The organism is Egicoccus sp. AB-alg6-2 (assembly GCF_041821025.1).
In the GTDB taxonomy this organism is placed as follows: domain Bacteria; phylum Actinomycetota; class Nitriliruptoria; order Nitriliruptorales; family Nitriliruptoraceae; genus Egicoccus.
The window spans coordinates 1-55,405 of the sequence record NZ_JBGUAY010000007.1 but is presented as its reverse complement, the minus strand read 5'-3'; the positions used below and the strand labels follow the sequence as shown (position 1 = coordinate 55,405).

61 protein-coding genes (1 of these 61 cut by a window edge) are annotated in these 55,405 nt (G+C 71.8%); 13 read left to right on the top strand and 48 right to left on the bottom strand.

The window, feature by feature from the left end; genetic code table 11:
- From ACERMF_RS13900 to ACERMF_RS13885, 4 genes are all read right to left on the bottom strand, one after another.
- On the bottom strand, nucleotides 1-1,222 hold the 5' portion of the coding sequence (locus ACERMF_RS13900; RefSeq protein ID WP_373669711.1) for a 3-oxoacyl-ACP reductase. Its footprint begins 149 nt before the window's first position; only the first 1,222 of its 1,371 coding nucleotides appear in the window; its start codon is at nucleotides 1,220-1,222; its stop codon lies beyond the left edge, outside the window.
- A gap of 53 nt (nucleotides 1,223-1,275) precedes the next feature.
- A complete protein-coding gene (locus tag ACERMF_RS13895; RefSeq protein ID WP_373669710.1) occupies nucleotides 1,276-2,574 on the bottom strand; it encodes an acetyl-CoA C-acetyltransferase in 1,299 nt (432 codons plus the stop codon).
- A gap of 250 nt (nucleotides 2,575-2,824) precedes the next feature.
- Nucleotides 2,825-3,835: a LacI family DNA-binding transcriptional regulator gene (locus ACERMF_RS13890; protein WP_373669911.1), complete on the bottom strand. Its 1,011-nt coding sequence runs from the start codon at nucleotides 3,833-3,835 to the stop codon at nucleotides 2,825-2,827.
- Between the two features lie 38 nt (nucleotides 3,836-3,873).
- Nucleotides 3,874-5,256: a GH1 family beta-glucosidase gene (locus ACERMF_RS13885; RefSeq protein WP_373669709.1), complete on the bottom strand. Its 1,383-nt coding sequence runs from the start codon at nucleotides 5,254-5,256 to the stop codon at nucleotides 3,874-3,876.
- A gap of 324 nt (nucleotides 5,257-5,580) precedes the next feature.
- On the opposite strand from ACERMF_RS13885, the gene ACERMF_RS13880 reads away from it, so the two are divergent.
- The 5 genes from ACERMF_RS13880 (at nucleotide 5,581) to ACERMF_RS13860 (ending at nucleotide 10,522) form a co-directional block, all read left to right on the top strand.
- On the top strand, nucleotides 5,581-6,900 hold the full coding sequence (locus ACERMF_RS13880) for an ABC transporter substrate-binding protein (protein WP_373669708.1): 1,320 nt from the start codon (nucleotides 5,581-5,583) through the stop codon (nucleotides 6,898-6,900).
- Nucleotides 6,901-7,033: 133 nt separating this feature from the next.
- A complete protein-coding gene (locus tag ACERMF_RS13875; RefSeq protein ID WP_373669707.1) occupies nucleotides 7,034-8,176 on the top strand; it encodes a carbohydrate ABC transporter permease in 1,143 nt (380 codons plus the stop codon).
- Nucleotides 8,173-9,120, top strand: coding sequence for a carbohydrate ABC transporter permease (locus ACERMF_RS13870; RefSeq protein ID WP_373669706.1), 948 nt, complete (start codon nucleotides 8,173-8,175; stop codon nucleotides 9,118-9,120). Before ACERMF_RS13875 ends, ACERMF_RS13870 begins: the two co-directional genes overlap by 4 nt.
- A gap of 3 nt (nucleotides 9,121-9,123) precedes the next feature.
- Nucleotides 9,124-9,663: a hypothetical protein gene (locus ACERMF_RS13865; protein ID WP_373669705.1), complete on the top strand. Its 540-nt coding sequence runs from the start codon at nucleotides 9,124-9,126 to the stop codon at nucleotides 9,661-9,663.
- Between the two features lie 46 nt (nucleotides 9,664-9,709).
- On the top strand, nucleotides 9,710-10,522 hold the full coding sequence (locus ACERMF_RS13860) for an SGNH/GDSL hydrolase family protein (protein ID WP_373669704.1): 813 nt from the start codon (nucleotides 9,710-9,712) through the stop codon (nucleotides 10,520-10,522).
- Here the strand turns inward: ACERMF_RS13860 and ACERMF_RS13855 are convergent.
- The 14 genes from ACERMF_RS13855 to ACERMF_RS13790 all read right to left on the bottom strand — a co-directional run bounded on the left by ACERMF_RS13855 (nucleotide 10,511) and on the right by ACERMF_RS13790 (nucleotide 21,331).
- On the bottom strand, nucleotides 10,511-10,762 hold the full coding sequence (locus tag ACERMF_RS13855) for a hypothetical protein (RefSeq protein ID WP_373669703.1): 252 nt from the start codon (nucleotides 10,760-10,762) through the stop codon (nucleotides 10,511-10,513). The genes ACERMF_RS13860 and ACERMF_RS13855 overlap by 12 nt on opposite strands.
- Nucleotides 10,759-11,991 (bottom strand): hypothetical protein, encoded by a 1,233-nt coding sequence (locus ACERMF_RS13850; protein WP_373669702.1) that lies wholly within the window; start codon nucleotides 11,989-11,991, stop codon nucleotides 10,759-10,761. Before ACERMF_RS13850 ends, ACERMF_RS13855 begins: the two co-directional genes overlap by 4 nt.
- Entirely contained in the window at nucleotides 11,978-14,065 is a 2,088-nt protein-coding gene (locus ACERMF_RS13845; RefSeq protein ID WP_373669701.1) for an FHIPEP family type III secretion protein, read from the bottom strand. Before ACERMF_RS13845 ends, ACERMF_RS13850 begins: the two co-directional genes overlap by 14 nt.
- On the bottom strand, nucleotides 14,062-15,129 hold the full coding sequence (locus tag ACERMF_RS13840) for a flagellar biosynthesis protein FlhB (protein WP_373669700.1): 1,068 nt from the start codon (nucleotides 15,127-15,129) through the stop codon (nucleotides 14,062-14,064). Before ACERMF_RS13840 ends, ACERMF_RS13845 begins: the two co-directional genes overlap by 4 nt.
- Nucleotides 15,130-15,268: 139 nt before the next feature.
- Nucleotides 15,269-16,051 (bottom strand): flagellar biosynthetic protein FliR, encoded by a 783-nt coding sequence (locus tag ACERMF_RS13835; protein WP_373669699.1) that lies wholly within the window; start codon nucleotides 16,049-16,051, stop codon nucleotides 15,269-15,271.
- 31 nt (nucleotides 16,052-16,082) lie between these two features.
- Nucleotides 16,083-16,352: a flagellar biosynthesis protein FliQ gene (gene fliQ, locus ACERMF_RS13830; RefSeq protein WP_373669698.1), complete on the bottom strand. Its 270-nt coding sequence runs from the start codon at nucleotides 16,350-16,352 to the stop codon at nucleotides 16,083-16,085.
- Between the two features lie 7 nt (nucleotides 16,353-16,359).
- On the bottom strand, nucleotides 16,360-17,220 hold the full coding sequence (fliP, locus tag ACERMF_RS13825) for a flagellar type III secretion system pore protein FliP (protein WP_373669697.1): 861 nt from the start codon (nucleotides 17,218-17,220) through the stop codon (nucleotides 16,360-16,362).
- Nucleotides 17,201-17,695: a flagellar biosynthetic protein FliO gene (locus ACERMF_RS13820; RefSeq protein ID WP_373669696.1), complete on the bottom strand. Its 495-nt coding sequence runs from the start codon at nucleotides 17,693-17,695 to the stop codon at nucleotides 17,201-17,203. The genes fliP and ACERMF_RS13820 overlap by 20 nt, the downstream gene beginning before the upstream one ends.
- Complete coding sequence (gene fliN / locus ACERMF_RS13815; protein ID WP_373669695.1) at nucleotides 17,692-18,003, bottom strand: flagellar motor switch protein FliN; 312 nt, start codon at nucleotides 18,001-18,003, stop codon at nucleotides 17,692-17,694. The genes ACERMF_RS13820 and fliN overlap by 4 nt, the downstream gene beginning before the upstream one ends.
- Nucleotides 18,000-18,959 (bottom strand): flagellar motor switch protein FliM, encoded by a 960-nt coding sequence (locus ACERMF_RS13810; protein ID WP_373669694.1) that lies wholly within the window; start codon nucleotides 18,957-18,959, stop codon nucleotides 18,000-18,002. Before ACERMF_RS13810 ends, fliN begins: the two co-directional genes overlap by 4 nt.
- Before the next feature lie 102 nt (nucleotides 18,960-19,061).
- A complete protein-coding gene (fliL, locus tag ACERMF_RS13805) occupies nucleotides 19,062-19,517 on the bottom strand; it encodes a flagellar basal body-associated protein FliL (RefSeq protein WP_373669693.1) in 456 nt (151 codons plus the stop codon).
- Nucleotides 19,514-20,284 carry a flagellar motor protein MotB gene (locus tag ACERMF_RS13800; protein WP_373669692.1) on the bottom strand — a complete coding sequence of 257 codons (771 nt, stop codon included), beginning with the start codon at nucleotides 20,282-20,284 and terminating at the stop codon, nucleotides 19,514-19,516. The genes fliL and ACERMF_RS13800 overlap by 4 nt, the downstream gene beginning before the upstream one ends.
- Nucleotides 20,284-21,087: a motility protein A gene (locus ACERMF_RS13795; RefSeq protein ID WP_373669691.1), complete on the bottom strand. Its 804-nt coding sequence runs from the start codon at nucleotides 21,085-21,087 to the stop codon at nucleotides 20,284-20,286. Before ACERMF_RS13795 ends, ACERMF_RS13800 begins: the two co-directional genes overlap by 1 nt.
- Nucleotide 21,088: 1 nt before the next feature.
- Entirely contained in the window at nucleotides 21,089-21,331 is a 243-nt protein-coding gene (locus tag ACERMF_RS13790) for a flagellar FlbD family protein (RefSeq protein ID WP_373669690.1), read from the bottom strand.
- A 201-nt stretch (nucleotides 21,332-21,532) separates the two neighbouring features.
- Here ACERMF_RS13790 and ACERMF_RS13785 point away from each other — a divergent pair, with 201 nt between their 5' ends.
- Nucleotides 21,533-22,798, top strand: a complete 1,266-nt coding sequence (locus ACERMF_RS13785) for an EAL and HDOD domain-containing protein (protein WP_373669689.1) — start codon at nucleotides 21,533-21,535, stop codon at nucleotides 22,796-22,798.
- A gap of 84 nt (nucleotides 22,799-22,882) precedes the next feature.
- Here ACERMF_RS13785 and ACERMF_RS13780 read toward each other — a convergent pair whose 3' ends face one another.
- From ACERMF_RS13780 to ACERMF_RS13680, 21 genes are all read right to left on the bottom strand, one after another.
- Complete coding sequence (locus tag ACERMF_RS13780; protein ID WP_373669688.1) at nucleotides 22,883-24,088, bottom strand: S-layer homology domain-containing protein; 1,206 nt, start codon at nucleotides 24,086-24,088, stop codon at nucleotides 22,883-22,885.
- 182 nt (nucleotides 24,089-24,270) lie between these two features.
- Nucleotides 24,271-25,065 carry a flagellar basal-body rod protein FlgF gene (gene flgF, locus ACERMF_RS13775; protein WP_373669687.1) on the bottom strand — a complete coding sequence of 265 codons (795 nt, stop codon included), beginning with the start codon at nucleotides 25,063-25,065 and terminating at the stop codon, nucleotides 24,271-24,273.
- A gap of 26 nt (nucleotides 25,066-25,091) precedes the next feature.
- Complete coding sequence (locus ACERMF_RS13770) at nucleotides 25,092-25,535, bottom strand: flagellar hook assembly protein FlgD (protein WP_373669686.1); 444 nt, start codon at nucleotides 25,533-25,535, stop codon at nucleotides 25,092-25,094.
- A 12-nt stretch (nucleotides 25,536-25,547) separates the two neighbouring features.
- Nucleotides 25,548-26,726: a hypothetical protein gene (locus ACERMF_RS13765; protein ID WP_373669685.1), complete on the bottom strand. Its 1,179-nt coding sequence runs from the start codon at nucleotides 26,724-26,726 to the stop codon at nucleotides 25,548-25,550.
- Nucleotides 26,723-27,382: a lytic transglycosylase domain-containing protein gene (locus tag ACERMF_RS13760; protein ID WP_373669684.1), complete on the bottom strand. Its 660-nt coding sequence runs from the start codon at nucleotides 27,380-27,382 to the stop codon at nucleotides 26,723-26,725. Before ACERMF_RS13760 ends, ACERMF_RS13765 begins: the two co-directional genes overlap by 4 nt.
- The gene (locus ACERMF_RS13755; protein ID WP_373669683.1) at nucleotides 27,379-27,801 is read right to left on the bottom strand and encodes a hypothetical protein; all 423 of its coding nucleotides are present in this window, start codon (nucleotides 27,799-27,801) and stop codon (nucleotides 27,379-27,381) included. Before ACERMF_RS13755 ends, ACERMF_RS13760 begins: the two co-directional genes overlap by 4 nt.
- Nucleotides 27,798-29,096 carry a FliI/YscN family ATPase gene (locus ACERMF_RS13750; protein WP_373669682.1) on the bottom strand — a complete coding sequence of 433 codons (1,299 nt, stop codon included), beginning with the start codon at nucleotides 29,094-29,096 and terminating at the stop codon, nucleotides 27,798-27,800. Before ACERMF_RS13750 ends, ACERMF_RS13755 begins: the two co-directional genes overlap by 4 nt.
- Entirely contained in the window at nucleotides 29,093-29,677 is a 585-nt protein-coding gene (locus ACERMF_RS13745) for a hypothetical protein (protein WP_373669681.1), read from the bottom strand. The genes ACERMF_RS13750 and ACERMF_RS13745 overlap by 4 nt, the downstream gene beginning before the upstream one ends.
- A complete protein-coding gene (gene fliG, locus ACERMF_RS13740; protein WP_373669680.1) occupies nucleotides 29,670-30,674 on the bottom strand; it encodes a flagellar motor switch protein FliG in 1,005 nt (334 codons plus the stop codon). Before fliG ends, ACERMF_RS13745 begins: the two co-directional genes overlap by 8 nt.
- On the bottom strand, nucleotides 30,671-32,167 hold the full coding sequence (gene fliF, locus ACERMF_RS13735) for a flagellar basal-body MS-ring/collar protein FliF (RefSeq protein WP_373669679.1): 1,497 nt from the start codon (nucleotides 32,165-32,167) through the stop codon (nucleotides 30,671-30,673). The genes fliG and fliF overlap by 4 nt, the downstream gene beginning before the upstream one ends.
- 57 nt (nucleotides 32,168-32,224) lie before the next feature.
- Entirely contained in the window at nucleotides 32,225-32,530 is a 306-nt protein-coding gene (locus ACERMF_RS13730) for a flagellar hook-basal body complex protein FliE (RefSeq protein WP_373669678.1), read from the bottom strand.
- On the bottom strand, nucleotides 32,530-32,940 hold the full coding sequence (locus tag ACERMF_RS13725) for a flagellar basal body rod protein FlgC (protein ID WP_373669677.1): 411 nt from the start codon (nucleotides 32,938-32,940) through the stop codon (nucleotides 32,530-32,532). Before ACERMF_RS13725 ends, ACERMF_RS13730 begins: the two co-directional genes overlap by 1 nt.
- Nucleotides 32,937-33,284 carry a flagellar basal body rod protein FlgB gene (locus ACERMF_RS13720; protein WP_373669676.1) on the bottom strand — a complete coding sequence of 116 codons (348 nt, stop codon included), beginning with the start codon at nucleotides 33,282-33,284 and terminating at the stop codon, nucleotides 32,937-32,939. The genes ACERMF_RS13725 and ACERMF_RS13720 overlap by 4 nt, the downstream gene beginning before the upstream one ends.
- 196 nt (nucleotides 33,285-33,480) lie before the next feature.
- Nucleotides 33,481-33,771 carry a hypothetical protein gene (locus tag ACERMF_RS13715; protein ID WP_373669675.1) on the bottom strand — a complete coding sequence of 97 codons (291 nt, stop codon included), beginning with the start codon at nucleotides 33,769-33,771 and terminating at the stop codon, nucleotides 33,481-33,483.
- Nucleotides 33,768-34,175, bottom strand: a complete 408-nt coding sequence (fliS, locus tag ACERMF_RS13710) for a flagellar export chaperone FliS (RefSeq protein WP_373669674.1) — start codon at nucleotides 34,173-34,175, stop codon at nucleotides 33,768-33,770. Before fliS ends, ACERMF_RS13715 begins: the two co-directional genes overlap by 4 nt.
- 17 nt (nucleotides 34,176-34,192) lie before the next feature.
- Entirely contained in the window at nucleotides 34,193-36,196 is a 2,004-nt protein-coding gene (fliD, locus tag ACERMF_RS13705) for a flagellar filament capping protein FliD (protein WP_373669673.1), read from the bottom strand.
- Nucleotides 36,197-36,287: 91 nt separating this feature from the next.
- On the bottom strand, nucleotides 36,288-37,580 hold the full coding sequence (locus ACERMF_RS13700; protein ID WP_373669910.1) for a flagellin: 1,293 nt from the start codon (nucleotides 37,578-37,580) through the stop codon (nucleotides 36,288-36,290).
- A gap of 152 nt (nucleotides 37,581-37,732) precedes the next feature.
- A complete protein-coding gene (locus tag ACERMF_RS13695) occupies nucleotides 37,733-39,232 on the bottom strand; it encodes a DUF222 domain-containing protein (RefSeq protein ID WP_373669672.1) in 1,500 nt (499 codons plus the stop codon).
- A 105-nt stretch (nucleotides 39,233-39,337) separates the two neighbouring features.
- On the bottom strand, nucleotides 39,338-41,359 hold the full coding sequence (locus tag ACERMF_RS13690; RefSeq protein WP_373669671.1) for a PAS domain S-box protein: 2,022 nt from the start codon (nucleotides 41,357-41,359) through the stop codon (nucleotides 39,338-39,340).
- Nucleotides 41,356-42,051 (bottom strand): response regulator transcription factor, encoded by a 696-nt coding sequence (locus ACERMF_RS13685; RefSeq protein ID WP_373669670.1) that lies wholly within the window; start codon nucleotides 42,049-42,051, stop codon nucleotides 41,356-41,358. The genes ACERMF_RS13690 and ACERMF_RS13685 overlap by 4 nt, the downstream gene beginning before the upstream one ends.
- 75 nt (nucleotides 42,052-42,126) lie before the next feature.
- On the bottom strand, nucleotides 42,127-42,765 hold the full coding sequence (locus ACERMF_RS13680) for a C40 family peptidase (RefSeq protein ID WP_373669669.1): 639 nt from the start codon (nucleotides 42,763-42,765) through the stop codon (nucleotides 42,127-42,129).
- A gap of 168 nt (nucleotides 42,766-42,933) precedes the next feature.
- On the opposite strand from ACERMF_RS13680, the gene flgN reads away from it, so the two are divergent.
- The 5 genes from flgN to csrA are packed head-to-tail and all read left to right on the top strand — an operon-like array spanning nucleotide 42,934 to nucleotide 46,556.
- A complete protein-coding gene (gene flgN / locus ACERMF_RS13675) occupies nucleotides 42,934-43,446 on the top strand; it encodes a flagellar export chaperone FlgN (protein WP_373669668.1) in 513 nt (170 codons plus the stop codon).
- Entirely contained in the window at nucleotides 43,447-44,895 is a 1,449-nt protein-coding gene (gene flgK, locus ACERMF_RS13670; protein ID WP_373669667.1) for a flagellar hook-associated protein FlgK, read from the top strand. It abuts the gene before it with no gap.
- A 10-nt stretch (nucleotides 44,896-44,905) separates the two neighbouring features.
- A complete protein-coding gene (locus ACERMF_RS13665; protein ID WP_373669666.1) occupies nucleotides 44,906-45,844 on the top strand; it encodes a flagellin in 939 nt (312 codons plus the stop codon).
- 41 nt (nucleotides 45,845-45,885) lie between these two features.
- On the top strand, nucleotides 45,886-46,287 hold the full coding sequence (gene fliW / locus ACERMF_RS13660; RefSeq protein WP_373669665.1) for a flagellar assembly protein FliW: 402 nt from the start codon (nucleotides 45,886-45,888) through the stop codon (nucleotides 46,285-46,287).
- Nucleotides 46,288-46,292: 5 nt separating this feature from the next.
- A complete protein-coding gene (gene csrA, locus ACERMF_RS13655) occupies nucleotides 46,293-46,556 on the top strand; it encodes a carbon storage regulator CsrA (protein WP_373669664.1) in 264 nt (87 codons plus the stop codon).
- Between the two features lie 21 nt (nucleotides 46,557-46,577).
- Here csrA and ACERMF_RS13650 read toward each other — a convergent pair whose 3' ends face one another.
- Nucleotides 46,578-46,982, bottom strand: coding sequence for a hypothetical protein (locus ACERMF_RS13650; protein WP_373669663.1), 405 nt, complete (start codon nucleotides 46,980-46,982; stop codon nucleotides 46,578-46,580).
- A gap of 267 nt (nucleotides 46,983-47,249) precedes the next feature.
- Between ACERMF_RS13650 and ACERMF_RS13645 the strand changes: the two genes are divergently transcribed.
- Entirely contained in the window at nucleotides 47,250-48,128 is an 879-nt protein-coding gene (locus ACERMF_RS13645) for a sigma-70 family RNA polymerase sigma factor (protein ID WP_373669662.1), read from the top strand.
- Nucleotides 48,128-49,603 (top strand): HD-GYP domain-containing protein, encoded by a 1,476-nt coding sequence (locus ACERMF_RS13640; RefSeq protein ID WP_373669661.1) that lies wholly within the window; start codon nucleotides 48,128-48,130, stop codon nucleotides 49,601-49,603. Before ACERMF_RS13645 ends, ACERMF_RS13640 begins: the two co-directional genes overlap by 1 nt.
- 96 nt (nucleotides 49,604-49,699) lie before the next feature.
- Here the strand turns inward: ACERMF_RS13640 and ACERMF_RS13635 are convergent, their stop codons facing one another.
- From ACERMF_RS13635 to ACERMF_RS13600, 8 genes are all read right to left on the bottom strand, one after another.
- On the bottom strand, nucleotides 49,700-50,167 hold the full coding sequence (locus tag ACERMF_RS13635; RefSeq protein ID WP_373669660.1) for a hypothetical protein: 468 nt from the start codon (nucleotides 50,165-50,167) through the stop codon (nucleotides 49,700-49,702).
- A gap of 13 nt (nucleotides 50,168-50,180) precedes the next feature.
- A complete protein-coding gene (locus tag ACERMF_RS13630; protein ID WP_373669659.1) occupies nucleotides 50,181-50,543 on the bottom strand; it encodes a response regulator in 363 nt (120 codons plus the stop codon).
- A 32-nt stretch (nucleotides 50,544-50,575) separates the two neighbouring features.
- Nucleotides 50,576-51,028 (bottom strand): chemotaxis protein CheX, encoded by a 453-nt coding sequence (locus ACERMF_RS13625; protein WP_373669658.1) that lies wholly within the window; start codon nucleotides 51,026-51,028, stop codon nucleotides 50,576-50,578.
- Nucleotides 51,029-51,061: 33 nt separating this feature from the next.
- Nucleotides 51,062-51,904 (bottom strand): protein-glutamate O-methyltransferase CheR, encoded by an 843-nt coding sequence (locus tag ACERMF_RS13620; RefSeq protein WP_373669657.1) that lies wholly within the window; start codon nucleotides 51,902-51,904, stop codon nucleotides 51,062-51,064.
- Nucleotides 51,901-53,031, bottom strand: coding sequence for a chemotaxis response regulator protein-glutamate methylesterase (locus ACERMF_RS13615; protein ID WP_373669656.1), 1,131 nt, complete (start codon nucleotides 53,029-53,031; stop codon nucleotides 51,901-51,903). The genes ACERMF_RS13620 and ACERMF_RS13615 overlap by 4 nt, the downstream gene beginning before the upstream one ends.
- Nucleotides 53,028-53,426, bottom strand: a complete 399-nt coding sequence (locus ACERMF_RS13610; RefSeq protein ID WP_373669655.1) for a response regulator — start codon at nucleotides 53,424-53,426, stop codon at nucleotides 53,028-53,030. Before ACERMF_RS13610 ends, ACERMF_RS13615 begins: the two co-directional genes overlap by 4 nt.
- A gap of 94 nt (nucleotides 53,427-53,520) precedes the next feature.
- Nucleotides 53,521-55,026, bottom strand: coding sequence for a diguanylate cyclase domain-containing protein (locus tag ACERMF_RS13605; protein WP_373669654.1), 1,506 nt, complete (start codon nucleotides 55,024-55,026; stop codon nucleotides 53,521-53,523).
- 186 nt (nucleotides 55,027-55,212) lie between these two features.
- A partial coding sequence (locus ACERMF_RS13600) for a hypothetical protein (RefSeq protein ID WP_373669653.1) occupies nucleotides 55,213-55,405 on the bottom strand: 193 nt, incomplete at its 5' end.

Below are 55,405 nucleotides of genomic sequence, written 5' to 3'. Positions count from 1 at the left end.
GTACGCCGACCGGCATCCGCGCCGTCATCGCGGTCTCGATGAACCCCGGCGCGACGGCGTTGATCGTCGCGGCGCGACCGGCCAGCTCGTCCGCGAGCGCTTCGACGCGACCGATGACGCCGGCCTTGCTGGTGCCGTAGTTGGTCTGGCCCCGGTTGCCGGCGATCCCACCGATCGACGACACGCCGATGACGCGACCGTGGGGCCGCAGCAGGTCCGCCTCCAGCAGGGCCTCGTCCAGGCGTTCCTGGCTCGAGAGGTTGACGTCGAGCACCTGGTCCCAGCGCTCGTCGTCCATGCCGGCCAGCGTCTTGTCGCGGGTGATGCCGGCGTTGTGCACGACGACGTCGATGCCCGGCCCGCCCCCGGCCCCGGCCTCGGCGAACTGACGCCCACGGAGGTGGTCGACCAGCGTGGCCGGCGCGGACGCGGCGGTGACGTCGAGGTGCAGGGTGCTGCCGCCGACGTGGTTGGCGACGCGTGCCAGCGCCTCGCCCTGGGCGGGGATGTCGACGCAGATGACATGCGCCCCGTCCCGAGCGAGTACGGCCGCCATCGAGGCCCCGATTCCCTGGGCCGCACCGGTCACCAGCGCGACCCGACCGGCGTGCGGCCGGGCGGGGTCGACGAGCTCGACCGGTGACTCGTCGGTGGGCCGCAGCGTCACCACCTGGCCGGCGACGAACGCCGACTTCGCCGACAGCAGGAAGGCGAGCGTGGACGCCGCCCGGTCCTCGGCGCCCCGCGCGATGCGCACCAGGTTGCAGGTCGAACCCTGCCGGAGCTCCTTGCCGAGCGAACGGGTGAAGCCCTCGATGGCCCGCTGGGCGGTCCGCGTCCGGGCGTCGCCCTCGTCGGTGGCGGCAGCGAGCACGATCAGGCGGGCGCTCGGGCCGGTCCGGCGGACCACCGCGTGGAAGAACTGGTACAGCTCGCGCAGGCGTCCGCTGTCGTCGATGCCGCTGGCGTCGAAGACCAGTGCGCCGTAGGGGTTGGCGCTGTCGTCGACCGTGCGCCGCACGTCGGCCTCCGCGGCCTCCAACACCCCGAGAGCGGCAGGCAGCAGCCGCCCACCCTTGGCCTCGCCGACGAGCGCCAGACCCTCGATCAGCGATTGTCCCGGCTCGTAGCGGCGCAAGGGTTCGGGGACCGGCAGGCTGAACGCGTCGGCCACCTGACGGCCGAGTGGGGAGGTCACGAGTTGCTGGTAGCGGTCGGGCACGGGACGGCTCCTTCATGGCGTTGCAAGGCCGGACAGGGGCGGGACGGCTCGGGCTACTTCTCGAGGATGGCGACGACGCCGTTGCCACCGGCGGCGCAGATCGAGATCAGCGCCCGACCACCGCCACGCTCGTGCAGCAGCTTCGCGGCGGTGGCGACGATCCGGCCGCCCGTCGCGGCGAAGGGATGGCCCGCGGCCAACGACGAGCCGGTCACGTTGAGCTGGTCGCGGTCGATCGCGCCGAGCGCCTCGTCGCGTCCGAGCCGCTCCTTGCAGAACTGCTCGTCCTCCCACGCGGCGAGCGTCGCGAGCACCGTGGAGGCGAAGGCTTCGTGGATCTCGTAGACGTCGAAGTCCTGCAGCCGCAGCCCCGCCTTGTCCAGCATGCGTGGAACCGCGTGGACCGGCGCCGTCAGCAGGCCCTCGGCCGGGCTGCCGTCGGGTCCGCCGTGGACATGGTCGACGGCTGCGGTCTCGGCGTGGGTGAGGTGGGCCAGCACCGGCAGCCCCTGGGCCGCGGCCCAGTCGTCGCTGCCGAGCAGCACGGCCGAGGCGCCGTCGGACAGGGGCGTCGAGTTGCCGGCGGTCATGGTGGCGGCGTCTCCGAGGTCGCGGCCGAACACCGGCTTCAGCCTGGCGAGGTCGTCGAGGGAGCTGTCGGGGCGCAGATTCTGGTCCCGCTGCAGGCCGAGGAACGGGGTCACGAGGTCGTCGAGGAAACCGCGGTCGTAGGCGGCGGCGAGGTGGTGATGGCTGGCGAGCGCGAGGGCGTCCTGCGCCTCGCGCGTGATGCCCCACTCCGCTGCGGTGATCGCGGCGTGCTCGCCCATCGACAACCCGGTCCGGGGTTCGACGTTCTGGGGCATCTCCGGCAGCAGGTGGCCCGGGCGGAAGCCGGCCACGATCCTCAGCCGCTCCTGCACCGTCCGGGCGGCGTTGAGGCGGATGAGCAGTCGCCGCAGGTCGTCCCCGACCGCCAGCGGGGCGTCGCTGGTCGTGTCGGTGCCCCCGGCGATACCCCAGTCGATCTGGTGCAGCGCGATCCGGTTGGCGACGTTGACGACGGCCTGCAGGCCGGTGCCGCACGCCATCTGGACGTCGTACGCCGGCGTCGCGCGGTCCAGTGACGACCCGAGCACGACCTCGCGGGTCAGGTTGAAGTCGCGGCTGTGCTTGAGCACGGCCCCCGCGACCACCTCCCCGGCACGCTGCCCCTGCAATGCGAAGCGGGCGACCAGCCCCTCGATGGCGGCCGACAGCAGGTCGCTGTTGCTCGCCTGCGCGTAGGGGCCGTTCTGCCGCGCGAACGGCGTGCGGTTGCCGCCCAGGACGGCGGCGGGGCGGGCCTGCATGGGGACTCCTTCGAGCAGTGCGCCATCGGACGAGGCGCAGGGACCGACGTTCACGTCGAGCAACGAGCCGGCATCGGCACGGTCACGCACCGCTGTTGCGTCGCGGTCGAGCGGTCGCGGACCGATTGGTACGCAAGAGTCTCACCACCGCAGCACGGCCCCGCCCGCCCGCGGCCCGAGCGAGCGGCCCCCACCGGATTTCGACGCCGACGTCAACACCATCTGCGCCACTGGCGCGGACCACGCCATGTCAGCCGCTGGCGCGGACCACGAGCTCGGTCGGCAGGATCTCGTGGCGTAGCGCGGGGTCCCCGGCGAGTTGCGTCCCGAGCAGCTCCACCATGCGGACGCCCAGCTGCTCGACGGGCTGCCGCACGGTCGTCAACGGCGGCTGCGCCGACGCGGCGACCAGGGAGTCGTCGAATCCGACGACGGCGACGTCGGCCGGCACCTTCCGCCCGGCCGCCGCCAAGGCCTGGAGGGCGCCCAGCGCGGCGAGGTCCGAGGCGACGACGACGCCGTCGAGGTCGGGAACACGTCGCAGCAGCCGGGCCATGGCCCGCGCTCCCCCGGCGCGTGTGAAGTCGCCGGTCTCCTCGAGTTCGGGCGCCGGCGCGCGGCCCGCGTCCCGCCGCGCGTCTCGGAATCCGGCGAGGCGGTCACGTGCCGCGACCATGTCGGCGGGACCGGTCAACACCCCGACGGTGGTCCGGCCACGCCGGAGCAGGTGTCCGGTGGCGAGCGCCCCGCCACCGCGGTTGTCCGCGTCGACCCAGGACACGATTGCGTCGTCCTTCGGCGGGCGGCCGCCGACCACCACCGGCAGGCCCGCCGCCCGCAGACGGCCCGGCAGTGGGTCGTCGGCGTGCAGCGACAACAACAGCGCCCCGTCGGCGTGTCCGCCGAGCAGATACCGCTCGACGCGCGCCAGGGCGTCGGTGTCCACCCCGTCCGGGGCCGCCGGCTCGGCACCCGCGAGCAGCAGGACCAGCTGCAGGTCCGTGCGGGCCATCGCCCGGCTCACGCCCCGCACGATCCCGGCGAAGAACGGCTCGTCGAACACGCGCTCCTCGGGCTCGCGGACCACGAGGGCCACCGTGCCGGTGCGCCGGGTCGCGAGCGAACGGGCGGCCCGGTTGGGCTGGTAGCCCAGTTCGGCGACCGCCGACTCCACCGCCAGGCGCGCTTCCGGCGAGACGCGTGGATGGCCGGTGACGACCCGGCTGACCGTGGAGCGCGACACGCCCGCGCGCGCCGCCACCGCCTCGAGCGTCGGCGCGCCGGCGCGCCGCGGCGCATTCACCCCGTCGGGCGCACGGTCCGCGCCGCCAGCAGGTCGCGGTACCAGTACGCCGAGCGCTTGGGGATCCGTCGCATCGTGTCGCGGTCGACGCGCACGATCCCGAAGGTACGCCGGTACCCCTCGGCCCACTCGAAGTTGTCCAGCAGCGTCCACACGTAGAAGGCCCGCAGGTCGACCCCGTCCCTGGCGGCCCGGGCGAACTCCTCGAGGTGGCCGTCGAGGTAGGCGATGCGGTCGGTGTCGTCGACGCGGCCGTCCTCGTCGGGGGCGTCGGGGAACGCACCGCCGGTCTCGGTGATCGCCATCGGCACGTCGTAGTCGGCGTCGAGGCGGGTGAGCAGGTCGTACAGGCCGGTCGGGTCGATGCTCCAGCCCATCGCCGACGCCGGCGGCGGACCGGACAGTTCGACGACGTGGTCCTGACCGGGTCCGGCCGGTGACGCGCCCTCGTGGCCGGCGGCGCGTGCACCCACGTACAGCGGCGTGTAGTAGTTGATGCCGAGCACGTCGACGGGAGCGGCGATCTCGTCGAGGTCGCCGTCGCGGTGCAGGGCCGCCAGGTCGGCGAGCGGCTCCCACGCCGCCAGCACGTCGTCGGGGTAGACACCGCGGAAGACGGGATCGGTCCACACGCGGTTGCGCATGCCGTCGGCGAGGGCGACCACCTCGACGTCCTCGGCGGCGTCGGACGCAGGTCGTACCGGCGCGGGGTTGATCACCAGGCCGATGCTCGCGTCCGGGCCGAGCACGTCCCGCAGGACGCGGGTGCCGCGGCCGTGCGCCAGCAGCAGGTGATGGGTCGCGGCGATGGCCCGGGCGGGGTCACGGACCCCCGGGGCGTGGACGCCGACGTCGTAGCCGAGGAAGGCCGAGCACCAGGGCTCGTTCAGCGTCGACCAGTCGCCGACGCGGTCGCCGAGGTGTTCGGCCACGACCCGGGCATAGGTGGCGAACCGCTCGACGGTCTCACGCGACGCCCAGCCGCCGGCGGTCTCCAACGCCTGGGGCAGGTCCCAGTGGTAGAGGGTGGCCAGGGGTCGTATGCCGCGGTCGAGCAGGCCGTCGACGAGACGGTCGTAGAAGGCGAGCCCCCGCGACTCGACGCGCTCGCCGTCAGGCAGGACCCGGGGCCAGGCGATCGAGAACCGGTAGCTGTCCACGCCGAGCCAGGCCAGCAGGTCGAGATCCTCGGACAGGCGGTGGTAGTGATCGCAGCCGGTCTCGCCGGTGTCGCCGCCCACCACGTTGCCGGGCACGCGACCGAAGGTGTCCCAGATGGAGTCGCCGCGGCCGTCGACGTCGGTGGCCCCCTCGATCTGGTAGCTGGAGGTCGCCACGCCGTAGATCGCCGGTGGCAGTGCCGCTGCCTCGATCGTCATGAGCATCCTCGTCTGCGCGGTCGGCCGTCGCGTTCGGACCGGTCCTGCCACCCGGACGCACGAAGCGCTCCCCGCCAGGGGCGTGGGAGCGCTCCCACAGTGTGGTCGGCGCGGCGCGCCCTGTCAATGGCGCGCCCCGGCAGCGCCTGTCCGCGCGCGCTGAGGCACCGGAAAGGTTGCAACCGGTCCCGTTCCGGCGATCGAAGGCCTACGGTGGCGATCGTAGGTTGGCTCCCGCGCCATCCTGCCCGCCCGCTCGAGGCAGAGCCAGCGGACACGTCCACGAGCGCCGGATCCCGGCGCAGGGGAAGAAGGTCGACACGTATGCGCCACACGAAGAGGTTGGTCGCGGCTCTGGCCGCGTCCGCACTTGCGCTCACCGCCTGCGGCGGTGGCGACGACGACAACGGGGACACCGCCACCGGTGAGGAGGGCGACCTCAGCGGCACCGAGGTGACCGTCTTCGGCGCTCCCACCAGCGTCGAGGGCGACGCCATCAACGCCGTCATCCAGGAGTACTTCAACGAGCCCACCGGCGCCAACGCCGTCTACGAGGGTTCGGACAGCTTCGAGTCGCAGGTCCAGATCCGCATCGACGGCGGCAACCCGCCGGACATCGCGATCTACCCGCAGCCGGGCGCGGTCGTCGACCAGGCGGCGCAGGGCAACGCGATCTCGCTGGAGTCCATGGGCTTCGACATCGCCGAACTCGAAGAGCGGTTCGGTGACTACCTGCTCTCGCTCGGCGAGTACGAGGGTGAGCACTACGGCATCCCGACCAACGTCAACTTCAAGTCCCTGGTCTGGTACAACATCCCGGTCTTCGAGGCCGAGGGCTACGAGATCCCCGAGACCTTCGACGACCTCATCTCGCTGTCCGAGCAGATGGTCGCCGACGGCTACACGCCCTGGGCGATCGGGACCGGCTCCGACGACGCGACCGGCTGGCCGGCGACCGACTGGATGGAGGACATCGTCCTGCGCCAGGCCGGTGCCGAGACCTACGACGGCTGGGTCTCCAACGAGGTCCCCTTCGACGACCCCGCGATCGTCGAGGCGGCCGAGACGTTCGACCGCATCCTCGACGGCGAGGGCTTCGTGGTCGGCGGCAAGTCGGCGATCCCCGACATCGACTTCCGTGACGCCCCCGCGGCCATCATCGGCGACGAGCCCGACGCCCTGATGCACCGTCAGGCGTCGTTCATCACCAACTTCTTCCCCGACGGGGCGGAGTTCGGCACCGACTACGGCGTGTTCCCGTTCCCCTCGATCGACGGCAACGACGGCGCCCTGATCGCCGGCGAGCTGGCCACGGTCTTCGACGACCGTCCCGAGGTCCGCGAGTTCATCCGCGTCTTCACCGACACGGACGCCCAGTGCGCACAGGGCAGCTTCGAGGACGTGGCCCGCATCTCGCCGAACGTCAACACCACGGCGGACTGCTACGACGACGAGGTGGTCGCGACGGCCGCCGAGTCCACCCTGAGCGCGTTGCGCGAGGGCACGGCGCGTTTCGACGCGTCGGACCTCATGCCGCCCCAGGTCGGTTCCGGCTCGTTCTGGAACGCCATGAACGAGTGGATGCGCGGTGGCGACATCGAGTCGCTGCTGACCGAGGTGCAGAACAGCTGGCCGTCCAGCTGAGTCCGGCATGACCATCGGGGGCGCCGCGATCGCGGCGCCCCCGATCCGTGCCCGACACGTCCGGGAATCCGCGCACGCGCCGGCCGCGAATGGCTAGCGTGCCGGGAGGTGCAACGCGCGAGGGAGAGTTGCCGTGACGACGTCACCGCCACCGCCGACGACCCAGGTCGACGACGAGGAGCTGTCGGACGAGGGGATCCGGCCACCGGGGGGCATGAACCGGGCCAAGGTCGCCATCAGCGGCGGGTTGCTGCTGTTGACGGCCGTGCTGTCGCTGGCGGCGTTCGAGTGGATGCGTGGCACCGACGCCAACGCCGCGCTCGTGGTCAGCGTCGCCCTCCTGATCGGGGTCGTCGGGGTCTTCGCGCTGTTCGTGCTGCTCGACCGCCTCACCGACGGCCTGCCGCTCCGGTTCCAGGAGACCGTGCGGCCGTGGGTGTTCGTCGGACCGGCACTGATCCTGTTGGGCATCTTCCTGCTCTACCCCGCCATCCGCACCATCATGCTCGGGTTCCAGGACGCCCGCGGCAACGAATGGATCGGCACCGACAACTTCGTACGCATCTGGACCGACCCCTCGTTGCGCCGCTCGGTGCTCAACACCCTCGCCTGGATGGTCGTGGTGCCCGGGCTCGCGGTCGGCATCGGCCTGGTCTTCGCCGTCCTCGCCGACCGACTGCGCAAGGGCGAGTCGCTGGCGAAGTCGCTGATCTTTTTGCCGATGGCGATCTCGTTCGTGGGCGCCAGCGTCGTCTGGGCCTTCATCTACGACTTCCAGGCGTTCGGCAACCAGACCGGTCTGCTCAACGGCATCCTGACCGCACTGGGCCAGGACCCCGTGTCGTGGACGGCCATCTACCCCTGGAACAACTTCTTCCTGATGATCATCATGGTCTGGATGCAGACCGGCTTCGCCATGGTGATCCTGTCGGCGGCGATCAAGGGCGTCCCCGAGGACATCCTCGAGGCCGCCCGCATCGACGGCGCCACCGAACTGCAGGTGTTCTGGCGCATCACCGTGCCCTCGATCATGTCGGCCATCGTGGTCGTCACCACGACGATGATCATCAACGTCCTCAAGATCTTCGACATCGTCTGGGTCATGACCGGCGGTCGCGACGGCACCGAGGTGATCGCCGAACGCTTCATCCGCTGGTTCTTCACCTTCCGCGACCAGGGCCAGGGGGCGGCGATCGCGACCATGCTGTTCGTGCTCGTCCTGCCCGTGATGATCTGGAACATCAAGCGCTTCCGCGCCGAGGAGGAGATCCGATGAGCACCGCCACCACCTCGGCCCCCGAGGCCACCACCGCGGCGCCGCGGCCGACCGGGACGAAGTCCTCGGGCAGCGGCTGGTTCGTCCGGATCACAGTCATCGTGATCGTGGCGATCTGGCTGATCCCGACCGTCGGCCTGTTCATCTCGTCGTTCCGCACCCGCTCTTACATCAACTCCGAGGGCTGGTGGACGGCGTTCATCCGACCCTTCGCCGAGGGCCAGTGGACGCTGGACAACTACGCCACCGTCCTGGGCCAGTCGCGGGGCTTCGGCAACGCGTTCATCAACAGCCTGGCGGTGACCATCCCCTCCACCGTGATCCCGATCACGATCGCCATGTTCGCGGCATACGCGTTCTCGTGGATGCACTTCAAGGGCCGCTACCTGCTCTTCGTCGGCGTCGTCGCGCTGATCGCCGTGCCGCTGCACGTGGCGCTGATCCCGATCCTGCGCCTGTACCAGAACGGCGTCGAGCTGTTCGGGATCACGATCTTCCCCGCGCTGCAGCTGCAGGGCAGCTTCCCGGCCATGTGGCTGGCGCACACCGGGTTCGGGCTCCCGCTGGCGATCTACCTGCTGCGCAACTACGTCGGTTCGCTGCCGTCCTCGATCATCGAGTCCGCCCGGGTCGACGGCGCCACCCACATGCAGATCTTCACCCGCCTCGTGGTGCCGCTCTCGGTCCCGGCGTTGGCGGCGTTCGCCACGCTGCAGTTCCTGTGGGTCTGGAACGACCTGCTGGTGGCCCTGGTCTTCCTCGGCGGCACCGCCGACGTCCGGGTGCTGCAGCTGGCGCTGGCCGACCTGCAGGGCGCCTTCGGCCAGAATCGGCACATCCTGCCGGCGGCGGCGTTCGTCACGATGGGTCTGCCCATGGTGGTGTTCTTCTCGCTCCAGCGCTTCTTCGTCCGGGGCCTGACCGCGGGTGCGGTGAAGGGCTGACGCATGGGGACGCTGTTCGGCGGCGGGGAGCTGTCTCCCCGCCGTCGCTGGCTGGCGATCATCGCCGCCAGCCTGGTGATGCAGTTCGCCTACTGGCCCATCGTCACCGCGCTCGGCGCCTCGCACGCCGGCGATCCCGTCCCGGCCGACCTGGTGGCGTTCGGGCTCGCGCTCGTCCCCCTGACGTTCCTGGTGCTGGCATTCGGGTCCCGACACCGTGGCGCGCCGGGGGCGGTGCTCAAGGCGATGGGGCTGTTCCTGCTCGTCGGACTCCCCGTCGTGCTGCTCAACCCGGTTGTCGGCCTCTTCGCCGGGTTCGGCGCCGGCGGTGTCGTCGCCCAGCGCCGGCTGGGCGGGGTCGGACTGCGCACGCGGATCGTCACGCTCGTGGTGGCGAGCGCGTACGTACTGCTGCTGATCGCCATCGGCGCCACCGACTTCGCCATCGTCAGCGCGGCTGCACTGCCGCTGGCGACGACGGGGATCGCCGACGAGATCACGCTGGGTCGTGCGGCCGCCTCCGGGAACGACGAGGCGGCATAACCTCGCGCCCGGCGCGCCGCACGGGCGACGCAGGAGGGGGCGTTCCGTGGTCTGGCGGCGCTACGTGGCCATCGGCGACAGCACCACCGAGGGCATGGACGACCCCGACGGCAACGGCGGCTACCGGGGCTGGGCCGACCGCTTCGCCGTGCACGTCGACGCGGCCCAGGACGCCCCACTCGAGTACGCGAACCTGGCCGTGCGAGGCCGCACGACCGCCCGGATCCGGGCCGAGCAGCTGCTGCCGGCACTGGAACTCGCGCCGGACCTGGTCACCGTCGTGTCGGGGATGAACGACCTGCTGCGTCCCTCGTTCGACGCGCGGTCGGTGGTCAGGGACCTGCACGCGATGCAGGCGGCCTTCGTCCGCGAGGGCGCGACCGTGGTCAGCTTCACGCTGCCGGACCTGGCGCCCGTGCTGCCGCTCGCGCGGCCGCTGGGGCGCCGCCTGCTCGCACTCAACGACGGGATCCGTCGCGCCTGCACCCGCTCCGGCGCCCTGCTGCTCGACCTCGCCGCCCATCCGGTCGCCAGCGACCCGCGGCTGTGGAGCGAGGATCGACTGCACGCGAACGGGCCCGGGCACGAACGCATCGCCGCCGCCCTGGCGCACCGGCTCGGACTGCCCGAGGCGACGCCCGACTGGCAGCAGCCGCTCCCCCCGCCGGCGGTGCGGCACCGCTCCGAGGTGCTCGCCGCGGAGCTCGCCTGGGCGCGCACCCACTTCGGACCGTGGCTGTACCGCAAGGCCCGCGGACGGTCCTCGGGCGACGGGATTCCGGCGAAGCGGCCCCGGCCTGTGCCGGTCACGCCCGCGGGGTCCGACCGGGTCCAGTCACCGGCAGCATCAGACCGGTAGCTGCTCGTCGGGCGCGGTCCGCCGCTCCTCGGCCGAGGCGCGGCGCTCCACGCGCCGCAGGGCGCCCGTGAGGAAGGCGCGCGCGACGTTGCCGAGGACGATGACGGCGGCCGCGACGCTCAATGCCCGGATGGCGGCGTCGATGGGGGTGATCGCCCCGCTCGCCATCATCGCGAGGATCGGGATCAGCGCCAGCATGCCGAGGGCGGCGATGGCGCGGCGCAGGGGTCCGGCGCTCATCGGGACGGCACCAGGTCGCGGATGGCCAGGGCGACGTCCAGCGGCTGCGCCCGGCCCGTGGTCCCACCGGCGGGGCCGTAACCCAGGACGAGGCCGAGTTCGACGGCCGCGCGCAGCGCCTCGGGCAGGTGTTCCTCGGCGGCCCACGAGATCGCCAGGGGGTCGGCATGCAGCAGTTCGCGCCAGCCCTTGCCGCCGGCGACGAGGTGGAGCCACCGGCCGCGACGGGCCCGCGCCAGCCAGTGCAGGCTGGTCTCCGAGCCGGTCACGCCCGCGGCGACGTCACCCAGTGCCAGCAGGGGCTGACCGATGGCGGTCACCGGCATCCCGATCGCGGCGGCGAGGCCACGGGCCCGGGGGCCGATCAGAAGGGAGCGCCCGGCAGGCAGCGGCCGGCAAAGCGGTCGCAGCGCCTCGGCGAGGGCGAAGGTCCACGCGACGTCGTCCGCCGCGTCGGAAACGGTCAGGGACTGGACGAAGTCGACCGGGAGACCCAGTCGGATCAGCGTGGTCCGCGACCAGGCGCGGCCCGCCACCGCCTCGGCGTGCCCCTCGTCGGCAGGTGCCGCCGTGTGACCGGTCGGCTCCGGCACGGTGTCCCCGAGGGGCTCGGCCGTCGGCGGCAGCCCGGTGTCGGCCACCGCGAGCGGCTCGGTCTCGGCGGCCGGCGGCGTCTGTTCGGTGCCGGGGGTCACGGTGGAGCCGGCGGGCGCGTCCGCCCACGCCGGGCGGCCTGGACTGTCAGCGCTCGGCCAGGTCACCGGGGTCGCGGGCGGGCGATGGCCCGGCCCGGGCGCCTTCGGGACGTTCACGCTCGCGCTCTGGGCCGCTGCCGGCTGCGGCGCCAGCTGCCGCCGCAGGAACGTGGCGAAGTCGACCTCGTCGGGCTCCTCGCCGGCGTCGGCGAGGAGGCGGTCGATCGGCGAGGCCGTCGCGGCCGTCGCGGGGGCGTCGCCGGCGACGGCGGGCGCGGTCGTGGGCGCGTCCGGTGCGGGGCCGGGCGCGGCGCCGGAAGTGGTCGTCCCGGCCGCCGCGTGGATCTGGACCACCTCCCTGGCGAAGAAGCCCCCGATGCCGCCGCGCAGGACCCGCTTGGCGGCGATGATGCGGGCGCCGGGGCCGTAGGTCGCGTGCACCTCCTCGAGGGCGGCTTCGGCCGTGGCCGCCTCGGCGACCAGGGTCGCGCCGGCGACCGGCGCGGTGTCCTGGGGTGCTTCAGACGTCTGCATGCGCGACACCGATGGCTCCGATCACGTTGAGCTGGAGGTGGGAGGGCAGTTCGGGATAGGCGACGACGGCGACGTCGACGCCGGAGGCGGCGAGGGCGTTGCGGAGCGGCCGACGCAGTAGTTGGCCGCAGATGACCGCCACGGCGTTGCCGCCGTTGCGGTTGACGAGGTCGGCGGTCTCGGCGATCAGGGGGGCGAGCCGCTCGGGCTCGACGATCAGCTGCAGCGTCCCGTCGATGTCGCGGACGCGTTCGTGCAGCTCGCCCTCGATCGCGGGCGCGAGCGTGATGGCGCTGAGCTCGCCGAGCGGGGCGATGCGGCTGAGGATGCCCGCACCGATCGCGACCCGTGCGGCGCCGACCAACTGGTCCAGCGAGCGCGTCTCGCGGGCACGGCCGGAGACGGCCTCGACGATGCGGCCGAGGTCGCGGATGCTCACACGCTCGCGCAGGAGTTCGCGCAGCACGTCGTGGAGGACGGCCACGGGCAACGTCTCGGTCCCCACCTCGTCGGCCAGCAGGGGCTCGTCATACCGCAGCGACTCGACCAACTGTTGCACCTGCTGTCGCGAGAGCAGTTCGCCGGCGTGGCGGCGGCCGATCTCGGCGAGGTGGGTGACCACGACCGCAGAGCGGTCGACGACGGTCGCCCCGGTCGCGGTGACGCGGCTGCGGGCCTCGGTGGGCACCCAGTAGGCCTTGAGTCCGAAGACCGGTTCGATCGTCTCCTCGCCGGCGACACCGCCCAACTCCCCCTCGATCGCGGGCAGGGCGAGCACGCGGTCGCGGGGCGCGCTGCCCCGTGCCACCTCGACGCCGTGCAGCAGGATCCGGTACGTGCCCGACGGCAGGGTCACGTCGTCGGCGGTGCGGACCAGCGGCATGACGAGGCCGAGTTCCTCGCCGATCTGGCGTCGGAGGGCGCGGACCCGCTGGAGCAGGTCCCCGCCGGCCTCCTGGTCGGTGAGATCGAGGACGTCGTAGGCGAGGTGGAGCTCGAGGGGTTCGACCCGGAGCTGGTCGATCAGGGCCTGCGGGTCGTCGGGGTCGAGGCGTACGACCCCGGGCTCGCCCTCGACGCCCTCGCCGCGGGCGACCCGCTCGGCGGTGAGGTCGGCGGCCGACTTGGCCCGGGCGCCCAGGACCAGCAGGGCGATCACGATGACGGCGAACGGCAGCTTCGGCAGACCGGGGAGCAGGCCGAGCCCGGCCATGACCAGGGCGCCGGTGCGCAGGACCCGCGGCTCGCGCATGAGCTGGCGACCGACGGTCTGGCCGAGGTCCTCCTCGCCGTCGACGCGCGAGACGAGCAGGCCGGTCGCGGCCGAGATGAGCAAGGCCGGGATCTGGCTGATGAGCCCGTCACCGACCGTGAGCAGCGAGTAGGTGGAGGCGGCTTCACCGGCCGACATGCCGGCCATCGTGATGCCGATGACCAGGCCCCCGATGAGGTTGATGACGACGATGATGATGCCCGCGATGGCGTCACCCTTGACGAACTTCGAGGCACCGTCCATCGCGCCGTAGAAGTCCGACTCCTGCGCGATGCGGGTGCGCCGCTCCCGTGCCTCGGTCTCGTTGATGAGCCCAGCGGCAAGGTCGGCGTCGATCGCCATCTGCTTGCCGGGCATGGCGTCGAGGGCGAATCGCGCACCGACCTCGGCGACACGGCCGGCACCGTTGGTGATGACCACGAACTGGATCACCACGAGGATGAGGAAGACGACCAGGCCCACGACCACTGAGCCACCGACGACGAAGCTGCCGAAGGTCTCGATCACCTTGCCGGCGTACCCCTCGAGCAGGATCAGCCGCGTCGAGGACACGTTGAGGGCGAGCCGCATCAGGGTGGTGAGCAGGATCAGCGACGGGAAGCTCGACAGGGCCAGCGTGTCCTTGAGTGTCAACACCGACAGCAGGATCAGCAGGGCGAAGGCGAGGTTGAGCGCGAGCAGCAGGTCGAGCAGGACCGGCGGGATCGGCACCACCATGGTGACGACGGCGCCGACGAGCATCAGCGGCACGATGCTGCGGGCGAAGCTGCGCCCGCCCTGCGGCGAGGTCAGGGCGCTCATGCGGCACCACGCTGCAGCAGGCGGCTGCCCGGACCACGGCCCGAGCGGCGGTAGGCGGTGGCGAGCACCACGGCGACCGCTTCGTAGAGGGCCGCCGGCACGTGGTGGCCGACCTTGCACTGCTTGAACAGGGCCCGGGCGAGCGGGACGTTCGGGGTGATCGGCACGCCGTGACGGCGCGCGACGGACTTGAGCTTGTCGGCCACGAGATCGGCGCCCTTCGCGACGACGCGCGGCGCACCCTCGGCGGGGTCGTAGCGCAGCGCGACGCACAGGTGGGTCGGGTTGGTGATGAGCACGTCGGCGGTCGCGACGTCGCGCATCATGCGGTTGCGGGACAGCTCGCTGGCGCGGCGACGGCGCTGCGCACGGACCAGCGGGTCGCCCTCGCTGTCCTTGTGCTCGCGCTTGATGTCGTGGTGGCTCATCTTCATCTGGGTGTTCGTCCGCCACTTCTGGTAGGCGTAGTCGGCGGCGGCGATGGCCAGCGCCAGCACGGCGGCGCGCAGGATGATGGTCCCGTAGACCCCACTGAGACGCTGGATGGCGCCGTCGAGGGTGCGGTCGGTCTGCAGGTGCTGCTGCCAGGTCGACAGGGTCGGCCAGACCACGACGGCGACGGCCCCGAGCTTGACCATGGAGCGGATCAGCTCCCAGGAGGCGACGACGGGCTTGAGCTTCTCGAGCCCCTTCTTGGGCGAGAGGTTCTTGAGCTTGGGCTTGGCCAGCTTCATGTTGACCTTGAAGCCGACCTGGCTCACGCCGGCGGCCACACCGGCCAGCACCGCGCCGGCGAGGAACGGGCCGGCGAGCACGATCACCATCTGCAGGGCGCGGGGACCGGAGGCCGCGAGCGCGTCGGCGTTGCCGGCGGTTCGGAACACCTCGCTGAAATGTCCCTGGGTCTGGCGGACGGCGTTGGGACCGGTGAGGGCGAGGATGCCGACGAGTGCGGCGAACGAGGCCGCGACGGCGACCTCCTGTGAGCGAGCGACCGTCCCCTCGTCGCGGGCCTTCTTGCGACGCTGCGGGGTGGCCTTCTCGGTCCGCCCATCCTTTGCCACGGTACGACTACCTCGGTCGTCGAGACCGGTCCGTCCGTGGCCCTGCGGAGCGCGGATCCTTCCGCTGCGTGGCCCCGTCGGCACGCAGCGTGACCACTCAAGGGATGTCCTCCTCCCTCCCGCGGCCGCTGAGCGCCCGTCAGGCCGGGGTGGTGGCGCCAAGGCCGCGCATGACGGCCTCCATCGACTGCATCACGGTGGTCTCGACACCGTTGATGGCGTCGGGGAACAGCACCCACGCCGAGCCGACGACGGTGATCGCCGCCAGGATCTTGACCGGCATGCCGAGCATGAAGATGTTGGCCTGCGGTGCGAAGCGGGCGGCCAGGCCCAGGGCCAGCTCGAGCATGAGCAGCACGCCGATGACGGGGAGCGCGAACTCGACGGCGGAGCGCATCAGCTGCGAGACCAGCTCGACCACCAGTCCGGTCAGGCCGGGCGAGGGTGACAGCGCGGCACCGAGCGGGAGCAGCCGGGCGCTGGCGACCAGCCCGCCGATGATCAGGGCCAGTCCCCCGCCGACGAAGAACAGCGCCATGCCCGTGAGGTGGAACAGTCGCGAGAACACCCCGCCGGAGTCGCCCTGCATCGGGTCGAAGACGGTGGCCATCGACAGGCCGGACGCGAGGTCGATGATCCCGCCGGCCGAGGTGAACATGTGCAGGATCAGGCCGCTGATCCAGCCGAGCGCGGCCCCGATCATCGCGTTGACGGCGCCGGCGGCGAACAGGTCGCCGAGCTCGACGACCCCGTGCACCGGCTGGACCATCGCGAGCGCGACGGCGAACGTCACCGCGATCCTGGCCGTCGCGGGCAGCGCCCGGCCCGTCACCGGCGAGGCGACGGCGAACGCCGCCACGCGCGTCACGGCGAGCACCAGGCCGACCGCCCACGCGCCGTCGACCGGGATCACCACGTCCATGGGGGCCCCTTCCCGGAGCCCGTCGGCCGCATCAGCCGACGAGGTTGGGGATCGAGGACCACAGCTGCTGCGAGAAGCTGACCAGCTCGCGCAGCATCCAGTTGCCGCTGAGCAGGAGCACGGCGGCGATCCCGATGACCTTCGGCACGAAGCTCAGCGTCATCTCCTGGATCTGGGTCACCGTCTGGAACAGCGACACGCCGACACCGACGATCAGGGCGACCGCCAGCAGCGGCCCGCCGAGCTTCGAGGCGACCAGCATCCCGTTGGCGAAGATCTCGAGGACCTGTACGTCGCTCATCGCGGCCTCAACCTCCCATCACGGACGACACGAGCGAGCGGGCGATCAGGGCCCACCCGTCGACGAGGACGAACAGCAGCAGCTTGAGCGGCATGGACACGAACACCGGCGGGAGCATCACCATGCCGAGCGACATCAGGACCGCGGCGACGACCAGGTCGACGATGAGGAACGGCACGAAGATCACGAAGCCGATGGTGAAGGCGGTGCGCAGCTCGGAGATGACGAAGGCGGGGATCAGGGTGGTGGGGCCGACCTCGGAGACGTTGGCCGGCGCCTCCTTCCCGGCCATCTCGGTGAACATCCGCAGGTCGCTCTCGCGGGTTTGGGCCAGCATGAAGTCGCGGAACGGCTCGTAGCCGACGGTCGCCGCCTCCATCGCGTCCATCTCGCCGGCCAGCATCGGCTGCAGGGCGGTCTCGTTGACCTCGGAGAAGGTCGGACCCATGGCGAAGAGGGTCAGGAACACGGCCAGACCGAGCAGGACCTGCGCCGGCGGGACCGTCTGGAGCCCGAGCCCGTTGCGGATCAGGCTCAGCACGATGATGAACCGCGTGAACGTGGTCATCAGCAGCAGCAGGATCGGCGCCATGGCGGCGACGCTGAGCAGCAGGACCAGCGTCACGGTGCGCGACAGGCCGCTCTCGGCGTCGTCGAGCGTGACGGTCAGGCTGCTGGCGTCCTCGATGCCGCCGGTGTCGGCGAGCTCGTCCGGCGTGACCGGTGCACTCGGCGGAGCCGGGTCGGCGACCTGCGCGAGGGCGGGCACGGCCGAGGTGGCCAGGAGCAGGCCGACGAGCAGCAGCAGCGGGAGCAGCCGGACCCCGCGCCGGAGCCGGCGGGGACGGCTAGCGGCGGAGCGTTGCACGGAGCGGCCTTCCCGCGCCGCGCTGCGGCTGCGAGACTCGGACCGTCAGGTGACGAAGACGGTCGACGAGGCCGATCCCTGGCCCTGCGTGTTCCACGGTCGATCCGGCAGGGCCGAGGAGCGCCGTCAGCGCCTCCTCGGTGGCCGCGGTCGAGCAGAGGTCGGTCGGCGCAGCATCCGTGTGCGCCGACAGAACGATGCCGGGGGCCGCGGGGTCCTCGGCGACCGGACCCGTGGCGGCGTCGGCGACGTCCGGCTCGAGCTCGGTGAGTACTTCGATGCCCTTCTCCCCCGCGCCGACGAGCAGGCGGCGGTTGCCGACCTCGACGACGGCGACGACGGCGTTGCGGTGCAGGGCAGTCCGTCCGAGCACGCGGACGCCGCCGGGCTGGCCCGCCTTCACGCGGCGCAGCAGCAGCGGTGCGGCCGCCACGAGGGCGAGCACCAGCAGGCCGATCAGGGGGGAGTCGATCACGCCCCGACCCGTCCGAGCAGTTCGGAGATCCTCACGCCGAGCTCGTCACCGACGACGACCACGTCGCCGCGCGCCACAGGGGTGCCGTTGGCGAGCACGTCGACGGGGGCGCCGGCGAGTCGGTCGAGTTCGACCACGCTGCCCTCCTGCAGGCGCAGCAGTTCGCGCAGCGGCAGGCGGACCCGGCCCAGTTCGACGGTGACGGTCAGCTCGACGTCGGCGAGCAGGTGCAGGTCCCCGGGGGCGCCCGGTCCCGCTCCGGCGGTGAGGTCGGGCAGTTCGGCGCGGGTGGCGGTCTCGGGCGTCACGACACGAGCTCCTGGGGCATGGCGGACAACGGGTCCGCGGGAGGGCGGCTGGCGGGTGGTTGGACGATCTGGATGGCGCTGCGCCGGCCCCGCTTGCCGAGGTGGGCGCTGCCGAGCTCCTGGCCGTCGCAGACGAGGCTGGCCGGGCGGCCGATCGGGTGGTCGAGGGAGAGCACGTCGCCGGGTTGCAGTCCGGCGAGGACCGACGCCGGCAGCGTCGATGCGCCCAGCTGCACGCGCAGGTCGAGCGCCGCGTCGAGGAGGGCGCCACGTGCCGCCTGGCCGGTGCCGGGGTCGTCGGCGTCGATGCCCCCGCCGCTGAGCTCGTCGAGGTGGGCGAGGAGGGGGGCGACCGGGTAGCCGATGCTGATCAGGCCCTGCGCCGGCAGGTCGCCACGAATCTCGACCCGGTAGGTGAGCAGCAGCAGCAGCTCACCGGGGGCGGACAGCTGCATCGGCTGTGGCGTCGTCTCGATGCCGAGCAGCTCGGACGGTTCCCCGTCGATGTCGGTGAGTGCCTCGTCGATGGCACGCACGGCCGGCGCAAGCAGGCCGCTGGCGATGAGGTCGGTCTCGAGGTCGGTGGGACGGCGGGGCACGGCGCTCTCCGCCGGGTCGCCGAGACCGCCGAGCAACCGCTCGACGAGCAGCAGCGCGAGTGGCAGGTCCAGGTCGAGCAGCGCCGTCGCGCCGAGTGGTCCCACGCGGACGCTCGCGAGCAGCGTCGGGGTCGGCAGCGTCTTGACGTAGTCGTCCACCGACAGCTGCTCGGTGGCGAGGTGCTCGATCTCGATCGCCGCCTGGGTGGAATTGGTCCACGAGCTGGTGAGACGGCGCACGAACGCGTCGTGCGCAGCCTCGAACACCACGACCGCGTCCCGGTTGATGCGGCTGGGCCGACGGAAGTCGACCGGGGTCACGGTCGTGGTAGACACGTCGGCCAGGGCTCGGCTCACGGTTCCTCCACGGGGGTCGTGGGCCCATCGGCCGACGCCGGGGAGGGTCAAGCAGTCGTGTCGCCGAGCGTCACCATGTGGGCACGCAGCGTCACCACCGCGTCACTGGACGAGCAGCTCCGTGAGGACCACGCGTCGGACCACGTCCTCGCCCCAGATGGTCTTGGCGTCCTCCGTCAGCGCGGCCCGCAACTGGGCCGAGCCCTCGGCGCTGCGCAGCTGGTCGGCGCCCATCGTCGCGATCTCCTGCAGCAGCGCGTCCTGCAACAGTGCCTTGCGGGCGTCGAGGACGGTCGGGTCGGCATCCTCGGTCAACACCACCGCCAGGGTCACACGCGCGTGGCTGGGCGCGGACACACCCAGCGTCGTGGTCAGGGGCTCGAAGCTGACGATGGCGCCGTCCGCCGGCTCGACGGCGACCTCCTCGCCGGCGGGCTTGAGGAACAGCCACCAGGCCGCGACCCCCGCGACCAGCACGACGACGACCGCGCCGATCAGCAGCAGCTTCTTCTTGGACGAGGTCTCCTCTTCGACCTCGACGACGACGGCCTCGCTCATGCCGTTTCCTCCTCTGTCAGCAGCACGGCGATGTCGACCCGCCGGTTCTTGGCACGGTTCGCCGGCGACGTGTTCGGCACGAGCGGGCGGAACTCGCCGTACCCCGTTGCGCCGATCTTGGCCGGCGACAGGCCGTGTTCCTGCACCATCAGCTTCAGGACCGCGATGGAGCGGTCGGTGGACAGGTTCCAGTTGTCGTATCCCGGTCTGGCGAGCGGGAGGTCGTCGGTGTAGCCCTCGATCATGACGTCGTTGGGGAAGTCGGCGAGGATGTCGGCGATCGCGCCGAGGATCTCGCGTCCCTGGGGCCCCACCTCGGTCGACCCGAGTCCGAACAGCACGTCGTCGGTCCCCACCGAGATCACCAGCCCACGCGCCTCGCGTCGCTGCTCGACCAGGGCGTCGAGCCCGGCCTCCTCCAGCGCCTCCTGCATCGCCTCGGCGATCTCGTCGAGCTGCTTCGAACGCTCGGTGTCCTGTTGCGAGGTCACGGTCTCGACCATCTGGTCGATGGCGGCGCGCTGCTGCTCGTCGAGGCCGTTGTGATCCGGAAGCAGGCCGCTGTTGTCGGGCATCATGCCCTCGGCGGAGTTGTTGCCGAACGGGACCGCCAGGCCCTGCACGAAGCTCGCGAACTTGAGCACGTCGACGGTCGACATCGAGTACAGCATCACGAAGAACGCCAGCAGCAACGTGATCATGTCGCCGTAGGTGCCGAGCCAGCGGTCACCGCCGCCCTCCTCCTTCTTCTTCTTGGGGCGCGCCATCAGGCCGCCTCCTCCGCAGGCTTGCCGCCGCTGAGCCGGTCCGCCACGCCGATGCGCTCCGAGGGTGGCAGGTACGACTCCAGCCGTTCGATGACGCCACGCGGGCTCGCCCCGCTGCGGATGGTGAGAATGCCGTCCAAGGCCACGTCCATGGCGGCCAGCTCGAGGTCGTTCATGCGCTGCAGCCGGTCACCCATCGGGTTGAAGACCAGGTTGGCGATCATGACGCCGTAGAGGGTGGTGAGCAGTGCGAGCGCCATGCCCTTGCCCAGCTGCGAGGGGTCGCTGAGGTTGCCGAGCATGTTGATCAGGCCGATGACCGTGCCGACCATGCCGAAGGTCGGGGCGTAGCCGGCCAGCGCCTTGAAGAAGCTGATCGCGGTGCCGTGGCGCTCGTCGAGGGCGGTCATCTCGATCTCGAGGGTCTCCTTGAGGACCTCCTCGTCGACGCCGTCGACCAGCAGCTGGACGCCGGTCCGCACGAACCGGTCCTCGATCCCCTCCAGGCGCGCCTCGAGCGCGAGCATGCCGTCGCGGCGGGCGACCTCGGCCAGCTGCGCCAGCTGGGTGATCGTGTCCTGGACGTCCAGGGACTGGCCCTTGATGGCCTTGATCGCCGACTTCGGGATCGTCCCGACGTCGCTCTTGCGGAAGGCCATGAGTCCGGCGCCGAGCGCGCCCATGAACACGAGCACGAACGAGGACGGACCGATCAGCGGCGCGAACGAGTTGCCGTCCATGACCGTCGCGATGACGATGCCGAGCAGCGCGAGGACCAGGCCCCCGAGGAACAACGGATCCACGTCAGAGCTCCTCGTCGCGCACGATGGACAGCGTCGGCACACCGGAGCGCAGGTCATCGGCGGCGACCAGCAGGGAGGCACGAAACGCGACGATCCGCTCGACCACGACGTCGGGAGCGTCGTCCACGAAGACACGGCGACCGTCGACCAGGGTGAGCACCGTGTCCGGGGTCGCCTCGATCGATTCGATCAGGTCCGCGTTGACGAACAAGGGTTCGCCGCGCAATCGATGCACGAGGATCACGGCCGCACCTCCGTGTGCTGGCAGACGACGGGCATGTCCGTATGCCCTTCACTCCGACTCATCGGCAGCCCGCGGCCCGGCTGAAGCACCCACGACCGGACGTTCACCGTGTTCCCGCCGACCAGTCGAGTACGGCCCGGTACGGCCGACAGCACCAAGGGAGTTCCGTCTTTCCTGCATCGATCTGGAGTTGGGGGCGACGTGTCCGAAGTGCTCGGTCGGGTCCTGGTGGCCCGACAGCCCATCGTGTCGATGACCGGCCAGGTCGTCGGCTACGAGCTGCTGCACCGTCCCCTGCCCGCGGGCGGCGTGTCCAGCCCAACGTTCGACGGCACGGCCGCGACGGCGCAGGTCATCGTGAACGGCCTGCTGACGCTCGGCCGCGAGGCGCTGACCGGGGGGCTCGACGCCTGGATCAACATCCCTGCCGAACTGTTCCGCTCCGGGGAGCTCGTGGCGCTGCCGCCCGAGGGCCTCGTACTGGAGGTGCTCGAGGACACCGAGGTCGACGACGACATCCTCACCGCCATCCGCACGCTGCGCGCCGCGGGCTTCCGCGTCGCGCTCGACGACGTCGTCCCCGGCGATCGCCGCCTTGCGCTGGTGGACGAGGTCGACGTCGTCAAGGTCGACCTGCTGGGTTGCCCCCTGTTCGACGCGCTCGAGCTCATCCGCTCGCTGCCGTCGACCTGCACCGTCCTCGCCGAGAAGGTCGAGGACGGTGCAACCGTCCGACGGGCGATCGCCGCCGGCGCGACGCTGTTGCAGGGCTATCACGTCAGCCGACCGCAGGTCATGGGTGCCACCCGGCCGCTGGCGCTGCCGTCCGCGCACCTACGGCTGCTGCAGTCGATGAACGTCGAGGAGGTGGACCTGCGGGCCGTCGCGGCCGCGATCCGCGACGACGTGGTTCTCTCCGACCGGTTCCTGCGGGTCCTGCGTGCCGGTGCCGGCTGGCGCCCCGTCACCTCCATCCACGACGGCCTGCTGCTGCTGGGTGAGCGCGCCGTCCGTCGCTGGGTCTCGTTGCTGGTGCTGGCCGCCACGGTCGACGACGGCGCTACCGCCGTGGTCGCCCGCGCGGGTGGTCGCGCCCGCTTCTGCGAGCACCTGGCCGACACCAGCGGCACCGCGTCCGGCTTCGACGCCTTCCTGCTCGGCATGTTCTCCGTGCTGGGCGACGATGGCCGGGTTGCGCCGGCCGTGCTCGCCGAGCTGCCGCTGGACGACGCCGTCCATGCCGCACTGACCACCGGACTCGGACCACTGCGCCCGCTGGTCGAGCTCGCGCTGCAGGCCGAGGCCGCCGACTGGGACGCGCTCCTGCGGGACGGTACGGAACTCGGGTTCAGCGAGGAACAGCTCGCGGCCGCCAACCTCGAGGGGCTGCGTTTCGGCGCCAGCCTCAGCGCCGCGGAACCGGCTGCGACCGTAGGCGGTCGCACCTCCGCGCTGGCCGGTTCCTAGGCGCTGCGTCTGCGGCGTACGGGAGCCGTCACACGCGACGCCGCCGACGTCTGCCGGCGGCGTCGTGGTCGGGGCGGCCGCTGGTCAGCCCCACTCGGCGACGACGAAGCCGAACGCGTGGGCCGGCCGGTTGCCCGCGTCGAGCCGCAGCTCGTCCTGTGGGCCGCGGTCGTCGAACGCCACGGCGACCGTGCAGTCCGCCTGGTCGGCGATCAGCGTGAACGTGATACGACCGTCCTCGGGCGGGACGTCGCGCACCAGCGTTTCCTGACCGCCGACGGGCTCGCCGTTGACGTCGCGGATGTAGGCGTGACCCTGGTCCGTGCTCCCGACGCCGGCCGCGAGCTGGTCGCCCGCGAAGGTCGCCGGAACGTCGCTGTCGACGTTGTCGCACGGCAGCAGGGCAACGTGCAGGGCCTGGCGGACCGGCCCCGGGACCGGCTCGGCGTCGCCGGCGTAGTCGGCGCGGCTGGCGAGCACGGTGACCTCGATCTCCTCGCCGGCGCTCGTCCCGACCGGTTCGCTGGGCGACATCACGTAGGTCTGGTTGTTGGTCTGGTACGCGTCGGGGTGCACGAGGTCGAGGAGGCGGCTCAGGAAGGTGGCCATCGCGGCGCGGTGCACGTCGTCGGTGGGCGCATACGTGCCGGGACTGCGCCCGTCCAGCAGCGCGAGTTCGTAGCCCGTGCGGATGTTGTCGGCGTGATGTGATCCCACGGCGTCGGGGAAGTAGGCGTCGTTCCCCGCTGGCGCGTAGGCATCGATGTCGCCCGTGTGGTTCCACGATGCTGCCCGAAGCACGTACGAGGCCATCTGCGCCCGGGTCACGTGCGCGTTCGGCTCGTAGCGGTTCGCGTCACGACCCTCGACGATGCCCACCTCGGCGAGCTGGGCGATGCGGTGCTGGTGCACCGTGCCGTCGGTGTCCTCGAATCGCTGCTCGGGGTCGTCCGGGAGGTCGCGATCACCGGCGGCCTCCAGCGTCCGGGCGACGAACGAGGCCATCTGCGCCCTCGTCACGCGTTCCCCGGGGTGATACCGACCGTCACGGCCCTCCGCGACGCCCTGGTGCGCGACGCAGTCGATGTTGCGCTGGTGGGCGGACGACGCGTCCGAGCGGTCCGGGAAGGCGGCCACCGGCGTCTCGGTCCCGCAGCCGTTGTTCGGCACCTCGCGGTGGTTGGTGGAGCCGTGACCGTCGGCGCTGCCGAGTGCCGGCGACAGCAGCCCGAACGCCGAGGTGGTGGCGACGACGGTCACGATGCGACGGAACGTCCGTCTCGTCCTCACGTGTTCCTCTCTCTCAGGGGTCGGTCCCTCCACCGTGGGGAAGCCACCCCCCGACTCGCAACCGAACGGACACCTCCTCGGGGACACCGTCCGGAAACGCGGAAACGGCCACACCCCGACGGTGGAGCGTCGAGGTGTGGCCGTACGGATCCGGAACGGGGTCGTTGTGCGACCCCGTGTCGTCAGCGCTTGAGGTTGACCAGTTCCTGCAGCAGTTCGTCGCTGGCGGTGATGGTGCGGGAGTTGGCCTGGAAACCGCGCTGGGCGAGGATCAGGTTGGTGAACTCCGACGCCAGGTCCACGTTGGACATCTCCAGCGTGCCCGACTGCAGCCCGCCGAGGCCGTTGGCGTCGCCGGGCGTGCCGACGATCGCCTCGCCCGCCGCACCACCTGCGTCGTAGAGGCCGTTGCCGACACGGGTCAGACCACCGGGGTTGGGGAACCGCGCCAGCGCGATCTGTCCCAGTTCCTGGCCGACGCCGTTGATCTTGCCCGTGATCGCGCCGTTGGGGCCGATGGCGATGTCGGTCGCGCCCTGCCCGAGCACGATCGGGTTTCCGTCGGAGCCCACCACGCGCAGACCCTCGGGCGTGACGAGGTTGCCGGCGCTGTCGACGCCGAAGGCACCGGCGCGGGTGTAGAAGTCGTTGCCGCCGGCATCCTGGACCACGAAGAACCCGTCGCCCTGGATGGCCACGTCGGTGGCGCGGCCGGTGACCTGCGACGCGCCCTGGGTGAAGATCAGGTCCGTCGCGGCGACCGACGAACCCAGACCGAGCTGCATCGGGTTGACGCCGCCGTTGTCGGCGCCGCCGGCGCCGCCGCCGCGGACGACCTGGGTGAGGGTCTCCTGGAAGGTGGTCCGCACGGCCTTGTAGCCGGCGGTGTTGACGTTGGCGACGTTGTTACCCGTCACGTCCATCATGGTCTGGTGCGAGCGCAGTCCGGAGACGGCGGAGAACATCGAGCGGAGCATGGTGCGGCCTTTGTCTCGCCTGGTGGTCAGGCGTCGGTGATCGGGGCATCGGGCTTGCGGATCTCGGTGACGTGGTCGAAGGGGACCTCCTGCCCCCCGATGTCCAGGACCGGACCCAGCGTCGTGTAGCGAACGGCGTCGACGACGCCCTGCACCGTGCCGCCATCCGTGGCGAGTGCGTTGACCGTGGTTCCCACCAGCCCCGCGGCAGCCACGGCGTTCTGCAGGCCGAGGTCGCGACGTTGGAGGGATGCGAGCTGTTGGATGGCGTCGAGCTGGGCCAGCTGCGCCGTCTGCATCATCATGGCGCTGGGGTCGGACGGGGCCATCGGGTTCTGGTAACGCAGCTGCGCCACCATCAACTCGAGGAACCCGCCGCTGCCCATGCCGCCGAGGGCGGAAAGTGCGCCGTCACCGGTCGGCAGACCGGCGGTGGCGCCGATCCCTGCGCCACTGGAGATGGTCGTCATCGTGCGCCCCCTCTACAGGTGGATGCCGGAGCGGACCCCGGCGGTGGTCGTGTCGACCGGACGGTTGATCCGGGCGGTCCCGCGCTCGGGGCGCGGTGGTGCCAGGTCGGGCCGCTGCTGTCCGGGTGCGCCGTCGCGCGCGTGCCCACGGCCCTGGTCGGCGAGGGAGAACCCGCGCTCGCGCAGCGCCTCGTTGGCCGCCCGCAGGAACTCGCGGCCCTGCTCGTCGCGCTGCTCACCGAGCAGGTGCATGCGCACCGCCCCGTCCTCCAGCGACAAGCGGACGCGCACGTCACCGAGCTCCAGCGTCACGCGGCGCGGCGGTGGCGCGAGCTCGAGCTGTTCGAGGGCGTCCAGCACGCGGGAGATGCCGGCGGCGGTCGAGGTCGGCGCGGTGCGCTCGCTCTCCCCCGGCTCGCCGGGCTCCACCTGCGTCATGGTCTCGGTGACGGATTCGGTCCCGGCGTCGATGCGTACCTGGCGGGCCGCCATCTCGGGACGTCGGACCTCCGGCGCGTCGATCATCGGACGGCCGCCATCGACGGCTGCCGCAGGCCTGGGCTCCGCGGTCTCGGTGACGGCCCGCTCGTTCGCGTGCCGTTCGAGGCCGAGCGCCCGGGCGTTGGCCGGCAGCCGCTGGGCGGGGGCGCCCATGGCGGGCGGCTCGTCTCCTGCCGGCGACGGATCGTCCGAGGTTTCGACGGCGTGGTCGAGCTCACCTTCGGTCGTGGTGGCGACCGGGTCCCCTGTCGCCAGCGCGACCGCGGCCGGGGCGATGGGCCGGGGCGTCGAGACGGTGGCCGGCGCCGTGGTCACCGGAGCTTCGTCGAGGACGGGCGTGGCCGGGTCGGTGTCGGCCGTCGGCCGCGTGCACATGGCCGCCAGTGCCTGCAGCGTCGGCCAGGCCGGAACGTGCTCGTATGCATCGGCCTCGGCGTCGGCGGGGGCAGCGGCGAGCGGCGAACCCGACGGGCCTGGCGCCGCTTCGTCGGTACCGGTGACCGGCGCGCTGTCGCGCTCCAGCAACGGCGAGCCGGGCAAGAGCACGCCGGTGCCGTCGGGCCCGACGGCGCTGGTGGCGTCGGTGACCAGCGCGGCGAGCACGGCGAGGAAATCCCCGGCGGCCGCGTCGGCCTGAGGGCCGGTCAGGCCCGTGGCGGCCGGTCCGGCCGCCGTGTTGAGGTTGATCACCGTAGTTGCTCCCAGGTCGCGATCACGCGCCGTACGTAGTTCTGTGTCTCGCTGATGCGGGGGATCCCGCCGGCCTCGGCGACCCGGTTGGGGCCGGCGTTGTAGGCCGCCAGCGCGAGTTCGGCCGAGCCGAACCGGTCCAGCTGCTGCTTGAGGTACCGGGCGCCGCCGCGCAGGTTGTCCATCGGGTCCGTCGGGTCGACGCCCAGGCCAGCAGCGGTGCCCGGCATCAGCTGGGCGAGGCCGATCGCGCCCGCGTGGGAGCGCACGGCGGGGTCGAAGTTCGATTCGTGCCGGACGAGCGCCGCGAGCAGTGCCGGGTCGACGCCGGCCTCGGTGGCCGCCTGCTGGATCGCTCCGGCCCAGGGCCGGCCGGCGGCAGGCAGCCGCTCCGCCCACGCCCCGTCGGCGGGCGGTAGACCCGCCGGCGCCCCGGCCGGTGCGGTGGCGACCGCACCACCCGCTGTGGGGACCGGCCGGGCCACCGCGACGGTCGAGGCCAGCGCGTCCGAGAACGACGCGGGCCGTGCCGCCGTCTCGGTCGCGGCGGGCGCGACGACGACGGGCGACGGCACGAAGGGCTGCATGCGACCCTGGATGGCGGCGATGCGGGCCTGGACGTCGACCATCCCGCTCGCTCCGACGGTCGCGATCATGCGCGGCGACGCCAGGTCTCGAGGGCGACCGCGTCCAGCTGGGTCTCGGCGATGCGGCTGGCCCGCGTAGCCGCTTCGGCTTGGCGGCGCTCGGCCAGCCGCTCCGCGCTACGGCGGGCGATCGCGGCGTCGACCCGGCGTTGCTGGGCGATCTCGGCCTCGCGGCGGGACTGCCGCTCGCGTTCGCGGGCGCGCTCGACGGCGTCCTCGAGTGCCACGTTGCCGACGCGGTGCTGTTGCAGCTCCTCGGCGCTGCGCACCGCCGTGGGGGCGGCGCGTTCGTCGCGGGCCGCGACGGCCTCGCCGCGCCGTTCGGTGGACAGGCGCAGCTGCAGGTCCGCTGCCGCCTGTTCGGCCAGACGTCGCCGCTCGAGGCCCTCACGGACCTGCAGGACGACCTTCATTCGGTCACGCTTCACGCCGCCATCTCCTGGGCTGCCCGCAGTCGTCCCGCGAGCTCGGCGATCCGCATCCATGCGTCGGTCGAAGCCACCACGTCCTGTGATGGCTGGGTCAGGAAGTCGACGATGTCGTCCATCATCGACAGTGCTGCATCTGCCACCCGGTCGGTACCGGGGACGTAGGCGCCCACCTCGACGAGGTCGCGGACACGCTCGGCGGCGGCGAGCGAGCGCCGCAGCGTCAGGGCGTCCGCCTGCTGTTGCGGCGTCGTCACCGTGGTGGCGAGCCGGCTCAGGCTGGCGAGCGGGTCGATGGCCGGGAACCTCCCGGCGGTGGTCAGGGACCGGTCGAGGACGAGGTGGCCGTCCAGGATGGAGCGGGCCGCGTCGGCGATCGGCTCGTCGTGGTCGCCACCTTCGACCAGCACGGTGTAGAAGGCGGTGATGGTGCCGCGCTCGAGCGGGCCGGAACGCTCCAGCAGGCGTGGCAGCAGCGCGAACACCGACGGTGGGTATCCCTTCGAGGTGGGCGGCTCGCCGGCGGCGAGCCCGACCTCGCGCTGCGCGGTCGCCAGGCGGGTCAGCGAGTCGACCGTGAGCAGGACGTCGTTGCCGGCGTCGGCGAACTCCTCGGCGATCCGGGTGGCGAGGAAGGCGGCACGCAGGCGCAGCAGCGCCGGTTCGTCGGAGGTGGCGACCACCACGACGCTGCGGGCGAGCCCTTCGGGGCCGAGCACGTCCTCGACGAACTCGCGCACCTCACGGCCGCGTTCGCCGACCAGGGCGATCACCGACCGCGAGGCGGTCGTGCCGCGGACCATCATGGCCAGCAGCGTCGACTTGCCGACGCCGGAGCCGGCGAACAGCCCCATCCGCTGGCCGCGACCGACGGTGCACAGGGTGTCGATCAGCTTCACCCCGGTGTCGAGGGGTTCCTCGACCCGTTGGCGGGCCAGGGCGTGGGGTGGCGCGGCGTCGACGGAGCGCTGGGGCGCGTCGATCGGTCCCTTGCCGTCCAGCGGGCGACCGAGGGCGTCGACGATCCTGCCCAGCAGCGCCTCGCCGACCGGTGAGGTCAGCGGACCGGGGCGCGGCCGGACGACGTCACCGCGGGCGATGCCGCTGGTGTCGCCCAGGAGCAGGGCGCGGGCGGCGTGGTCGTCGACGGCGACGACCTCGCCGACGCGGACCTCGCCACGTGCCTCGAGGTCGACGGCGTCACCGACGGCGAGGCGCAGACCACGCAATTCCACCTCGGTGCCGACGACACGGGACACCGATCCACGGCTGACGGCACGCAGCAGGGCGCTCATCGCGTCCCCCCGGTGGTGTCGCCGGCGGTCAGGCCTTCGGCGTGCAGTGCGACGGCAGCGTCCAGCATGGCGGCGCGGGTCAGTTCCGCACCACCCCAGGCGCCGGTGAGAACGGCGTCGCCGGGCGCCACGGAGGGGTCGGCGACCAGGTGCAGACGGGGGTCGCGCGGCGCGGAGGCGATCGCGGCCTCGTCGTCGGGGTGCAGGCGGACCTCGAGCGGGTCGTCGTCCAACACGGCAGCGGCGTCGCGGACACGGTCGAGGAGGTGCAGCGCCGACGTCGGCGGCGTCGCATCCAGCACGGCGGCCGCGAGCCGGGCGGCGAGCTCGAGGTCCGCGGCACGGGCGGCGGCACGCTGGGTCAGCAGTTCCTGCAGCAGCGCGTCGAGGCGGCCGCCGAGTTGCATGGCGGCATCGGTCGCGGTGCGACGGCCCGCGGCCTCGCCTTCGGCCCGCCCCTGGGCACGGGCGGCGGCGGCGGCCTGCTCAACCACCACGGCGGTGGCCGGGTCGAGCACGGGGCTCGGGGCGGCGAGCGTGCGCACGTCGTCGGCGACGGCCACGCGGAGGAGTTCAGCCAACGAATTCCTCCGCGCCGCGGCCCATGGTGATGAGCCCTTCCTTCTCCAGCTCGTAGACCATCCGCACGATGTTGGTCTGCGCCGCCTCGACGTCGCGCAGGCGGACCTGACCCATCAGGTCCATCTCCTCGGTGACCGTGGTGCGGGCACGCTCGGAGAGGTTGCGCATCAGCGCGTCCTGCAGTTCGCCGGACACCCCCTTGAGCGAGGTCGCCAGCATCTGCGGCTCGACCTGGCGCAGCAGTTCCTGCAGGGCCCGGTCCTCGAGCGTGACGAGGTCCTCGAAGACGAACATCAGCGCGCGGACGCGTTCGGCGAGCGCGGGATCGGTCGTCTCGAGTTCGGCCATGATGGCGCGCTCGGTGGCACGGTCGCTCTGGTTGAGCAGATCGGCGAGCTCCTTGACCCCGTCACGGCGGCCGCTGCGACGCCGGACCTCGCCGAGGCGCAGCTTCAGGGCGTCCTCGATACGGCGCACGACGTCCTCGTCGGCGCGTTCGAGGGTGGCGAGCCGGGTCGCGACCGCGACCTGGACGGGGGCGTCGAAGCCGCTCATCAGTGCGGCGCCGAGCCGGGCCGGCAGGTGGGCGAGGACGACCGCAAGGGTCTGGGGGCTCTCCTCGCGCAGGTGCTGGAGGATCTCGGTCGGCTCGTGCATGCGCAGGAAGTGGAACGGGGTCGCCTGGGTCGTGGCCAGCAGCCGGTCGACGATCTCGTCGGCGTCGGCGCCGTAGCGGGAGCGCAGCATGTCGCGGGCGTGCTGCTCTCCACCGGTGATCAGCGCCTCGCGGGCGATGGCCTCGTTGCGGAACTCGGTCAGGATCGACTCGAGCTGCATCGGACCGATCTCGCCGAGCTGCGCCACCTCGACGGCGAGCTGCTCGACCTCGTCCTCGGTCAGGTGCTCGAGGACCCGGGCGGCACGGTCGGGACCGACCGAGACCAGGACGGCGGCGGCCTTCTGGGCGCGGCCGAGGACCATGGCGGTGGTGCTCATACCCCCGCCCTCCGGTCCGCGAGCCAGCCGCGCAGCAGCGAGGCGATCTCATCGGGCTGACGTTCGACCAGCGCTGCCACCTCGTCCTGGATGCGCGGACCGGTGGGCAGCGGCTCGGCGTCGAGGGCGTCCTCGAGCGACGCCGGGGCGGGACGGACCTTGGCGGGCACGACCTTCTCGACCGGCTTCTCCGCCTTGTCCTTCTTGTTGCGACGACTCATGAGGAACAGCATGATCGCGATCAGGACGATCAGGCCCATGGCGAGGTAGCTCTCGAGCTTGCTCATCAGGCCGGGCTCGACCTCCTCGACCGGGTCGAGCACGTCGGGCGGACTGGCGACCCGGGTGATGGCGATCGCGTCGGCGCGCAGCGGGACGGCGATGCCGGCGGCGGCACCGACCAGCTCGCGCAGCTGAGCGTCGGTGACCTCGGCGCCGTTCTCGACCACCAGCGCGACCGAGATGTCCTCGACGTTGCCCGGGGCCTGGACGGTGCGGGTGGTGGTGCGCCCGACGCCGAACTCCGTGCTGGTGTCCTCACGCGTGTAGGTGCTGGGGCCGTTGCCGGTGGGCAGCGGGCCGCCGTCGACACCGGTGACACCGCCGACCGGTGCGCCCTCGCCCTCGAACTGCTCGGTGCTGGTCGAGTTGCGCAGCGGCGTGCCGTCGGCGTCGAAGGTCTCGGTCTGGATCTCGGACTCGTCGAAGTTGAGCGCGGCCCGGACCGAGACGGAGGCCGGGAAACCGGTCGCGCGTTGCACCAGTCCCTGCAGGTCGGCGTTGAGGGCCGACTCGAACTCGCGGGTCAGGCGCTGCTGACGGTCGCTGACGCCGCCGATGACGCCGTCGCCGGGTGCGTGCAGGACGTTGCCGGCGGTGTCGGCGACGGTCACCTGGTCCGGCGACAGGCCTTCGACCGCCGACGAGACCAGCAGGGTGACGGCTTCGATCTGGTTGCTGTTGAGCGGACGTGCCGCGCGGATGAGCACGCTGGCGGAGGCCGGTTCGCGCTGTTCGGTGAACAGCGACTCCTCCGGGATGACCAGCCGGACCGTGGCGCTGTCGATCCCGTCCATGGCGCCGAGGGTGCGTGAGAGCTCGCCCTCGACGGCACGCTGCAGGTCGACGCGCTGACGGAAGTCGGAGACGCCCAGTGCCTGGTTGTCGAGCAGTTCGTAGCCCGGGACGGTCGGGGTGCCGCTGACGCCGGACGAGGCGAGGTCGGCGCGGACGCGGTGGAGCTGCTGCTGCGGGACGAGCACCCGGGCGCCGTCGAGCTGGTAGGGCACGCCGCGGGTCTCGAGCTCGTTGACGACCTCGGACAGCTCCTTGTCCTCGAGGCCGGCGAACAGCAACGCGTAGCTGGGCGTGGTGACCCAGCGCATGAAGGGCACCGCGGCCATGACCAGGACGACGATGGCCACGACGATGCCGACCCGCTGCGCGGGCGGCAGCGAGCGCATCAGGCCGTTCAGGCGGTCCTTGAGCTCCACGTGGCGTTCAGTCCTGTGTCAGGTGGTGGGGTGGTGAGGCCGGCGGGGCAGGTCGGGTCAGACCTGCAGGCGCATGACTTCCTGGTAGGCCTCGAGGGCGCGGTCGCGGACCTGGACCAACATGTCGACGGCGAGGCCGGCCTGGCTGGTGGCCGCCATGACCTCGTGGATGCGGGTCGGGCCGCCGCTCGCGATGTCCTCGACGAGGGCGTCGGCCTTGTGCTCGAGCGACGAGACCTGCTGCAGGCCCTTGCCGAGCGCCTCGCCGAAGCCGGGGGCGGCGGCGGCACCCGCGGCGCCGGCACCGCCCGTCGGGGGCAGCGGCGCGATGGGAAGCGGGCTGGAGATCGGCGGGATCGACATCACTGGCCTCCGAGGCGGAGGGCGGCCTGGTAGGCCTCCTTCGCGGACTCGACGGTGCGGAGGTTGGCCTGGTAGGACCGCTGCGCGATCATCATGTCGACCATCTGCGAGCCGAGTTCGACGACCGGCTTGGCGACCATCCCGTCGGCGTCCGCCAGCGGGTTGGCCGGGTCGTAGGCCAGGGCGGGGTCGCCGCCGGCACGGACCTGCTGAGCCACGTACACCCCCGAGCCGGTGCTGGCGAAGGGTCCGCCGCCGAGCGGGCGGGCGACCAGCTGCAGGGCGCGGAACGGCTCCTGGCCGGGCGTGGTCTCGGTGTTGGCGTTGGCGATGTTGTGGGCGATCGCGTCGAGCCAGTTGTGGGCGAAGCCAACGCCGGTGCGCCCGATGTTCATCGACGAGAAGCTCATCGGCGGCCGCCCATCGCGACGCGCAGCTGGCCGGTCTTGTAGTTGAACGCCGTGATCATGGCGTCGCGGTGCAGTCCGTCCTTCATGGACCCGATCAGCTCGGTCTCCATGTCGACGCTGTTACCGCGGGCGTCGACGATGCTCGGCGAGGCCGTCACCTGCGGCGCACCCGCGCTGGCCGGGTCTCGCCGCCGCAGCGCGTCACGCAGCGAGGTCTCGAAGTCGACGGTGCCGGCGCGGAAGTTCGGCGTCTCCGAGTTGGCGATGTTGTTCGCGCGCACGGTTCCACGCAGCGCGAGGCCGTCGAGCGCGCGGAGCGCCGCGGTCGTCGTCACGTCCCACATGGCAGACCTCTTCGAGACAACGCAAAAGGAGGAGGCAAACGCCTCCTCCTTGAGCCGAGTCTGGTATCCGTACCGAATTGTCACAGTGGTCTGTCGGCCACTCTCTGTGACACGTAAGCAGTGCGGTCGCGGTCTCGGTGCGATGGCTCTGTCGCCGGGTCTTGTCGGGTCCGTCGTTTGCGGTTCTGCAGCGCGGTCAGCCGGCGTAGGCGGTGCCGGCGCGGCGACGCCGGTCCACGTCGTTGAGCTGCGCGCTCAGTTCCCCGAGTCGGTCCCGGGTACGCGACTGGAGTCCCGCGAGGTGCACCGCCAGTCGCTGCGCGCGCGGTTGCAGTTCGTCCGGGAGCGGACCGAGGTCGCGCGGGGGAACCCAGGTCTGTACCGGCACGAGCTCGCCGCCCGCGAGGGCGATGTCGTACTCGGCGATGTCGGCTTCGAGCTGTTCGAGCACCTGAAGCCAGGCGCTCCCCGTGACGGGCGCACTCATCCGACCACCACGGGCGCCGGGACGGGTTGGGCGTTGACGCACGCCTGCTCCCAGGCGTCACGCAGACCGGTGAGGACGTCGGTGACGTCCGACAGGCCCTCGGCGGTCTTGGCGACGTTGGCCGTGATCAGCCGGTCGAGGCAGAAGTCGTACAAGGCCGCGAGGTTGGCGGCGACCGCTCCCCCACGCTCCCGGTCGAGGGTGACGGCGAGCTCGGTCACGATCGCCTGCGCACGACCCAGGCAGTCGTTGACGTCCTCGATGTCGATCGGCGTCGCGGCCAGGCCACGGCCCGCCCGGGCGACCTCGGCGAGCGCGCCGTTGTAGAGCATGAGCACGAGCTGGGCCGGCGAGGCGGTCTGCGCCTCCTGCTGGCGGTAGTACTGCTGCTGGTGTGCGTACATGTGACCGTCCTTGGTCGTCATCGCTGTTGCTGCTGGCTCAGTCCGTTGAGCCCAGCCAACTGACTGGTCAGCCAGTTGCCTTGCGCCTGCATCTTCGACAGTGCCACTTCCATCGCGGTGAACTGCTTGATCAGCGTCGACTCCCGCGTGAGCAGGCGCTGTTCGAAGCCGTCGATCCGCGTCTGGTAGATCTTGATCTGGTCGTCAATTCCCTTGCGCGCTCGAGCGACGATGCCGTTTCCGCCCTCGGCCGTGCGCAGCACGTTCGCGACGTTGCCGGCGAGGCCGTGGCTGTAGGTGACGTCGAACGTGATCGGCTGGTCCGGGTCGATCGCCTCCAGCGACGACCACGTGATCTGGATGCCGTTCGCCTTGCCGGTCGTGGCGTTGAGCTCACGTCCCCCACCACCGAGCGGCGTCCACGCGTCGCTCGAGCCCTTGAGCCGGATCTGTCCGGCCGCATCCTCCCCCGCCGCGTACGAGAACGGGATGACGGCGTCGTCCTGGTCGAGCACCTCGACCGTGAAGCTCCGGCTGGCTCCCGCCCGGGTCTCCTCGAAGACGAGGTTGTCGCCGTCGAGCTTGGCCTCGATGGCGGCGAGCTTCTGGTCCTTCAGCGCCGCGTTGATCTCGGCCACGATCTGCGACGCGGTCAGTCCCTCGGTGTTGAGGGTGACCGTCGCACTCACCGTCCCCGCCGTGACCTTGAACGTCTTCGGCTGCACGTCGGTGTCCGGAGCGAACACCGCGCCGGTGGCGCGCGCGGCCTTGGCCGCCTTGGTGACCTGCACCTCGTAGACGCCCGGCGTGGTCGCGTTCGTGCCGATGACGGCAGTGGCACGCGTGTCGGTCGGCGTCGCGGTACGACCGAACAGGCGCCCGACCGCGTCGAAGTCCTGGTTCAGGGCCGTGCGCAACTTGGCTTCGTCGAGCACGACCTTGCCGGTGCGGTCGACCGACAGACCGACGTCGAAGGCGCCGGCGAAGGGTTCGCGGGTGACGCCGAGCGGGGCGGTGGCCGCCGAACGCAGCTGGTCGAGCAGCTGCCGGGCGTAGGGGTCACCCTGCAGCGCGCCGGCGGTCTTCGTCTCGGGGTTGTAGCGGGTCAGCTCCGACAGCGACGTGATGGTCGCGTTGAGGGCGTCGACGTAGGACTTCACGGCGGCGATGCCGCCGTCGATGTCCCGTTGCGCGGTGACGGTGACGGGCACGCCGTCACGCTTCGTGCCGTCCGGCAGCGTCTCGGTCGTGACCTTCTTCAGCGTGATCGAGGCACCGGGCACGAGGTCGGCGATGGTGTTGCCGGATCGCGTGATCGTGACGGCTTCGGATCCCGAGCCCATCCGGACCTGGGAATCCTGCGCGGCCTGCAGGGTGCGCAGGCCGTTGGTGTTCGCATCGGCGTCGTAGGCCGTGAGCTGGGTGAGGCCCGTGTCGCCACCGACGGTGAGCTTGTTGTCGAGCCCGGTGGCCGAGGCGTTGAGGACCAGCCGGTGCTCGCCCTCGCCGGTCTTCACGACCGAGGCGGTGAAGCCGGCCTTGAGGCCGTTGAGCCTGGTGGCGATCGCCTGCAGCGAGTCGCCCGCGTCGACGTCGATCTCGACGGCGGCGTTCGCGCCCACCTGGACCGTGAGCTTGCCCGACGCAGCCAGGGCGTCGGTGGCGGAGGCGAAAGTGCCGGTCGCGACCTGATGGGCCTGCGCGAGCCGGTCGACGTGGAACGTCAGGGAGCCGGTCCCGGTGCCGGCCCTCGTCACGCTGACCGCGTCGGTGTTGGACGACGAGACGGCGACGAGGTTGGTGAAGCGGTCGGGACGCGAGATGGCGTCGACCGCGGTCCGCAGCGAGGAGAGGCGGGTGTTGACCGACTGCCAGGCGGTGTTGACCGCCTGCAGCTGCTTCTGCGTGTTCTGCAGCCGGACCACCGGCTGGCGCTCGAGTTGCATGAGCTGCTTGACGATGCCCGCGGTGTCGAGCCCGGAGGCGATGCCTCCGATGGAGAACAGTCCTTGTGCGCTCACTCGACCACCTCCTCGGTGTGTGGTGCGGGACATGCAACGGGGGTGGCGCCCCGATCACTCGAGTACGCCACCCCCAGGTTGTTGCGTCGGATCAGCGGAGCAGGGACAGGACCGACTGCGGGACCTGGTTGGCCTGCGCCAGCATCGCGGTACCGGCCTGCGAGAGGATCTGCGCGCGCGTGAAGCTCACCATCTCCTCCGCCATGTCGGTGTCGCGGATGCGGGACTCGGCGGCCTGCAGGTTCTCGACGGCGACGCCCACGTTGCGGATCGTCGACTCCATCCGGTTCTGGAAAGCACCCAGCGTGGCCCGGTTGTCGGACACACCCGAGATCGCCTTGTCCAGTGTCGCGAGGGCGTCAGCAACGCCGGTCTGGAGCGCGTCACCGGTCAGCTCTGCAAGGTCGATAGCGTCGACACTGGCGAAGCCGGAGTTGACCGTCTGACCTGCCGCGTTGACGTAGGTCGCACCGGCACCCAGGTCGGATGCCTTCACCGAGTTGATCCCGACGCTGACGGTCTGGCCCGAGTTGGCGCCCACCTGGAAGACGGCGCCAGCATTCGCTGCCTGTGCCTGAACCGCGTCAGCAGTGATGCTGGTGAAGTCGACGGCGATGTCGACGTCGTCCGACGTCAGAGAAACGGTAGTACCGCTTCCGCCAACCGTCGCACCACTCACGTCGGCGAGAGCTGTGCGCAGGTTTCCGGCGGTGGCGTCGGCGTCGATGTCACCGTTCGAATCGACCGCGATCTCAAACTCCGCGGTCAATTCGTTGCCATCGACCTCGAAGGTCAACGTGACCTGACGCCCGGCGCCGTCTGCGAGTGCCGCCAGCAGATCTTGGTCCGAGAAGTCGATCGCGAAGGCACCCTCGGTGGTCGCGTCGGCGGCCGTCGCGGTGATGCCATCGGTACCGGTGAAATTGACAGCGTCAGCGGCCGCTACGGCATCCGCCTTGGCGAAGGTGCCGTCGAGGATCTTCTTCGTGCCGAACTGGGTCTGGTCCGCGATGCGGGTCAGCTCTTCCTTCAGCTGGTCGATCTCGGACTGGTTGGCCTTCAGAGCGGCCGGGTCGTTGGTGCCGAGGTTGCCGGACTGCACGACGAGGTCGCGCATGCGCTGCAGCATCGAGTGGACCTCGGTCTGCGCCCCTTCCGCGGTCTGCACGAGGCTGATCGCGTCCTGGGCGTTGCGCGTGGCGACCTTGAGGCCACCGATCTGGGCACGCAGGTTCTCGGAGTTGACGAGACCCGACGCGTCGTCGGCGGCGCGGTTGATGCGGAAGCCGCTGGACAGCTTCTCGAGCGACTTGGCCTGCGTCCCCTGCGTCTGCGACAGGTTGCGGTAGGCGTTGAACGCCGCGATGTTCTGGTTGATACGCATGTGGGCTGACCTCCATGTCTGGCCCGTGTCGCCGACGGTTGCCGGCACGCCCTGCCCATCGGCCCGGATGCAGGACCGCTGAAGCAGTCGCCCAGAAAATCTCGACTCGAGTCGACGACCATGCCGGACCGGCCCTCGACCCAACGACGCGGTCAGGCCGTCAGCGGATGCCGACGAAGCGGCGGATCGGACGTCGCCCGATGTCGGCCGCGTCTGACGGTGACGGTGCCGTCGCCGGACATCGTCAGTTTCCAGCGACCCTCGGTGACCGCCACGTGATGCCGTCGGCACAGACCGACCAGGTTGTCGAGCGTGGTCGGACCGCCGTGTTCGCGTGCACGGACATGATGGAGATCGACCCAGGCGGCCGGGATCTGGCAGCCCGGGAACCGACAGCCTCGATCGCGGGCCAACACCGCCTTTCGCAGCCGCGCCGGGATCGTGGCTACGGGCGCGGAGATGCCGAGCACCTCGTGGTCGTCGGTGAGCACGAACTGCAGGTCGGCGTCGGAGGCCAGGCGGCGGAGCGCCGCCGGCGTCAGCGCCGGCGGGGCGCCGGGCAACTGCCACAGCAGCCGCGCTCGGCGGGCCCGCTCCGAGTCGCCGACGAGGTCGCGGATGTCGGTGAGCACCAGCATCGATGGGCGTGAGCGGATGACGGTGCCATCGGCGCGCTGTCCGGCCAGGAACGCCTCGGCCAGCCGCACGAACGCGTCGGCGAGCTGCCGGGCCCGCGGCCGATCGAAGACCGGGTCGCCACCGTCTTCGGCGGCCGGACCCTCGGCGGCGGGGCCATCGGCGCCATCCCCCGAGGCAGACCGACCGGCTCCCGACGCCGCGGCGCCGTCCGCGTCCACGTCCGAGTCGATCGCGTCGCGTGTGACGTCACGGTCGCCGGTGGGACGCTCGGCCGCGGCCTGGAGCGCCTCGATCACCAGCGCGCCTTCCGGACCCGGGAGGAGGAAGTTGCCTTTCACGCCGCCGTCGAGGGCCGGCTGCGTGTGGAAATATCGGCGTTCGAACCTGCGGACGGACCGCTGTTGTTCGAGCGTCTCGCGCAGGCGGCCGGCGACGACCTGGACCTGGTCGACGACCTCGTCGGGGTTCCGGCGGCGCAGCTCGTCGACGTCGGCGAACCGTGTGTCGAGCTCCGCGCGAAGCGCGACGGTGAGGGCCGACGCCTCGAGGACGACGGCGCGTACCTGGCCCCAACCCAGTGCGCCGGCCCGGAATGCCGCCCGCAGGTTCGGCATGCTCGCCAGCACGTCACGGGCGGTCTGCAGGAACCGCCGGTCGCCGTAGGTGGCCTGCGACTGCATCGCGAGCACACCTTCGAGCGGCAGCCCGGCGCGACGTTCGGCGAGGCCGTCGGTCTGTATCCGGTCGACCAGCTCGACCGCGGCGGCCTGCGAGGTGTCGATGGCGGCGAGCAGTTCGACCAGCCCGGCGATCTCGCCACCGCCACTGTCACGCCGGTCCGCCGCCAGCTGCAACGCCCGTTCGGCCGCGACCGCGACGGCGTGGACCGCCCGACGCAGGTCGCCGCCGTCCCCGCCATCTCCGTCGGTGCGAGCCGCCACCGCGTAGTGGTCACCGTGCTCGCGCAGCACGTCGCACTGACGTGAGGAGCTGGTGGCGGGGTACTCGAACATCGTGCGATTGTAAGGCAGAAGTGACGAATTTCCCGGTCCAAACGCCCGAATACTGGGGAAAAGGCGCATATCGTTCCGCGGCTTCGGGGACCGCACACCACCGCGTCAGCCGGGGAGCATCTCGGCCAGCATGCGCAGCAACCGGTCGCTGCTGAACGGCTTGACCAGCGTGCGGACGTCGTCGGTGACGCGGTCCGGCGCCTGGGCTGAGGCGAAGACGAGCACCGGTAGGTCGGGCCGCTGCCCGCGCGCCCGGTCGACGACCCGCCAGCCCGGGATGCCCGGCAGCGCGAGCTCGGTGACCAGCACGTCGCCGCCCTGTTCCTCGAGAATCCGGAGGGCGGACTCGCCGTCGGTCGCCGGCAGGATCCGGTACCCGGCACTGCGAAGCATCTGTGCGATGACGCGGCGGGCACGGTCGTTGGGGTCGACCAACACGACGCGTTTGCCACCGACGGGCCGCTGCCGGTCCAGCACGTCGGGGCTCGCGGCCGACGCGACGGTGGGCAGCACCAGCGCGATCGAGGTTCCCTCGCCCTTGATGGAGTGCAGGTCCACGATGCCGTCGGCCTGCTGCGCGAAGGCGAGCACGGTCGGCAACCCCAGGCCGGTCCCGCGGGCCGCGCCCTTGGTCGAGAACAACGGCTCGAACGCCCGGGTCAGCGTTTCGTCGTCCATGCCGGTGCCGTCGTCGATGACCGAGAGACGGACGTAGCGACGCTGGTCGTCGACGGGGTGGTTCGGGCCCGAGGTCACCCCGCCCGCTGCCGGGTGGTCGGTGTGGCGGGCGCGCACGATGATCGTCCCGCCGTGGGGCAGCGCGTCGTTGCTGTTCATCACCAGGTTGACCAGCGCCTGCTCGAGCCCGACGGCGTCGGCCCGCACCCGCGGCAGGTCGTCCTCGAGGTCGATCTCCAGCATCACGCCGGGACCGAGCGCGGACTCGATCAGGTTGCGGACGCCGTCGACGGCCCGTGCGAGGTCCACCTCGTCGGTGGAGCCCTCGCTGCCGGCGAACTGCATCAGCTTGTGGGTCAGCGTCCCGGCGCGGTCCACGGAACGCCGCAACTGCTCGAAGTCGTCGAGGATCGACGCGATCGGATCGTTGCCGACCGCGGGCGCCAGGTCCTGGACCGAGCCCTGCGCGAGATCGAGGTAGGAGCTCATCACCGTGATCAGGTTCTTGAGGTCGTGGGCCAGTCCGCTGGCGAGCTTGCCGGCCAGGTCCAACCGCTGGGCCTGGGCGAGCTGCTCGGACAGGCGGGCGCGCTCCTCCTCGCCACGGATGCGCTCGTCGAGGTCCCGCACCACCAGCTGCAGGCTGCGACGACTGGCGCGGAGGTGGCCAGCGCTGACCGAGCACGCCACGGTGGACCCGTCGGCACGGAGCAGCCGCATGTCCATCTGCGAGGCCGGCCGCCGGGCGAACAGCACCCTGGCCAACTCGTTGGCGGCGCGGGCGCGGTCCTCGGGGGCGACCAGTTCGAGGAAGTTGCGGCCCACCACGTCCTCGGGCGCGTTCAGGCGCAGCACCTCGGCCAGCATCGGGTTGGCGAGCTCGATGCTGCCCTCGAGGTCGAGCACCGTGACGGCGTCGGGGTTGAGCTCGATGAAGCGGCGGTACTCGGCCACCTCGGCGCGCAACTCGACCAGCCGCGTCGCGTGCAGGGCGATGCGCTGCAGGGTGGTCTGCAGCGCGCCGTCGTAGGCGAGTGCGTCGGCCCAGCCGAGCTCGACCGCGCCGACCCGCTGCCCGTCGGGGGCCACGATGACGGCGGCGGCGACCGTCACCAGCCCGAGTTCGGCGATGGCCGGGTGGTCGGCGATCGCCGGCACGTCCTCGACGGCGGTGTGGACCATGCCCTCCTCGGCGGTGATGGCGAGCCAGGCGGGCGAGTGTTCGCGTGCGACGTCCGGTTGCCCGGGTCGGCCCCGCACGCACTTGGACCAGGCCCGCCGATCGTCGACGAAGGTGACCGCGGCGTACCGGGCCCCGAGCAGCGCGCCCGCCAGACCGGCGACGTCGTCGAGTTCCTGCTCGGGCGGCGTGTCGAGGATGTTGAGGCGCCGCAGCGCCTCGAGTCGCCGCGCCTCCGAGAGCCGGATCGCCCGGAGCTGGTCGGTCACTCGTCCGCGCCCACCCACCGGTAGCCGACGCCCGACTCGGTGGCGATGTAGCGCGGCGCGCTGGCGTCGTCGCCGAGCTTCTGCCGCAACGCCCGCAGGTGCACCCGCAGGCTGTCACGCGCCTCGTCGCCGTGCTTGTCCGACCACACGGCGGAGATGATGTCGCGGTAGGTCAGCAGCTTGCCGTCGTTGGCGACCAGGACCTCCAGCAGCTTCCACTGCAGCGGGGTCAGCTTGACCTCGGATCCGGCGACCCGGACCCGTCGCGTGGCGAGGTCGACCTGCAGGTCGCCGACCTGCACGGCGGGCTGCACGGTCGTGGGTCCCGCCGACTGCGCGCGACGCAGGATCGCCCCGAGCCGCGCACGCAGTTCCTCCATGGAGAACGGCTTGTCGATGAAGTCGTCCGCGCCCGCGTCCAGCGCCAGGACACGGGCACGCTCGCTGCCGGCACCCGAGAGCAGCACGATCGGGATGCTGGTCCAGGTCCGCAGCCGCTTGACCACCTCGATGCCGTCGAGGTCGGGCAGGCGCAGGTCCAGGAGTACGACGTCGGGAAGCGCGGCGGCCGCCGCCGTCAGCGCGTCCTCGCCGCAGCGGGCGACGATGACCTCGTAACCGGCGCGTGACAGACCACGACCGACGGCGGTGAGGATCTGCGGTTCGTCATCGACCGCGAGCACCTTCGCCACCGTCCACGCTCCTCCCAAAGCCGCTGTCGGGCCGCAGCCTAGAGGGCCGGCTCCGACGAGGCACCACACCCCCGCTCAGGCGATGCGACGGATCGCGTGGGGCGTCCGGTTCATCTCCTGGTAGCGCACCACGTCGCCGGTGCGGGGGGCGACGAGCATCTTGTTGTCGCCGGCGTAGATCCCGATGTGGTTGGGGCGTTTGCCCTCGGCGCGCCAGAACACCAGGTCGCCGGGGCGGGCCTCGGCGAGGCTCGCGACGGGCCGGCCGGCCCGCGCCTGGTCGACGCTGACGCGCGGCAGGCGGATACCGAGATCACCGAACGTCTGCTGCACGAACCCGGAGCAGTCGAGACCGACGGCGGGGTTGGTGCCGCCCCACTTGTAGGGCACGCCGAGGTAGCGCTCGCCGGCCGCGAGGATCCGCTGTCCCATGCTGCCGTCGCCGGCCGACACCTGGCCGATCGCGGTGGCCGCGCTGATCGGCGAGGAAGGATCGACCGTGGCGGCGGCGACGGCGTCGGCGACCTGCTGCGGATCCGCGGCGGCCATCGCGGCCACCATCGTCCCGAGCGAGACGGTGGGCAGACGCGCCGGATCGAACCGTGCCGTGGCCGCGTCGAGGGCGGCCGAGAACCCCGGCGTCACCTGCGGCGGCGCGCTCGGGGAGACGTCGGTCGCCGGAGCGGGCGACGCGGCGATGGCGGATACGGGCACGAAGACAGACCTCCACTTGCGGGTCCGGTCGGCGGGCTCGCCCCGACCTCTACCGCCGATGCCGGCTCGTGCGCATGACGCACGAGCGTCCGGTGTCGGGTGGGACCTGGTCGCTCGTACAGCTTCGGACTCCTACAGAACCGATCGGGCCGGCCGATTCGGACTCCCATGAGACGAGACCGTCGCGCCCTCGAAGAGCTGAGCCGCCGCTTGTGGGAGGAGCGGCAGGTGGTCAACCACCTGCTGTTCAAGCTCACGGTGACGCGGCTGCTGCTGGCTGCCGACGAACGCCGCTTCGTGGCCCAGTCCCTCGAGGAGGTGGAGCTCGCCGTCGAGGCCCTCCGCCAGGGCGAATACCGCCGTGACGAGGCGCTGCGCGCGCTCGCGGCGCTGTGGGTCTACGACCCCGAGGCGTTGACGCTGGGCGAGCTGGCCCGCCGTTCACCGCCGCCGTTCGACCACACCTTCGCCGAGCACGCCGTCGCCTTCCGCACCCTCGCGGCCGAGGTCGAGCAGGTGGCCCGCGAGAACCGCGTGCTGGCGCAGAGCGACCTGCACATCGTCGCCGGCCAGCTCGATCAGCTCAGCGGCCCGCAGGTGCCGGTCGCTTCCACCTACGACGCATCCGGACAACTCGACGCCGCTGCCGGCGTCGGGGCCCGGCTGCGGGAGGTGCTCTGAGTGTCCTTCGTCGGGCTCTACACCGGTCTGACCGGCGTCCGTGCGGCGCAGGTCGGCATCGACGTCGCCGGCAACAACGTGGCCAACGCCGCGACGCCGGGCTACACCCGTCAGCGGGTGGAGCTCGCCGCGCGGCCGTCGTACCAGATGGCCAACGCCCACATCGGTACGGGCGTGGACATCAGCACGATCGGGCGCCTGCGTGACGGGTTCCTCGACGACCGCTTCCGTGGCGCGGTGGCCGACTACTCGTCCGCCGCCGTCCGGGCCGACCTGTTGGGCCGGCTGGAGAAGCTGACCGGTGAGCCCGACCAGGGCATCTCGTCGCGCATGGGCCGGCTGTGGGAGGCCACCGAGTCATGGGCGAACAACCCCGCCGACCCGGCCACCCGCCGACAGGTGCTCAGCGAGCTGGCCTCGGTCACCGACGCCATCCGCTCCACCGCCGCCGCCTGGTCCGCGCTCGAGGCCGACGTGACCTCCCGCCGCGACACCCAGGTCGCGATGGCGAACAAGACCCTGGAGTCGTTGGCCGTCATCGACCAGCGCATCGCCGACGCGGACGCGGGCCGGGTCGGCAACGACCTGCTCGACCAGCGCGACCTGCTGCTCGACGAGGTGGCCCAACTCACGGGCGCGCACGTCGGGCTCGACGAGGCCGGCCGCGCGTTCGTGACCTTCGCCACCGCGGACGGGCCCCTGGACCTGCTGCGGACCGGGGAACGCGCCAAGCTGATGGGTGACGGTCAGGCTGGCGGCGGCATCCACGTCGTCGCCCTCGACGCCGAGGCCGCCGACCCCGACGCCGACCCGCTGGCTCCGATCGGCGGCGAGATCGGTGGCCTGCACCAGGTCGTCACCGTCGACCTGCCCCACTGGCGCGCCGAGCTCAACGCCTTCGCGACGGCGCTCGGGAACACCATCAACGCCACCAACGCGCTGGGTGCCGTCTCCGACGGTGCCGGGGGCTCGCAGGCCGGCGGGGACCTGCTGGCGTTCGATCCGGACGACGCCATCGGCTCGATCCGGCTCGCGGACGGCGTCGGCGTGCAGCACCTCGCGGCCGCGGTCATGGACACCGTCGGCCCCGGGCTGCCACCCGCACCCAACGACGGGCGCAACGCGCTGCTGTTTGCAGGCCTGCGCACGGCCAAGGTCGGCGACGACGGGCTCGCCAGCCCGACGGGCGCGACCCTGGAGACGCGGCTGGCCGACGTCGTGGTCGGCCTCGCCGCCGAGGTCCGGGCCGCCAAGGCCACCGCGGACGGCGCACGTGCCGTGTCCGTCGGAGCCGAGCTCGCCCGCATGCAGGAACACGGCGTCAGCCTGGACGAGGAGATGGTCAGCCTCGTGCGCTACCAGCGTTCGCTGGAAGCGGCCAGCCGGGTGATGACCACCGTCGACGAGGCGCTCAGCGTGCTCGTTCGCACCGGCCTCGTCGGCCGATAGGGGGATGACGATGCGAATCACCAGTGAGGCGATGGTCAGCCGGTCGCTCGACCGGCTGCACTCGCGCCTGGCCCAGTACGAGCGCTCGCAGACCGAGCTGGCCACGGGGCGGCGCATCCTGCAGCCCTCCGACGACCCGGCGGGGACCCGCCGCGCCATGTCGCTGAAGTCGTCGCTGCAGGCACGCCAGCAGGAGCTCAGGAACGCCGACGACGCGCGCGGTTGGCTCGACAGCGCCGACACCCAGCTGCAGGCCGTCACGACCCGTCTCGCACGCGTGCGCGACCTCGCCACGCAGGGTGCGTCCCACCAGGACGACAACGTCCGGGTCGCCCTCGCCTCCGAGGTCCGCCAGGTGATCCAGGAGATCGCCGGCATCGCCAACGCCACGCACCTCGACCGGCCCCTGTTCGGTGGCTTCGGAACCGGTGACCAGGTCGAGCGCGGCCCCGACGGCGTGTGGCGCTTCCCCGAGGACCGCCAGGGCGCCACCCCCGACGAGATCATGCGTCGCGTCAGCGACAGCGAGCAGGTCCGCATCAACGTGACCGCCGCCGAGTGGCTCGGCAGCGCCGTGGTCGGGACCGACGGCAACGGCGACCCTGTCCAGGGGCCGCAGCTGCTCAACCTGCTCGAGGAGATCGCGCGCGACCTCGAGTCCGGCGCCCCGGCCGACCGGCTGAGCGGCCACCTCGCCAGCATCCAGGGTGCCGCCAACCTCGTCACCGACAACCTCTCGCGCATCGGTGCCGCGACCAACCGCGTCGACTCGGCACGCAGCCGCTCGATCGACCTGCAGCTGACGCTGCGGACCGAGCTGTCACAGGTCGAGGACGTCGACATCGCCCAAGGGATCATGGAGCTCCAGGTGCAACAGGTGGCATACGAAGCAACACTGCAGGCCCTCGGCAGGGCGCTGCCGCCCTCGCTGGTGGCGTTCCTCCGATGACGGCCCCGGCTACCCTCCCCGCCGACGTCGAAGGACTCCCCGTGCCCGATGTGGACGAGCAGTTCGCCGTCCTCCGTTTCGCCGAAGGCATCCCCGGATTCCCCGGCGCTCGCGGCTTCATCCTGTCCGACCTCACCGACGACGGCACCTTCCAGCTGCTGAGCAGCGTCGAGGACCCGGAGCTGTCGCTGGTCGTGGCCTCCCCCTGGCTGTTCTTCCCCGACTACGCCCCCGAGCTGCCCGTCAGCGACCAGGACGTGCTCGGCATCGAGCAGCCCGAGGACGCCGTGCTGTTCTGCACCGTCATCGCCGACGACAACGAGGCCCTGCACCTCAACCTGCGGGCGCCGTTCGTGGCCAACGCACGCACCTTGGACGCACGTCAGGTGGTGCTGGACGACAGTGAGCTACCGTTGCGCGCCACCGTCACTGCAGGAGGCTGACCGGCGTGCTCGTGCTCTCTCGCCGGATCGGCGAGTCCATAGTGATCGGCAACCAGGTCACCATCACCGTGCTCGAGGTGCGTGGCGACCAGGTCCGCATCGGCATCGATGCTCCACGCGACGTCCAGGTCCACCGCGAAGAGGTGTGGCAGACGCTGCAGGAGGAGAACGCCCGCGCCGCCGACACCGCCGACCGGGCACGACGGCTGGTGGCACGCATGCCGCAGGCCGCCCGTCGGCCCGAGGGCACGACCCAGGACGACGCCTGACCCCTGCCGCTGGCGCCGTCTTCACACGCCGGCGTACGCCTCGGTCGCGGCCAGACGCTGACGCAGGTCCTCGGTACCGGGCCTGAGCGCGGCGTAGGCACGCTCTCGTGCGTCGCCGACCCGGGCGGTGGCGGCGCGCAGGCGCTCGACCACGTCACGGAACAGGCCGACGGTGTCCTCGTCGATGTCGGCCTCGAGCTCGGAGGCGGCGGCGTCCACCGACAGGCCGGCCGAACTGAGGACGAGGGCGCGCCCCAGTTCCAGGGCCGCCAGGCGCTCGGACGCCTGCTCGAGTTCGTGCATCGCCTCGCCGAGGAAACGCTGTTCGTCCGCGGCGAGGAGCAGCTCGAGTGCACGCAAGCGGGATTCGACGGCGTCGAGCGCCGCGACCTGGCGTTGCAGCAGGCTGACGAGCTGGTCGTACATCGGCGGTCTCCGAGGGTCGCTTGGGTTTTTCGCCACCGTTCCCATCGGCGACCACCAGCGGATCTGTAGTCCTATTGCGCTCTGCGGGACGGCCGATCCGTTCGGGGCAGGGTTGTCACGTTGCGTGGTTGGTCAGCCACGGCGTGAAGCGGATCGAAACATGCCCCCGACTTCTGTGAAGGACCTGTGAAGGCCTCTCACGTCGCCGGCTCCGATCCCCGAAGGTCTGGTCACACCTTCCGGACACGGAAACCCAGGAGCCCAGCGATGACGGCAGCGACGGCCACCCGTACCAGTGCGACCTCCGACGTGAACGCCCTCGTCGAGGAGAACCTGTACCTGGTCAACCACGTGGTCAACCAGCTCTCCGCCCGGTTCCCGCGCCACGTCGACCGCGACGAGCTGCGCGGCGCCGGTGCCGCCGGCCTGGTCGACGCCGCCCACCGTTACGACGCGAGCACCGGGGTGCCGTTCGCCCGCTACGCGAGCATCCGCATCCGGGGCGCCGTGCTGGACGCGACCCGCTCCCGCGACTGGGCCACCCGCCGCCTGCGGCGTGACCTGCGCACCATCGAGTCGACCCAGTCGGCGCTCGAGGAGAAGCTGCAGCGCCGGCCCGACGACGCCGAGATCGCCGACGCGATGGGCATGGACGAGTCCACCGTCCGCGCCCGCCGCGCCGCCGCCGTCACCTCCACCCTGCTGACGCTGGACCGCCCCATCCGCGAGGACGAGTCCGGAAGTGGGGTGCTCGGCGACCGCATCCTCGAGGAGGACCAGGCCTGGCTCCCCGAGGCCGCCCTGGAGAACAACGAGCTGGTCGGCACCCTGCGCACCGCCATCGCGCACCTGCCGGAGCTGCCACGCCGCGTCCTGGTCGAGCACCACTTCGAAGGCCGCCTGCTGCGCGACATCGCCGACGACCTCGGCGTCACCGAGGCGCGCGCGTCGCAGCTGCGCCACGAGGCCCTGCACGCGCTGCAGGCCTACTTCGGCACCGCCTACGACAACGTCCCCGAGGTGCCGGTCGACGCTCCCGGCAAGCGCCGTCGCGCGGCCTACGTCGCGCAGGTGTCCGCCAACACCACGTGGCGGACGCGGCTGCAGGGCGACGAGCCCGCCGAGGCCGTCCGGGCCTTCGCCTGATGCCTGCGGTCGAGATCGACGTACCGCTCGTCCGTCTCGACGAGCTGGGACAACCTGCGCCGATCACCACCACCCTGCGGCTGCGCTGCCTGGGCGTGCCCGACAGCGTGCGTACCCGGTTGACCGGGATCGGCGCCGTCCTCGTCGACGAGGAGGTCGAGCCGGTCGATGCCGTCCTCGTCTCCACCCGCCTCTCCCCCGACGAGCTCCTCGCCGTGGAGACCCGGCTGGCCGAACACGGCCAGCACACCATCGTGCTGGCCCACACCGGCGCGGAGCGACTGGCCGTCCAACTCGTCGAGTCCGGGGCGGATGCGATCGTCGGTGAGGGCAACGAGGAGGCGCTGCTGGGGCTGGTCGACGTGTCCCGCTCGCCCAGCACCCTGCTGACCTCCTACGAGCGCCGCTTCGGTTCCACCGGCGCCCGCAGCCGCGGGACCGACGCCACCACCGGGCTGATGGACCGCGGCACCTTCGAACGGCGGATCGCCACCCTCGGCGACAGCGACGAGATCCCCCGCGTCGCGTTCGTCAAGATCGTCTCCGAGCGCTGGACCACGCCCGAGGCCGACCCCGTCGTCGCCGTGCAGCGCCGTCGCCTGTCGGCGGGTCTCGCCCACCTGGTGACCACGACCGGCAGCGAGCTCTTCACCACCGCACACGGGGAGTTCGGCCTGGTCGGCCCGACACTCAGCCCCCACGACATGCATCGGCTGGGCCGCCAGATGCTGGAGGTCGTGGGCACCTTCCGCGACCGCGGCCTCCCGCTGAGCGCCGTCATCGGCCACGCCGGCTCCGAGTCCGCGACCGACGCGGAACAGCTGCTCGAACTCGCCAGACGCGCCGTCGAGGTCGCCGCCGCCGACGGCGCGCAACCGCTGCTCGGCGCCGAGGACCTGTCCCTGGGGGTGTCGACGACCACGGAACTCGAGGTGGTCGTGCGCATGCTCGACCAGGTCGAACCGTTCCTGCCCGAGGGCCGCGGACACGGCGAGCGGGTTGGTCGGATCTCGGCCGAACTCGCGCGTCTCCGGGGCTGGTCGCCGGGCGCCGTCGCTCGCGCGCAGCTCGCCGGCCACCTCCACGACGTCGGCCGGGCCGGGCTGCCGTCCGCCGCCATCGGCGGGCCGGGTGAGCTCACCGGGGAGCTGCTGGAGGTCTGGCGCACGTTCCCCGTGCGTTCGGCGTCGCTGCTGCAGCTGACCGCCGGGCCCGCTGCGGCGGCCGCTGTCCGCTCCCAACGCGAGCGCTGGGACGGCGACGGTTTCCCCGACGGCATCCGCAGTACCGACATCCCCGACGCCGCCCGCCTGCTCGCGGTCGCCCATGCCGTCGACGAACTCGCCGTCGACGGCGCCAGCGCCGCGAACGTCGCGACGCGGCTGGCGGAGCGTGCGAGCACGGAGCTGGACCCCGAACTGGTCGACCTCGCGCTCGACAACCTCACCGCGCTGCTGCACGCTCGGCTCGGCTGACTCCTTTCCCGCGGTCCACGTGCTCGCCCCGAGCGACCCGAGGGGCTCACCGCCTGGCTGCGGCTGATCGCGCGACCCGCCCGGTGACGGCCCGGCTTAGCCGAGCAGCGTGAGCACACCCTCGCCGTAGCCGTCCACGGTCACCTGCCAGTCCTGTCGGCGCTGCGGCGTGGTGGCGATGCCGGCGAGGTCTTCGGCGACGTCGCCGGGGACGGCCGTCACCTCGCGCAGCACCACGTGCGGCGTCGTCGGGCTGTTCATCAGCTTCGCGGCCACGTTGACGACTTCGTGGAAGAACTCGAGCAGTTCCTCGTCGAGTGCGCCGGCCGCCTCGACCTGCGTCCTGGTCTCCACGGGCGGCAGCATCGCGATGGATGCCGCCACGGCCGTTGCCAGGCTCAGATCCGCCACCGCCACCGCCGCGGCCGATCCGTCGTCGAAGCGGTAGCCGGCCAGGTAGGCCGGCCGGGCCGGGTCGAGCTGCTGGCCGCCCGCGCTCCGCACCGTGACCGTGCGACCCAGCAGGTCGCGCAGCAGGTCACGGTAGGAGGCGCGGGCAGGCATCGGGCAGCGCACGTCAGATCGCTCCGGCGAGGGCCTGGTCGATCGACTCGGGCGTGAACGGCTTGCTGACCAGGAACTTGGCGCCGTTCGCCTTCGCGAGCTCGTGCATCTCCGGCGTCGACTCCGAGGTCACGAACCCGAAGGTCACGCTGACGCCGGCCTCGTTGAGGGCCTGGAGCAGTTCGATGCCGGTCATCTCGGGCATGTTCCAGTCGGACAGCACCAGGTCGGGGTGCTCGGCCTGAACGGTCCCGAAGGCCTCCCTGCCGTCGGCTGCCTCGATGATCTGGGCGCCGGCCACACGGTCGAGGCCCGCGAGGGCGCGTTTGACGATGGCGCGCATCGCCTTGCTGTCGTCGACTACGAGGATCTTCACGGTGGTCTCTCTCTTGCGTTCGCGTTCGGGGGTCAGTTGCGGCGTTCGAGCATGGTCATGACCACCAGCGCGCCGTCGCACTCGGCCGTCACGCGCTCGATCACCTGGGCGCCCGAGATGTGGACGTGGTAGTCGCGGCCGGTCGTCACCGCGGGCAGCGACAGCTGGCAGGTGCCGGCCAGCAGCGACTTCACGTTGCCGCCGGTCATGTTGGCGAGTTCGCCGACGGTGTCGGTGACCTCGTCCTCGGTGACCTCGGACGGCTCCGAGCCGAACATCAGCGCCGTCGCGGTCCGAGCCAGCGCTTCAGGACACTGGACGGTGACCGCGCCGGACCAGTCGCCGGTGATCTGGACGACGCCGGTGACGACACGCTGATCGGCGTCGTGCGTCTCCAGCGCGTCGGCCGGCCGCAGCTCGAGGCCGAGGATCGCGGCCCAGATGTCGGCGCCGATCTGTTGGAGGTCGATGGTGGTGGTGTGCATCGGCCGGGGTTCCTTTCGGTGTCGCCGCGTTCGTCAGCGCGGGCGGTAGGCGGTGGCGCGATCGACGGCGACACGCTCGTAACGATCGTCGACGTTGAGGGTCGTCTCGGCCGTGCCGAGCATCAGGTAGCCGTCGGGCCGCAGGACCTCGCGGACCTTGCCGAGGATCTGCTGCTTGGTCGGCAGGTCGAAGTAGATGAGAACGTTGCGCATGAACAGCAGGTCGACCTGGGGCACGAAGGGCCACTGGGACACCAGGTTGAGGGCCCGGAACTCCACCATGCCGCGGAGTTCGTCGCTGATCTGCCAGTACTGCCCGTCCCGGTGGAAGTGCTTCACCAGCAGCGACGCCGGCAGACCGCGGTTGACCTCGAGCTGGGTGTAGCGACCCATGGCGGAGCGGCCGAGCATCTCCGCGGACAGGTCGGTGGCGATGATGCGGACGTTCCAGGTCTCGACGATGTGCGGGAACCGGTCGCGCAGCAGCATCGCCAACGAGTAGGGCTCCTGGCCGCTCGAGCATGCCGCGTTCCAGAACGTCAGCGTGCGCTGTGCGGCGCGCTTCTCGATCAACTCGGGGATCCAGACCTTCTCCAGGATGGTCCAGGGGTGCAGGTCGCGGAAGAAGCTGGTCTCGTTGGTCGTCATGGCGTCGACGACGAGGTCGTGCAGCGGGCCGGTGCGTTCGCGACGCAGCCGGACGACGAGTTCGGCGAGCGACCCAAGACCGTTGCGGCGTGCGATCGGGGCCAGCCGCGACTCCAGCAGGTAGCTCTTGGAGTCGTCGATGACGATGGCGGAGCGTTCACGAACGAGCTCGCGCAGGTAGAGCAGGTCGCCGGCGTTCAACGCGGTGGTGGTATCCGCGAGCGTCATCGGTTGCCTCCCGGCAGCGCGTACGAAGCGCCCGACGTGCGGTCGGCGGCGCTGCGGCCGACGAGTGCGCGGCGCCGGATCGCCTCGGCGATCTGCCCGATCGGCAGGATCTCGTCCGCGAGTCCGGCACCGATGACGGCGCCGGGCATGCCCCAGACGACGCTGGTCGCCTCGTCCTGGACGATGACGTGCCCGCCGGCGGCCCGCACGTGCTCGCTGCCGTTCTTGCCGTCGGAACCCATGCCCGTCAGCACGACGGCGAGGATGCGCCCGCCGTAGACGCCGGTGGCGGCACGGAACAGCACGTCGACGGCGGGCCGGCACGAGTTCTCGTGCGGACCGTCGTCGAGCAACGTCCGGATCTCGGTCCCGACGCGCTGGACGGCCAGGTGGCGGTTTCCCGGGGCGATGTGCACACCACCGGCGACGACCGGCTGGCGGTCCCCCGCCTCGGTGACGCGCAGGGGGCTGGTGCCGTCCAGTCGCTCGGCGAGCAGGCGCGTGAACATCGGGGGCATGTGCTGGACGATGAGCACCGGCACGGGCAGGTCACCGGGCAGCCGTGGCAGCAATTCCGCCAGCGCGTTGGGGCCGCCGGTCGACACCCCGATGACGACGGCGTCGACCCGCGTGGGCGTGGCCGGCCGTGCGCCCGTCGGTCGCGACGGGGCGGCCGGGCGAGCGGTTGGGGCGACCCGGGTGGGCGCGGCGGTGCGCAGCTTGCCGCTGAGGGCGTGGACGCGCGGCACCAACTCGGCCTTGATGCGTTGCTGGGCCTCGGCGACCGAGCCGACGTTGGCCGGCTTGGTGACGTAGTCGTTGGCGCCGCGCAGCAGGGCTTCCATGGTGGTGGCGGCGCCGCGTTCGGTCAGGGTCGAGAACATGATGACGGGCAGGCGGGGGTAGAGCGCACGCAGCGCGGTCAGGGTTGCCAGCCCGTCCATCTCGGGCATCTCGACGTCGAGGGTGACGACGTCGGGGTTGACCTGCGGGATCTTCGCCAGGGCGATCTTGCCGTTCGGGGCCGTGCCGACGACCTCGATGTCGGGATCCTCGGCCAGCGCGTCGGTGACGATCCTGCGCACCACCGCGGCGTCGTCGACCACGAGCACGCGGGTGCGGGTCACTGCACACCCCCGGCGACCGGATAGCCGGGGAGGCGGATGCCCATGATGTCGAGCTTCTCGCGGATGACGCCGGCGGTGAACGGCTTCATGGCGTACTCGTCGGCGCCGGCCTCGAGCGCGGCGATCATGCGCTCGATGTCGGACTCGGTGGTCACCATGAGCAGCTTCATCCCGGCGTAGGCCGGGTTGGCGCGCACGATCTTGATGAAACTGAGGCCGTCGAGCACCGGCATGTTCCAGTCGACCAGCGCGAGGTCGACGGGTCCGTGGTCCGCGAGCCAGGTCAGCGCCAGCTGGCCGTCGGCCACGTCGGAGGTGGTGAAGCCGAGCTGCTGCAGGATGCGCGAAAGGATGGCCCGCGTCGCCCGGGAGTCGTCGATGACGAGTGCACGCACCGTGGGTCCTTCTTCCGTGGGTGTCCGGCACCCGGTCCTGCGCCCGCGGGGACCACCCCGCTCTGCGCTTCCTGGTCGGCAGTTGCCGTGCCCGCTACAGGGAACGCGCGGCCTCGCGGACATCGGGGTCATGGTCAGCGACGTCGTGGGGGTCGGGTGCTCGCCCCCGGCCCAGGGAGGCCACCAGCGCCGCCCAGAAGCGGTCCGCGTCGGCGCACCGCCGTGTCGTGAGGACGCCGGCCGCCACGAGCGAATCGGCCCAGTCGTGCACCATGGACTGGTGGAAGACGAACTCCTCGAGCGCGGCACGATCCGGGAGCGGGAGATGCGCTTGGGCGAGGTCCGGGGGGAGCTCGCCGATCTCGCTGGTGAGCACGCCGAGCGTGCGGTGCACGGAGTCGGGGGCGCGGGTCTGCGCCGCCAGGGCGCCGTCCCGCTTGCGCGCGCCGATCTCCTCGCGGAGCGCGGCCATGTAGCGGGACCAGGCCCGCGCCTCGTGCGGTACCACGGGCAGCGCCTCGGAGCCGGCCTGGTCGAGGCCCGACGCGAACAGCACACTCGTGGCGCGCCCGTTCCGCTTCGCCGTGCGGAGCGCGATGTCCGCCTGGTCGAGCAATTGCAGGGCACCGGTCGTGCCCACGGATGCGACGGCGATGCCGACACTGGCGCCCACTTCGATGGCGCGCTCGCCCACCATGACGGGCCGGGCGCTCAGGACCACGAGACGGCGTGCCGTCTCGATCGCGTCCTCGGCGGCGGCACCGATGAGCACGAACGCGAACTCGTCGCCACCGAGGCGGGCCACCGTGTCCGTCGGCCGGACCGCGTCCCGGAAGCGGGCAGCGAGCTCCACCAGCAGGGCGTCGCCCGCCCCGTGTCCGAACGTGTCGTTGACCGGCTTGAACCCGTCGACGTCCAGCATGAGCAGGGCGGCCGGTACCCCCCGTTCCGCACGGTCGGCGAGCGCCCGGCGCAGCTGCTCGAGCAGCAGCCGACGATTCGGCAGACCGGTCAGACCGTCGTGCAGGGCTGCCTGGGTCAACCGCGCGCGCGTGCGTTCGTGGATGGCCCAGTGGACGACGCTCACCACGCACATGGCCAGGAACAGGGCGGCGTGGACCAACCCCCAGCCGAGCGGGTCCTGCAGCGCCGCGGCGTGGTTGTACACCGCCGCGGGGTCCAGCAGACCCGCGAGGCCGTGGTGGAACAGCACCACGAAGATGCTGGTCAGGAACGGCGGCCAGTCCTCGTACAGGGCCAGGATCGGCACCGCGACGAAGAACAGGAAGTGGGCTTCGATGGTGCCCGTGGTGTGCACGACGAGGACGACGAGGCACATCAGTGCCAGGGCACTCCCCGTGGCGCGAAGGCGCATGCTGCCGGGCGCGAACCGGGCGAGGATGGCGAGGGTCAGCGGCACGCCGGCGCCGACGAGCACGTGTGCGAGGGGATCGCCGGCGAGCCACATCAGGGCCGCGACGGGGACCACGGCCGCGAGGATGCCGCGCACGATCGCCTCGTGGCGGGCACGCCACTGCTCGGCGGGCAGCGAGCGGCCGTCGGGCAGCAGCGTCATGACCTGCGGCGTTGCCGATCGCACGCTTTCACCTCGCCCCCTTGCCGACGACCCTTCGCCTTCCGCGGCCCGTCGGCACGGGGAAACCGGAGTGAAGCCCTCCTGCGCGGCCGCCGTGCGCTGGCGCCGGCGGGGCGGTGGCGATGGCCGCGCGGGAACGACGGCGGCCGGCGCCCCGCTGGGGGTGCCGGCCGCGTCGAGGCGCCTCGCTCAGCCGAGGTAGCTGCCGTTGGCCGCGCCGACGTGCGGCCGGTCGTCGGTCTCCAGCGGCGCGAGGGACGCTGCCGGGACCGTGGGCGCGGCAGCCCCGTCGCCCCCGCGGCGCTTGCCGGTCGGCTGCGACGGTGCGGACGGGCGCTTGCCGCCGGTCACCAGCGCCTGCAGCCCGTCGGCGACCTCGCGC

Excerpts from the sequence above, each read along its gene's own strand:
- ACERMF_RS13845 (WP_373669701.1), bottom strand. The coding sequence starts at position 14,065 with ATGAGCGCCCTGACCTCGCCGCAGGGCGGGCGCAGCTTCGCCCGCAGC.
- ACERMF_RS13880 (WP_373669708.1), top strand. The coding sequence starts at position 5,581 with ATGCGCCACACGAAGAGGTTGGTCGCGGCTCTGGCCGCGTCCGCACTT.
- ACERMF_RS13635 (WP_373669660.1), bottom strand. The coding sequence starts at position 50,167 with ATGCCTGCCCGCGCCTCCTACCGTGACCTGCTGCGCGACCTGCTGGGT.
- ACERMF_RS13695 (WP_373669672.1), bottom strand. The coding sequence starts at position 39,232 with ATGTTCGAGTACCCCGCCACCAGCTCCTCACGTCAGTGCGACGTGCTG.
- ACERMF_RS13770 (WP_373669686.1), bottom strand. The coding sequence starts at position 25,535 with ATGACGACCATCTCCAGTGGCGCAGGGATCGGCGCCACCGCCGGTCTG.
- fliL (WP_373669693.1), bottom strand. The coding sequence starts at position 19,517 with ATGAGCGAGGCCGTCGTCGTCGAGGTCGAAGAGGAGACCTCGTCCAAG.
- ACERMF_RS13855 (WP_373669703.1), bottom strand. The coding sequence starts at position 10,762 with ATGAGCGCCGGACCCCTGCGCCGCGCCATCGCCGCCCTCGGCATGCTG.
- ACERMF_RS13865 (WP_373669705.1), top strand. The coding sequence starts at position 9,124 with ATGGGGACGCTGTTCGGCGGCGGGGAGCTGTCTCCCCGCCGTCGCTGG.
- fliS (WP_373669674.1), bottom strand. The coding sequence starts at position 34,175 with ATGTACGCACACCAGCAGCAGTACTACCGCCAGCAGGAGGCGCAGACC.
- ACERMF_RS13620 (WP_373669657.1), bottom strand. The coding sequence starts at position 51,904 with ATGACGCTCGCGGATACCACCACCGCGTTGAACGCCGGCGACCTGCTC.
- ACERMF_RS13885 (WP_373669709.1), bottom strand. The coding sequence starts at position 5,256 with ATGACGATCGAGGCAGCGGCACTGCCACCGGCGATCTACGGCGTGGCG.
- ACERMF_RS13800 (WP_373669692.1), bottom strand. The coding sequence starts at position 20,284 with ATGGCGCGCCCCAAGAAGAAGAAGGAGGAGGGCGGCGGTGACCGCTGG.
- ACERMF_RS13760 (WP_373669684.1), bottom strand. The coding sequence starts at position 27,382 with ATGATCGCGACCGTCGGAGCGAGCGGGATGGTCGACGTCCAGGCCCGC.
- fliQ (WP_373669698.1), bottom strand. The coding sequence starts at position 16,352 with ATGAGCGACGTACAGGTCCTCGAGATCTTCGCCAACGGGATGCTGGTC.
- ACERMF_RS13725 (WP_373669677.1), bottom strand. The coding sequence starts at position 32,940 with ATGAGCTTCTCGTCGATGAACATCGGGCGCACCGGCGTTGGCTTCGCC.
- ACERMF_RS13715 (WP_373669675.1), bottom strand. The coding sequence starts at position 33,771 with ATGAGTGCGCCCGTCACGGGGAGCGCCTGGCTTCAGGTGCTCGAACAG.
- ACERMF_RS13750 (WP_373669682.1), bottom strand. The coding sequence starts at position 29,096 with ATGAGCGCCCTGCTGCGTGCCGTCAGCCGTGGATCGGTGTCCCGTGTC.
- ACERMF_RS13720 (WP_373669676.1), bottom strand. The coding sequence starts at position 33,284 with ATGTGGGACGTGACGACGACCGCGGCGCTCCGCGCGCTCGACGGCCTC.
- ACERMF_RS13645 (WP_373669662.1), top strand. The coding sequence starts at position 47,250 with ATGACGGCAGCGACGGCCACCCGTACCAGTGCGACCTCCGACGTGAAC.
- ACERMF_RS13625 (WP_373669658.1), bottom strand. The coding sequence starts at position 51,028 with ATGCACACCACCACCATCGACCTCCAACAGATCGGCGCCGACATCTGG.
- ACERMF_RS13665 (WP_373669666.1), top strand. The coding sequence starts at position 44,906 with ATGCGAATCACCAGTGAGGCGATGGTCAGCCGGTCGCTCGACCGGCTG.
- ACERMF_RS13640 (WP_373669661.1), top strand. The coding sequence starts at position 48,128 with ATGCCTGCGGTCGAGATCGACGTACCGCTCGTCCGTCTCGACGAGCTG.
- ACERMF_RS13895 (WP_373669710.1), bottom strand. The coding sequence starts at position 2,574 with ATGCAGGCCCGCCCCGCCGCCGTCCTGGGCGGCAACCGCACGCCGTTC.
- ACERMF_RS13850 (WP_373669702.1), bottom strand. The coding sequence starts at position 11,991 with ATGCAGACGTCTGAAGCACCCCAGGACACCGCGCCGGTCGCCGGCGCG.
- flgF (WP_373669687.1), bottom strand. The coding sequence starts at position 25,065 with ATGCTCCGCTCGATGTTCTCCGCCGTCTCCGGACTGCGCTCGCACCAG.
- ACERMF_RS13730 (WP_373669678.1), bottom strand. The coding sequence starts at position 32,530 with ATGTCGATCCCGCCGATCTCCAGCCCGCTTCCCATCGCGCCGCTGCCC.
- ACERMF_RS13650 (WP_373669663.1), bottom strand. The coding sequence starts at position 46,982 with ATGTACGACCAGCTCGTCAGCCTGCTGCAACGCCAGGTCGCGGCGCTC.
- ACERMF_RS13870 (WP_373669706.1), top strand. The coding sequence starts at position 8,173 with ATGAGCACCGCCACCACCTCGGCCCCCGAGGCCACCACCGCGGCGCCG.
- ACERMF_RS13835 (WP_373669699.1), bottom strand. The coding sequence starts at position 16,051 with ATGGACGTGGTGATCCCGGTCGACGGCGCGTGGGCGGTCGGCCTGGTG.
- ACERMF_RS13700 (WP_373669910.1), bottom strand. The coding sequence starts at position 37,580 with ATGCGTATCAACCAGAACATCGCGGCGTTCAACGCCTACCGCAACCTG.
- flgN (WP_373669668.1), top strand. The coding sequence starts at position 42,934 with ATGAGACGAGACCGTCGCGCCCTCGAAGAGCTGAGCCGCCGCTTGTGG.
- fliG (WP_373669680.1), bottom strand. The coding sequence starts at position 30,674 with ATGAGCACCACCGCCATGGTCCTCGGCCGCGCCCAGAAGGCCGCCGCC.